Source organism: Dinghuibacter silviterrae (assembly GCF_004366355.1).
Classification (GTDB): Bacteria; Bacteroidota; Bacteroidia; order Chitinophagales; family Chitinophagaceae; genus Dinghuibacter; species Dinghuibacter silviterrae.
Genome location: NZ_SODV01000001.1, coordinates 1,377,271 through 1,434,941, shown reverse-complemented (window position 1 = coordinate 1,434,941; position 57,671 = coordinate 1,377,271). Strand labels below are relative to the sequence as shown.

Genomic DNA, 57,671 nt, shown 5'->3' with positions numbered 1-57,671 from the left:
AACTTTACGGGGAAGTAATCTATATAATTTGTTATATTTTCAGGAAAAAGATTACTTTTATAACATCCTTAATCATTTAAAAAGATCGCATATTGACCGATTTCTACGCTGTTCTTTTGAAAAACCATTGATAATTAACATAGTAGGAATCTATGCAGCCCATGCATCAATTATCCGATCAGCAGCTGATCCGCTTATTTGCGGACGGTAATGCGCTTGCCCTTGAGACCCTGGTAATGAGGTATAAGGATAAAATCTATACTTCTATTTTCCTGTTAATCAAGGACAAATACCTTGCTGAAGACATCTTTCAGGATGTTTTCATCCGGGTTATCGATACCCTGAGGAGTGGACGGTACACAGATGAGGGAAAGTTTTTACCCTGGGCGATGCGAATAGCACACAATTTGTGTGTTGATCACTTCCGCAGGGTACGCCGGACTCCGGTGATCAAGACGAGCGACGACAGAGACATATTCGAAGTCCTGCATTTCACCGAAGAGGGTGCGGACAAGAAGATGATGCAGCGTCAGAGCCACGACAGGGTCCGCAAAATGTTGGACAAGCTCCCCGAAGAACAACGGGAAGTCATCGTCCTCCGCCACTACGGCGAACTGAGTTTTAAAGAGATCGCAGAACACACGAACTGCAGCATCAATACCGCCTTAGGCCGCATGCGTTACGGGTTGATCAACCTCCGCAAGATGATGGCCGAAAAACAGATTGCGTTGTGAATACTCACGCGCTTGCCTGCAAATACCCCTGGGTTTCGTCCCGGGGGTTCGAGTTTTAAGGGGGCCTCAGACTAAAGTTTTGGCAAATTTTCTTGTATGATAGCCAGTAATTCCTCGAAGGGGAGTTGGCCTTTATAGTACAAACTCGCCGTTTTAGCATAGCGTACAGCGAAATTCTTTCTTAGCTTCGGATCAGACAGCAAAAAGGCTTCGTTTTCCAAAAGCGGTATTTCATTGTCCTTCCCCTTGATCCGCACTGCTTTATGATCCTGGTATTCTTTGGTGCCAATAAATGCCTGCACTTCCTTTCTGAGGAGCAATCGACTTACATCGTAGTATTGTCGCATATAATTGGGGTTCTCCTCGCCAGTTTCTTGCTCCCTGCGAAACTTCCTCACAATGGTTTGCAGTTTTTCTACCAAGGTATAACCGGGCTGATAACACGAGATGTCAGTGGCCGTATTATTGACAATCTGACCGCTAATGGTATTTAATGCCAAGTCCAAAGCCCAGGAACTAATTGATAGCTTCTCATTTGGCGTCACAGTATCAAAACCTACTTCCAAGAGAATACCCGGCTTTAGTCCATCTACTGGTTCTGTATGGCTAGGATAGTAGAGTCTTATCCCCGCGCTGGTAAATATTTTATTATCAAAGGCTTTATCTCTTTGAACATCATTGATTCCACCTATTTTTATTGCACCCGCGAGCCACTCAAAGTATTTTTGTCGTGATTCAACATGAATGGGTTTGTCTTTTTTCCAATTTTCCTCTACGCCCATATCGGGAGGCGGATGAATATATATATCTATATCTTCTGAAAACCGGTCAATGATTTTAAAGCCCTTGGACAATGAAGTTCCGCCCTTCATTTCAAAATCGAATCCCTGTTGTTTCAAGCCATAAAGTACGTGCATGATCCAATAGTCCTTTTCGATCAAGGCCGGTAGAATGCCCATTTGATCGCCGACGATTCTCAATAGTTCAGGAAACTCTTTATGATTATGCAAGTAATCCAGCGGCATAGCAATAGGGATAAACCTATATTAAAGGTGCAAATATCTTCTTCGTCTTAACACTGCCATACTGGGCAACAGATCTTTTCAGTGCCTTCTTGTCCATGCTGGTTACCTTATCAGCTACGTTTTTCAATACGCTTGCTTTATCCTCCGCCAGCGTATCAAGATTATTTACCAAGTCGACCAACAGAAATTCCGTTGTCGGCTTTTTGGGAAAATGATGTTTTACACGAAAATCAAATTCCTGATTGCCAAATTTGAATTTGCCATGTCGTTTATGATTGTATACGACCTTCGTGTTATACAATTGAGTTGTCCCTACCCCCAAACTGTTAAAGACGTTTGGAGAAGTCAATAGGAAATTATCATCTTTTAAAAAGCTTCGCACCAATACTTTTTCATCCGGTGGCGTTTTCCCAAATACCGTCTGCCTTGGATAATAAAAGAGCCCTTGGGATAATTTTTGCAATGCCCCTTCAGTTACCAAGTCATTCAGGTCGCGATCTACTGAAGATGACCAAGTGGCTAAATCGCTACGCCGATAAACCTCCCCCTCTTTTAGTTTTTTTCTGAGTTTATCTACTGCTCCCATAGTCTATCTCTTTTTCTTCACCAAAGGTACAAAACAGATGGGTAATTTGACTAAATATTCATTGAAATTTCATGCATAAAGCAATACAATGTATTGATATTGAATAAGATTCAAATAAGAAAGCCGGGGTCTTCCCGGCTTTCTATTTGAACTGCTGCTGCACGTCCGATAATATCTTCAAAAACCTCGGCACATCCGGGTCATACCCCCCCGCGTTTAAGAGAACCTTCCCGCTCACGGGATCGACAAACACATACTGCGGCTGCGAGTTGTTCCCCGTGAGCCCCACTTCAAAGTCGAGGTTCCGGGCGCCCATGTATTCAATGGTGGAACCGTCGTTTTTTGACGTGACCCATTCGTCTTCGGGCAGGCGGTATTTGTCGTCGACATAGAGGGAGACGACGACAAAATGGTCCTGGAGCGCCTTGATGACTTCAGGGTCGTTGAGCACCGCGCGTTCCATTTTACGGCAGTTGGCGCAGCTGTGACCGGTAAAGTCGATGAGCAGGGGTTTGTGTTCCAGGCTGGCGGCGCGCACAGCCTCCGTATAATCGAAGAAGGTGGACACGCCTTTGATCTCGGATTCGAGAAAATCGGTGTATTTCCGGGGGCGCAGGGCGGTGTCGGTGGGGCCGGCAGGGACGGCCACGGGCGCCCTGTTGAGGTTGAAATCCTGGGTCTTCATTTCGGGGAGCCAGGCGCTGATGCCGTTGAGCGGTGCGCCCCAAAGACCGGGGATCATGTACACGGTAAACGTCAGGGCGGCGATCGCGAAAAAAAGACGGGGGATTGTCAGGTGGGGGATGCCATAGTCGTTGACGGGCAGTTCCTGGTCGTGGGCGAATTTGAGCTTGCCCAGCAGATAGAAGCCGAGCAAACCAAAGATCACAATCCAAAGGCTGAGGTATACTTCCCGGTCCAGGATCCGCCAGTGATAGGCGAGGTCGGCGCTGGACAGGAATTTGAGCGCAAGGGCGAGCTCGATGAAGCCTAAGGTTACCTTGACCGTCATCAGCCAGCCGCCGGATTTGGCCAGTTGGTTGAGTAAGGAGGGGAAAAAGGCAAACAATGCAAACGGCAGCGCGAGCGCCAGCGAAAACCCGAAGAAGCCAACGATCGGGGCCACTTTGCCCCCGTGCGTCGTCAGCACGGCCAGCCCCCCGATAAAGGGGACGGTACAGGAGAACGACACCACCACCAGCGTGAGGGCCATGAAAAAGAGCCCGGAAAAGGAACCTAAACCGGCCTTTGCGTCGACCCGGTTGCTGATGGACGAGGGGAGGGTAATCTCAAAGGCGCCCAAAAAGGATATCCCGAAAATCAGGAACATCAGGAATACCACGATGTTGAAGATCGCGCTGCTCGCCAGGCTATTGAGGGCACCCTGGCCGAAGATCAGGGTGATCAGGAAACCAAAAAGCGTATACACCAGCATGATCGACAGGGAGTAATACAAGGCGTTTTGAATGCCTTTGGCGCGGCTGGTGCTGCGTTTTGTAAAAAAGCTGACGGTGACGGGGACCATGGCGTAGATACAGGGGCTGACAAAGGCCCCGAAACCGGCCAGGAGACCGCTGACGAAAATAAACCAGAGGGATTTCTCGGCGGGGCCGGCCGGAGCGGTCGGCGCTTCGGCGGGAACCGTTACCGAAAAGTGGGCCACGTCGGAAAGGTATTGATCCTTGACCTTGGCCAGGTAGGTCACGGTCCCCTCTACCGTCTTTTTACGGCTGGCGGAGATCTTCAGGTCCTGTATCCACTGTACGGAATCGGCAAAGAAGTGGACCTCCGCTCCCTTGAAATCGGGGGACGCTTCTTTTTGAAGGTTTCCCTGTTCTTTCAGGCTGCCTGCCAGGAAGGGCGTCAGGGCGGAATCCAGCGTCACCGTAGAATAGGGCAGGCTATCGGCCACTTTTACCGTGGAGAACAAATGGACACCCGGTTGTACCCGGGCGGTAATGATGACCTCCACCGTGGCCGTATCCAGGCGACGGTACGTAGCAGTAAACCGGGGAACAGAGTCTTGTGCACGGACGACCCCCGCCAGCAGCAAAAGGGCTGCCGCTATAATGTACCTCATAAGGCAACACTAAAAGGCACGTCCGTTGGTGGCAAACACTCGTGATCGTTGCACACCATAAATTCCACCTTCCCGGCAAAGCTTGTCTTGACCGGCGACTTGAGCGTGACGGTCTGGACGAAATCCACGGTGTTCTGGAAATAGCTCACATTGGATTTGAAGGCCTCTTCGAACACGGTGATCTTTTTGCCTAGCTCTTTGACCTGACCCGTTGCGGTCAGCAGCGGGTTAGCGGTAAAGGTAAAGGACGTGGATACCGGCCCGTCACCCGCCTTTTGGGCATACAGGTGCCAGCCCGCGCCGATCTTTGCGGTCATGTGCACTTCGTAGACCTTTTCGGATATTTTCTTCGCGGTATAGGTCCATTGAACCTGGGTAGCGCTGCCGTTCTGTGCTTGTACAAAGACCCCGGTGCACAGGGCCAGTGCCAGTAAAGCGATCTTTTGCATACTTATGGGGATGGTGATAAAGTCGAACCTATGCCGGCACCTCGCTCAGCAGGAGGGCCTTGAAAACTTCCCGGCCGTCGGTGTTGCCCAACGCCTCGGACGTGGCGCGTTCCGGGTGGGGCATCATGCCGAAAACGGTCCGGTCGGCGTTACAGATACCGGCGATGTCTCGGAAGGAGCCATTGGGATTGGCGCCGGCTTTACCGGTCGTGTCGCAGTAACGGTAGATGACCTGCCCGTTTACTTCCAGGGTATCCAGGGTGGCGTCGTCTGCATAATAGCGGCCTTCGCCGTGGGCGATCGGGACGCGCAGGACCCTGCCGTCCTGGCCTTTGATATGGATGTTCTTGCAGATAAATTGCTGGTTGGCGTTCCGGAGCAATGCGCCGGGCAGAAGACCGGCCTCGCAAAGGATCTGGAAGCCGTTACAAACCCCGAGGACCCGTCCGCCCCTGGCCAGGAAGCCGGGGAGGCTTTGCATCAGGGGGCTAAAGCGGGCAATGGCCCCACAGCGGAGGTAGTCCCCGTACGAAAACCCACCCGGGAGCACGATGCAGTCATCCGTCGAAAAACCGCTGAGGTCCTTGTCCTTATGCCACAGCATCCGGACCTCGTGGCCCATATCGTGGGCTAATGCGTCGTACATATCCCGGTCGCAATTGGAACCTGGGAAAACCACCACACCAAACTTCATGCTTGAATATTTACCCGTCAAAGATAGCATTTTGTTGCGTTACGGCGCCGGGCCGCCCTATTTGTGCCCGAAGACGAAGCACAGCACAATAAACAGCACCGTCAGCCAGTGCAGCAGTTGCACCCAGATGATCCGCCGGGCGTAGAGATAGCCCGCGGCGTGGTAGACGGAGAGCGGCAATACCGCCAGGACCCAGTACTCCAGCCCCGCAAACCCGTTCACCAGCGGCAGGATCAGGGCAAAACACAGGTAAAACAACAGCAGGGCGACGCTTTTGCGTACCTGGATCAGCATCCGGCCGCGGTTGCGCTGTATATAGTACCAGCCGATCAGCAGGGGGAGCGCAAGCAGCACGATCCGGGTGGAAAAAACAAAGTCGAAATGGAACTTGGGGTATTTAATGGCCATGTTCGGCAACAGGACGGAGAGCGTAAACTGGTCCGTCATATATAGATAAAGGAAAAGAAAGTAATAAGGACACGAGATCCCTACCAAAGCAACCAGCCATTCGGTGATGGAAAAGGGCCGGAAGATCAGTAGTGCGGCGCCCAAAAGCAGCAGGAACAGGAGGCTGGGGAGGTAGAAGAAGCTGCACACGCCCAAGGCCAGGCCGATGTTGAAGATAATGGTTTTGGGATGGGGATGATTGTACAGGGAGACCATCCTCGGCCAAGCCCAGACCATCACGGAATTGGTGATGAGGACCGAGGACAGGTAGTTCCACTCCGGGACCAGCGACGTGATCAGGAGGTAGGACATCGCCACCAGGTAGTGGGGTTTGTACATCAGCCGTTGTTCCCCGATCAGCTGGTTAAAGGTCAGGGCCTGGGTAAACAACAGCAGGTAAGCCATCAGCGGGTAGATGACCGGGGCGGAATGACCCGCCGGCGCTACGAATTCCAGCAGCTTATAGTACAGGAAGCCGTCGGCCGGCGTGGCATCCGGGATCACCGGGTGCAGGAAGTAGGGTAACTTCAGCAGAAAGCCGTAGGCAAAAAGGAGAAAAGCATTAAAACCGTTGTTTTCCCGGAAAGTATAGACCACCGTTTATGGAGTTGAAGCGTCAAAATCGATAAGCGCGAAAGCAATGCTGTTGCGGTACGTGCAAGGTACGATCATTTGGGACGCGCTGACCTGCTGGGCATACCGGATCAGGAATTCATACCCCCGGTCCAGGTTGTGCAGGGGCTCCTGGCGCGTCAGCTGTCCGTCCGGAGTCACCGAATCGTCGGAAAGGATGGGCGTCCGGCGGTTCCACTCGTTGTACAGGAAGTGGAGGGCGCCCCCCTGGAGCATGATCTGGAAGGACAGCCGGCTGTCTTCGTCGTCGTCGTACTGGCTCTTCGGAATGATGTTGGACCAGGTCAGCTTGCCGTCCTTATCCAGGGCGAAAAGGGCAATATTGTCGGCGTAATACCGGACCGGCTGGTAGTACCCGTACCGGTAAAAGGGGCTCCAGCCGTAGTTGCTCCACGGTGAATAATAGTAGTAGTCATAGTTCGGATAAAAATAAGGGTTGGCACCATACAGGTAATCGTACCGGTTGAAGGGGTACCCCCTGCTGGTGGAATATTCACTTTCCGCGGTGACCAGGAAACCTTCATTCCCGGTAATGATGACGTGTTTGATAAAGAAGTCGTTAAAGGCGCCCTTGACCGAGTTCTCGCCCTTGGCCCTGGCCCGGAGGTCCTGTCCGAAAGCGATGGTGTCGCTTTTGGGCGGGACCGCACCGGTCTTATCGACGATGGATACAAAAAGGCCGTCGACATTACCCCGCCGGTTACCCGAATAAAAGGAACTCACCAGGATCCGCTGGTGGAAGTTGTCAACCTTGAGCTTGACCTCATCCAGGAAAATATTCCCGAAGTCGATGGGCATGGTCTGGAGGGAATCCCCCGTGGCGGGTTTCATCGCCAAGGTCACGTGCAGGATATTGTCCCTGGTGCTTGCCCGCTCGCAACGGGCAAAAATAAAGTCCCCGTCGTTGTTGACATAAAAGTCGGTCAGGAGGTCCCGGTGCTGCTCCACGCGGAAAACAAACCTGCTTTTCTTTTCCATCTCCAGGTTCCGGCCCAGCAAAATGGTGGTAAAGGTGAGGTAGTCGCTGCTTTTGCCCTTGATCTTAAAGATCATGATTTTGGACTTGTCCTCGCTGGCGATGGTGGAATAGATCTTGTTGTCCCCGAAAATACCGATGTTGGTGGTGTCCAGCAATTGGGGCTCTCCCCGTACCGTTCCGTCCGGCCCGATCTGCTGCGCCATGCAATACACGATACCCCTTTTCTGGTACTGGTAGATCATATACGCAAAGTCGGTATAGGAGACGAAGTCCACATTAATCAGGCGGTCGTTGAGGGCGTCCAGGTCGGTGTTTTTCACCACTTTCATGTCCTGGTCGTATACCGTGATAAAGTGTTTCGACCGGGTATTTTTATACACCATGTAGGTGTTCCCTATTCGCCCCAGGATATCGAAGCGCAGTTGCCGCATGTCCTCCCGGTCGGCTTCCGAATACGTAATGTGTTGCGCCGACAAAACAGCGGGGAACGCCACCAGCCAGATCCAACCCAAAAAGATACGTGCGTATTGCATAGACGATAAACTTGAAATAAAAGTACTAATTTCCCCTCTCTCCCGAAACGTTAAAAATGAAACATTAGTATGGCTACGGTGATGATTACCGGAGGAACCGGGTTGATCGGCAAAGCGCTGTCACAGGCGCTTGGGAAGAGGGGGCACCAGGTTGTCTTGCTCACGCGGCAGCCGGTAAAAAACGTCCCGGCCTGGGACGCATCTGCGCCTTTGTCCTACGCGCTCTGGAACATCCGGACCGGACAATTTCCCGCAGAAGTGTTGCCTCACACGGACTACATCATACACCTGGCAGGAGCCAATGTCGCAAAGGGCCGCTGGACAAAACGGCGGAAACAGGAAATCGTCCGGAGCCGTACCGTTTCGGGGGCGCTGATCGTGGAGGTGCTGCGGCAGCACCCAAACCGGGTGAAGGCCGTGATCGCCGCCTCGGCCATAGGTTGGTACGGACCCGATGCGGACGAGCGCGGCGGTGGCACGAGCGGGCGCAGCCGCCGCGCGGGCGGCTCAGGTCCCCGGCCCTTCGTTGAAACGGACCCAGCTGCCGAAGACTTCCTGGGCAGCACCTGCAAAGCCTGGGAAGAAAGTCTCGCCCCGTTAACGACGATGGGGAAACGAAGGGTTACCCTTCGCACCGGCATCGTGCTCGCGCGGGAAGGGGGCGCTTTCCCCTCATTTGCCGCCCCTTTGCGAGCCGGCATTGCCGCCATCCTGGGCGGCGGCGGTCAAATGATCAGTTGGATACATATTGCCGACCTCTGCCGCTTGTACGTGCAAGCCATCGAGGATCCGTCGATGGAAGGGATCTACAATGCCGTAGCGCCGTCGCCGGTGTCCAATAAAACGCTGATGCTCGCGCTGGCCCGGGGGCTGAGGGGTAAATTCTTTATCCCCGTCCATGTACCTGCCTTCCTGCTAAAGATTGCCTTAGGCGAAATGAGCGTCGAAGTGCTGAAGAGTTGCACCGTCGACGCTCATCGTATCAGGAAAGAGGGATTTCAGTTTATTTTTCCCAGCATAGAAGCAGCCGTTAACGACCTTATTGTAAGACGCTAGCCAGCTTCTTTTCCAGCGCATCGCCCCGCAACCCCTTGCCGATGATCTTGCCGTCCTTGTCCAGGAGGAAGTTCATGGGGATACCGCGGATGCCGTACAGGGCGGCCACGCTGCTGGACCAACCCTTGAGGTCGGAGACATGCGTCCACGCCAGCTTGTCATCGCCAATGGCCTTTACCCAGGGTTCCCTTTTGTCGTCCAAAGAAACCCCCAACACCGTAAAGCCTTTCGGGCTATAGGTCGTGTAGGCCTTGACGACGTTAGGATTTTCCCCCCGGCAGGGACCGCACCAGCTGGCCCAGAAATCGACCAGCACGACCTTGCCTTTGTTGTAGTCCGACAAACGGACGGGTTTACCGGCCGTATCATTTAGGGTAAAATCCGGGGCGGGTTGTCCTACGTCCGTTTTTTGGGCGGTGACCAGCATGCTGTCCAGCACGCGGCCGATGTAAGACTGTTTTACCTTTTCGTCCAGGCCGCTGTAGGCACTGTCGAAGGGCGCCACGTCCGGGTTATAGGAATAACGGTCGCGCATCTGGTAGGCGCTGACAAAGGAAGCGGGATGCGCTTTGATGTATTGGTTGACAAAAGACTCCCGTGATTTCTCGATGACCTCGTAGGCCTTTTGTACGCTGTCGATGATGGCTTTGTTGCCCTGAGAAGCTTCGTATGCGGAATCCAGCGAGGCTTCCCTGTCGTCGAATGTTTTCGAGTCTTCCTTAAATGTCTGGTACTCGGTTTCGGTGGCGCCTCCGCTGATCTTGGCGGTCCCCAGGGAATCCACCGCGCCGGTGAGGGTCGTCGTACCGGGTTCAAGAAAAAACCGGGCGGGATAAGAACCGCCTTTGACCATGAGGTAACAAAACATAGGCTCGGCGGCCACGCCTTGAAATGTAAACTTACCGGCCACGATCTTGGCCGAGTCCGTAACCATCCCCGTGCTGTCCGTCTTTGGGTAGCGCAATTGCGCCCACCCGCTGTCGATCCCGGTCAGGGTGCCGGTCAGGGTATAGGCGTCTTTCGGGGTATTGTGACAAGCTGCCGCCAAAAGAAGGCCGGCCAGCGGTAGAATCCTTTTGTTCATGTCTCTCGATGTTTACGTAAATGAAGGTAGCTCAATTCCGCACCGGTTTGCCTCCTTTCAGCACGGATTGCAACCGCTCCAGGGTTTTCTTTTCCCCGGCAAGACTTAGGAATGCTTCCCTTTCCAGGTCCAGGAGGTATTGTTCGCTGACCAGGGTCGGTTCGCTAAGATCGCCCCCGCACATGACCCAGGCGAGTTTGTGGGCGATTTTGACGTCGTGCTCGCTGATATAATTGCCCCGGAACATGCCGTTGATCCCGGTGTACAACATGCCCAACCCCATCTTCCCAAGGACCTTGATGTCTTTGCGGGGTGCGGGGGTCGTATACCCTGCGTCATACAGGTCCAGGACCGCCCTTTTGGCTTCGCTGATCCGCCGCCCCTGGTTCATGACGACCTCGTCGTGTCCTTTGCGGAGGATGCCCAGCCCGTAGGCTTCCTGGGCGGAAGTGGATACTTTGGCGGTACCGATGGTAAAGAACCGGTTTTTGAGGGTAATGGTTTCCGGTTCGTCTTCGTGCATATCATCCGAGGCCCGGAGGGCAAACTCCTTGCTTCCCCCGCCCCCGGGGATCAGTCCCACCCCCAGTTCCACCAGCCCGATATAGGTTTCCGCCGAAGCGCAGACCTTGTCGGCGTGAAGGCTCATTTCACAACCCCCGCCCAGCGTCATGCCGTGGGGGGCGATCACCACCGGGATGCCGCTGTGGCGTACCCGCATGACCGTATTCTGAAAAGTGCGGATCGCCAGGTCCAGCTCGTCGAAGTCCTGTTCCACCGCCAGCATAAAGATCATCCCCACGTTGGCGCCCACGCTGAAGTTGGGCCCTTCGTTGGCGATGACCAGTCCCTTGTATTTTTCTTCGGCAAGCGCGATAGACTTTTGAATACCCTCGATCACTTCACCGCCAATCGAGTTCATTTTGGTGCTCCATTCCAGGCCCAGTACGTCGTCCCCCAGGTGATACAACCGGCAGGCGCTGTTGCTCCAAACGGTTTGTTGTTCGAAGTTGCGCAGGACGATAAAAGACTCCGCGCCGGGGATGGGCTTGTAGGTCTTTGTGGCGATGTCGTAAAAAAGGCGCTTCCCGTTTTCTACCTTATAGAACGTGTCGACATTTTCTACCCAGGCCGCGGGCGCGTAGCCCGCCTTCTTCATCTCGTTGATGGTTGTCTGCACGCCAAGAACATCCCAGCTCTCGAAGGCCCCGATCTCCCAGCCAAAACCCGCCATCATCGCGTCGTCGATCCGGTAAAGCTCATCGGAAATCTCAGGCAGCCGGTGGGAAATATAGGCAAACAGGCCATAGTGAAAATGCCGGTAAAACTCCCCGGCCTTGTCCGTTCCCTTGACCAGCGCGACAAGTCTCTTGCGCAGGTCGTCGATGGGTTTGGCCGTTTCAAGGGTGGCGAATTTTGGTTTTTGACGGGGGCCGTATTCAAAGGTCTTCAGGTCGAGCGTCAGGATTTCACTTTCGCCCTTCTCGTTCTTGATCTTTTTAAAGAACCCTTGTTTGGTTTTGTCCCCCAGCCATTTATTGTCCACCATCTTTTGCAGCCAGGCCGGGATCTCGAAAACGGCCCTGGCTTCGTCCTTCGGACAGTGTTCGGCCACGCCCTTCGCCACATTGACCAGGGTATCGATACCGACCACGTCCGCGGTCCGGAAGGTGGCGGATTTCGGGCGCCCGATGACGGGACCCGTGAGCGCGTCCACCGTGTCTATGTCCAGCCCCAGTTTCTCCATCAGGTGAAAGATCGCCATGATCCCATACACGCCGATGCGGTTGGCGATAAACGCGGGCGTGTCTTTACAAAGCACGGTGGTTTTGCCTAAGTAAACGTCCCCGTATTCCGTGAGGAAGTTCGTGACTTCCGGGTCGGTGTCAGGGGTGGGTATGATCTCCAGCAGCCGCAGGTAGCGGGGCGGGTTGAAAAAGTGGGTGCCGCAGAAGTGTTTTTTGAAGTCTTCGCTTCTTCCCTGCGCCAGCAGGTGGATGGGAATGCCGGACGTATTGGAGGTGATGAGCGTACCGGGTTTCCGGAACTGTTCTACCTTTTCGTATAATGTTTGTTTTATGTCCAACCGCTCCACCACGACTTCGATGATCCAATCGGCTCCGGCGACTTCTTTGAGGTTGTCCTCGAAGTTGCCTGTTTTGATCAGCGTCACCGCCTCTTTGGTATAGACCGGGCTTGGATTTGCTTTGAGCGTCGCTTCAAGAGCGCTGTTGACGATGCGGTTCTTCACCTTGTCGAGGGTCAACCCCTTGGCTTGTTCTTCCGGTGTAAGGGCGGTGGGGGCTATGTCCAGCAGCAAGACCGGGACGCCGATACCGGCAAAGTGACAGGCGATGCGGCTGCCCATGACGCCGCTCCCGAGTACGGCAACCTTTCTAATGATCCGTTTGTGCATACCAACTCCATGTTTGGGAGGGGAAGGTACGGCTTTCAACTGATAAACCCTTTCACGTATTCCCGGGTCAGGGGTTCCCTCGGATGGAGCAAAACCTCCTCCGCCGGCCCATATTCGATGATCTCCCCCATGTACAGGAAAACGATGGTGTCCGACAAACGCCGGGCCTGCCGGAGGATATGCGTCACCAGGACGATCGTATACCGGTCCTTCAGCCGGAGGAAAAGCTCCTCTATCCTTTGGGTGGACACAGGGTCCAGCGCGCTGGTGGGTTCGTCCCCCAATATGATTTCCGGTTCCACCGCCAGCCCGCGGGCCAGACACAGGCGCTGCTGCTGGCCGATCGACAACGTGGCCGGGGATGCACCCAGCCGGTCCTTGACCTCATCCCAAAGGGCCGTCTCCCGCAGGTAGTGCTCCACCAGGGCATCCAGCTCTTTTTTGTTCCGCTGTCCGTGGATTTTTGGCCCATACGCAATGTTGTCGTAGATACTCATCGGGAGCGGAAACGGCCGTTGGGACAAAAGCCCCATCTTGCGGCGCATGTCTGTTACCTCTACCCCGGGCCCGTAAATGTCTTGCCCGTCCAACAGCACTTGTCCGCTGACTTCTGTTTTCGGTTGCCGGTCCAGCAGCCGGTTAAGCGCCCTTAGAAGCGTCGTTTTCCCACAACCCGAAGGGCCGATAAAAGAAGTAATGCCTTTGTCGGGAATATCGATCGAGACATTTTTCAGGATATGCCGTCCGTCAATGTGCACGTTCAGGTTTTGTACGCTGACATGCGTGGATTGGGCGACTTTGCGCTGGAGGGGTGCGGTCCCGATCATAGACGTTGTTTTACATATTTGGACCCCAGACTGATAGCCAGTACGATGATTGTCAGGATCACCGCTGCTGCATAAGCCCTGTCTTGTACAGCCTGGAGCGGGGAAGATAGTTGGAAAAAAATAGCCAAAGGCAAGGTCGCCGCCGGCTCCCTCAGCGACCCGGGAAGGCTGTCGGTATACCCTGCCGTGAACAGCACCGTGGCGGCGTCGCCGATGGCCCGGCCAAACGCCAGCAGGACCGCCGTCAGGACACCCGCCCTGGACTGTTTTAAAAGGACTTTTGCCGTTTCCCAACGCGTGGCGCCCAGGGAATAGGTCGCGTCCGACAGCTCCGGTGGCGCCAGCCGCACGACTTCGTCCATCGCCCGGGCCAGGATGGGTATGATCATCAGGGTCACCGTGACGATACCGGCCAGCAGGGAAGTCCTTAGCCCCAGGGCGACCATAATGGTAAACCCAAAGGCGCCATACACGATGGAGGGAATGCCAAAAAGGACGTCGAATGTCATTCTTACTCCCCCGGCTAGCCACGTTCTTTTGGTTTGATAGGCATTCAGGTAAAGGACCACCGGTATACTGATGCCGAGTCCGAGGACCACCGACCCCAGACTGATGTAGACCGACCCCAGAATGGCATTCAGAATGCCTCCCCCCTTCCCCAGGTAGAACCCGCCGCCGGGGATCTGGGACACCATGCTCCAACTGAGCGCCCTGATCCCCCTGGACACCACGCTCCACAAGAGGGCGGCCAGGCTGCCCGTGATCAGGACCAGGGAGGCCAGCATCAGGCCGCGGAAGACTGCGGCTTCAATTCGTCTTTTGCGGTTCAAAACTGCCTCCTTTCCAGGCGGTGCAAGACCACCCGCGACAGGGCATTAAAGACAAAAATCAGCCCGAACAAAACCAGCGCCGACAACATCAGCGCCGAGTCATACAACGGTATGGACATCATATCTCCATAATTATTGGCGATCAGCGCCGGCAACGGGTAGACCGGGTCAAAAACCGAATGCGGCAGCGCCGCCACATTGCCGCAGACCATCAGGACGGCTATCGTCTCGCCCAACGCCCGGGACACCGCAAGGATCGTCGCCGCCAGGATACCTGGTGCGGACCGCTTCAGGAGCACCTTGCGCGCCGTTTCCCAGTCATTGGCGCCCAGCGAAAGCGAGGCGTCCCTCAGCCCCTGCGGCACTGTCCGGAAAACATCCAGGAGAATGCTGATAAGCAGGGGGAAGATCATCACCGCCAGGACGATCCCGCCTGTCAGGGCGGAATAACCCGTGGCCGGCACGAGGGTCAACACACCCCACACCCCATAAATGATGGGCGGGATCCCGCTCAACAGGTCGATTAGCGGCGTCACGATGTTTTTGAACCGCGCGTCGGCGAATTCGGACAGGTAAATGGCCGCCAGCAGCGACACCGGAAGCGCGATCCCCACCGCGATCGCCGTCACCAGGATCGACCCCACGATATAACTGAGGAAACCGAAGTGACCGCTAAAAGGTTTCCATTCCGTCGAGAAGAGTAAATGCCCGATCGACTGATCCCTCAGGATCGGCACCGACTTCCACCACAACCCCGCCCCGATCAACACGACGATCAGGACCGTGGCCAGTGTGAGCAGGCCAAAAAGGTTTCCGATCAGCCTGTCCTTCCAGGTTCTCATTGTATTTTCTTCAAACCTTCATTGATTTTATCCTGGGTCAGCAGGATATAGCCGCTTCCGGCTACATCCTTTTGTCCTTCCGTCAAGGCAAATTTTATAAAGTCCTTTGCCACGGCATTGGGCACGCCCTTGGTGACAAAGTACAGGTCCCTGGCCGGGGGCGACGGATACTTCCCCGCCGCAATGGCCGCCGTGATCTGGTCCAGCGTCCCATACACCGCCTCTTCCGGGTCGATTTTCCCATTGCCATTCTGATCGATGGGCAAGGGGACGACACCCGCTACCAGTTGCTTTGTCTGGGGATCGTACACAAAGGCGATGTTGTTAAACCCGATCCCACCGGGATCCTTTTGCACCGCCTGTGCCAGCCCCGGGTCTCCAAACACCGCGGTCCCCTTCAGGTCATCCTGTTTTTTTCCAAGGTAAGCCGCCCACGTCTCGGCGGCACCTGCCGCATCCGATCGCGTATAGACATGCACAGGGTCCTGCCCGCTAAAGCCCAGTTGACCCCATGTTTTGATCGCTCCGCTGATAAAGACGCCATAAAAGCCGTCCTTCGTCACCCCTTTTATTTCTATATCCTTCAGCAGGGGGTTCGCTGCACTGATCGTCGGCACCACCGCGTCCCTCGTCACCGGGATCACCACGGCACCCTTCTGCAGCTCCGCTTGTGTGAGGCTTCTCGACACCAGGCCGATGTCCGTTACCCCGTTAAGAACGTCCGTGATGCCTTTACCCGCGCCACCCGCTGAGACGTCGATTTTGACGTCCGGGTGGGTCTTTTTGTATTCTTCCGCCCACTTTACCGTCAAGGGGTAGAGGGCGAAGGCACCCGACAGGCTGATCGCGTTGGTGTTCTGTTGTGGGGAGCCGCAGGCGGACAGCAGCAGCGCTGCCAACACGGCGCCCAGTTTCGTTTTTCGCATATTGCTCGTCTTTAGAAAGCCAATTGGAACTGTGCTTCGAACAAATTGTTGGCGACGTGCGCATTTTGCTCGGCCCTTGCTGAGTAGTAGAGTTGGAACTTCGTCCAGACGTTAAAGAAATAGTTCAGTCCGAAGTCATAATAGGTCGTCGTCAAATTCGCTTTGTCGACGTTGGCGTCGTATACATCGTAACGGGCAACCGCCTGGAGTGTATGTTTGATGAGGAAGTACCCCGCCTGCGCGTAATAGCCATCATGCAGGGTGACGTTTTTATACCCTTCCTGTCCGCGGAGCCACTCCCCCTTCAGGTTCCACCGGTCGAGTTCCAGGTCGGCATCCGCGCCCCAGCGAATCCGGCCCTGGTCCTTGGTAGTGCTGGACGTAAACCGGTCGTAGCCGTTATAGTAGCTCCCGCCTATGCTCAATGCTTTTATAGGATGAAACACCAGCCGGGCGTCCACATCTTTTGCGTTGTTGTTGTCCGAAACATCGATCCCCGCCCCGTTCAGGATCTGGATATAGTAGTCCACGAAATGACGGTCCCCGATCGGAAACAGGCTGCCGTTCACCTGGACACCCAAGTCACGCCCGTTCTGGTTGCCGATCGAATCCACCAGGCCGTTCCCCGAATCCCCCTTCCGGGCCACCAGCGCGTTCACCACCTGGGAACGCTCGACCAGCTCCAGGTTACGATCCGCGGTCAGGTTTTCCAGCGAGAACTGCACCAGTTGTTGTCCCGCCTTGACGTTCAGCCATGTAAACGGTTTATACGTGATGTACGCGTCCAGCAACAGCGGGGATACCAGGGCACCCCCCGTCGGCGCGCTCCCGTTCGCCCCGCTGTTCCCCACGAAGTCGATCAGCAACCGGTAGTCGAACTTGCTCGAAAAGTGCCCCTGGAAGTCCAGCCTGGCCCTTTTTATCTGGAACCCGTTGATCTTGCCGCTTTGCTGGAAATTCAGGTAGTTCACCTGCGTATACCCGCTCAGGTCCAGGTTACGCGCCAGCCTCAGCGGAAATGAATCCAGGCGGTTGTCGTTCCTGCGTTGCTCGTCCGTATACACCTTGCGCAACGAGTCCGCCTCCTCTTTGGTGATCGTCCCCTTTCGGGTCAGCAGGTTTAATACGTCATTACCGGATTGGGCCCACACGCCCGCGATGGATAGGGTCAATAATGCAGTCAATACAAATCTCATTAGTCCACTATTTTTATAGACAATATTGGTAAAAAAAAGACGACTGTTTTTCAGTCGCTTAGTCCACAAAAATAGTAGAGAATTCTATTGAGCCCAAGTTTTTGGGTAAAAAAAAGCGAACGAGCGGGACTACCGCTCGTTCGCCTCCCTTCTAGCTAATGGTGCTCCCCGGCACGATCGGCGTCTCCGGGTTGATAAAGTGGAGCTTCCCGGCGGGGTCCTCCGCCATCAGGATCATGCCGTGACTCTCCACCCCCATCATCTTCCGGGGTGCGAGGTTGGCGACGACGGTGACCTGCTGCCCGATCAGGTTCTCCGGTGAGAAGTGTTTGGCGACCCCCGACAGGATCGTGCGTTGTTCCGTCCCCAGGTCGACGGTAAAGCGGAGCAGCTTGTCCGATTTGGGCATCTTCTCCGCGGTCAGGATCCGGCCGACCCGCAGGTCCAGCTTGGCGAAGTCGTCGTAGACGATCGTGTCCTTGAAGGCCGGGAGGGGCGCGTCGGCAGGGGCCGAGGCGACGGCGGACGGGGCGCCGCCGGATGCGGGCGTCGCTGCAGGGGCTGCGCCAGCAGCGGTTACGCCGGGCGCGGGCACCGGGGCGGCACTGGCGGCGGCGGCAGAGGGCGCGCTGCTTGCGGCGGGCGCGGCCCCAGCGACGGCTACGCCGTCCGCAGGTTTCACCAACCCGGCACGGAGCTTCTCCACCTGCGCGGCGACCTCCGCGTCCTCGATCTTGCGGAACAGCAACTCAGGAGCGCGGAGCGTGTACCCCACGCTCAGCAGTTTCGTTTTCCCGGCATTTTCCCATTCGAGCATCTTGTCCACGGTCTTCATCATGTGGCTCATCTTCTTTGCAGTGAAGGGCAGGAAGGGGTTGACCAGGATGGCGAGGTTGGCCATCAGTTGCAGACAAACGTGGAGACAGTTGTCAATCTTTTGCTGGGCGGTGGTGTCTTTTTCGAGGTCACGGGCGACGATCCAGGGTTGTTTTTCCTGGAGGTATTTGTTCCCTTTGCGGGCCAGGTCGATCACTTCAAAAAGGGCGTCGCGGAAACGATAGCTTTCCAGCGCCTCTTCCACCCGGGCCTTTGTGGTGGCAAAGGCATCGAGAGTGGCTTTGTCCAGGTTGTCGGCGCTGTGGAGCGCGGGCACCTTGCCGCCGCAAAGCTTGTGCATCAGGACCATCGTCCGGTTGATAAAATTCCCGAAAATGTCGACGAGTTCGCTGTTGTTGCGCGTCTGGAAGTCCTTCCAGGTAAAGTCGTTGTCCTTGGTCTCCGGGGCATTGGCGCAAAGGACGTAGCGCAGGATATCCTGCTGGTCGGGGAAGTCCTTGAGATATTCGTCGACCCACACCGCCCAGTTGCGGCTGGTGGAGACTTTGTCGCCTTCGATGTTGAGGAATTCGTTGGCGGGCACGTTGTCGGGTAATACAAATCCACCGTGCGCCTTGAGCATGCTCGGGAAAATAATGCAGTGGAAAACGATGTTGTCTTTACCGATGAAGTGCACCAGCTTGGTGTCTTCCTTGCACCAGTAGTCCGCCCATTGGTCCGTGAGTTCCTTGGTGGCGCTGATGTAGCCGATGGGCGCGTCGAACCAGACATACAATACTTTACCCTCGGCCCCCGGCAAGGGGACCTTGATCCCCCAGTTGCTGTCGCGGGTCATGGCGCGGGGCTGGAGGCCGTTGTCGAGCCAGCTTTTGCACTGGCCGTAGACGTTATTTTTCCAAGTATCTTTTTTCCCTTCAACAATCCATTCCTTGAGCCAGGGCTCGTACTGCTGCAGCGGGAAGTACCAGTGTTTGGTCTTCCGCCGTACCGGCGGGGCGTCGCTCAAAGCGCTGCGGGGGTTGATCAACTGATCGGGACTCAGGGACGTACCACAGCGTTCGCACTGGTCGCCATAGGCGTTGGGGTTGCCGCAAACCGGGCAGGTACCAATGATGTAGCGGTCGGCCAGAAACGTTTTCTTCGCCTCGTCATAGTATTGCTCCGATTCCTTTTCCTCAAAAAGACCGTCGTCGTAGAGTTTTTTGAAAAAGGCCGAGGCCGTCTCGTGGTGAACCGGGCTGGACGTCCTGGCATATATGTCGAAGGAAATGCCCATCTGGGCAAAGCTGTCTTTGATCAGCGCGTTGTACTTGTCCACGACCTGTTGGGGCGTGATGCCTTCTTTCATGGCCCGGATGGTGATGGGTACCCCGTGTTCGTCGCTCCCGGAGATAAACTTGATGTCTTGCTTGCGGGCGCGTTGGTAGCGGACATAGATATCCGCGGGTAAATAACAACCGGCCAGGTGGCCGATATGAACCGGTCCGTTGGCATAAGGTAGGGCCGCCGTTACTAAATATCTCTTGAATTCAGACATGCGCAAAGTTACCCAAAAGGCGGCAGGCTCCCAAATGGGGCGTATCCCCTAATTTTAAGGCATGAACAGGAAAACATTCGTGGGCAGCCTACTGCCGCTTGTCGCGGGGCTCTCTGCCCTGGGGCCGGCCGACGCTGCAGCGCGGGGCGACGACGTGGCGCGGGGCGCGCGAGCGACAGGGGCGACGGGCGCGGGCGCAGCGGGCGAACCCGCAGCGGTCGCGCTGCCGCCCTACCTCAAAGCCGGCGACACCATCGGCATCGTCTGCGGATCCGGCCCCATAGATCCCAAGGAGATACAACCCTCTATCGACGTCCTGAGCAATTGGGGCTACCAGATCCGTCTCGGGCAGACCATTGGGAAAAAAGACGGCATGTTCGGGGGGACGGACGCGGAACGCACCGCGGACCTGCAGGCCATGCTGGACGATCCAGGTATCCAGGCGATTCTTTTTGCAAGAGGAGGATACGGCATGGTCCGGATCATCGACAACCTTAATTTTTCCCAGTTCAAAGCCACGCCGAAGTGGCTCATCGGGTTTAGCGACGTCACCGTCATCCACGCGCACGTCCACCGGAATTGCCGCGTGGCGACGATTCACAGCAAGATGTGCAACAGCTTCCCCGATGTCTATGCGACCGCGGAACCGATCATCAGGGATTGTATCGATTCGATCGGTAAGACCCTGAAGGGGGATACGATGAGCTATATGGCGCCCTATTCCCCGCTCAACCGGGAGGGGAAAACCGAAGGGCAGTTGATCGGGGGGAACCTCCGGACGCTGGAGAACCTGGCGGGAACGGCGTCCGATTTCTCCACGGAAGATAAGATCCTTTTTATCGAGGACGTGGAAGAATACTATTACAACCTGGACCGCATGCTTTGGAATTTCCGGAGGACGGGTAAGCTGCAACACCTGCGGGGCCTGATCGTCGGCGGGTTCAACCGGATGATGGACGATCCCAAGGAACCTTTTGGCAAAAACCATTATGACATCATCAGCTTTCACACAAAGGACTTTTCCTATCCCGTCTGTTTTGACTTTCCCGTGGGGCACCAGAAGGACAACTATGCCCTTCGCTGCGGGCAGGTGCACCAGTTGGAGGTTTCCCGGGATGGCGTCCGTTTAACCAGCCTGGCATGACCCTACCACCTTACCTGCAACCCGGGGACACCATCGGGATCGTTTGCCCCGCCGGTCAAATGGAAGCGGCCAGGGCCCGGGACTGTATCGATACCCTGGAGCGCTGGGGCTTCCGGGTACGTGCCGGCCGGACGCTGGGGCATGCCTTTCATTATTTCTCGGGCACGGACGAAGAACGGCTGGACGACCTTCAGCAAATGCTGGACGATCCGTCCGTTAAAGCGATCCTTTGCGGGCGGGGGGGATACGGGACCAGCCGCATCATCGACCGGCTGGATTTCCGTGCATTTGTCCGGTCGCCGAAGTGGGTCATCGGCTTTAGTGACGTCACGGTCCTCCACGCCCATCTTTTCTCCGTATATCAAATCGCTTCTTTACACGCCCCGATGGCGGGAGCCTTTCAGGGGGAAGGGGCGGACAGTCCCTCGGTCGCCACGCTAAAGGCCGCGCTCGGCGGCGGGAAAGCGGCCTATCGCTGCGCCCCACATCCTTTTAACCGTGCCGGGCGGGCGGAAGGCGTCCTGGTAGGAGGCAACCTTACCCTTCTGGCCCACTTGATAGGTTCGCGGTCGGAACCGGATACCCGCGGTCTCCTCTTGTTTATTGAGGACGTGGGCGAATACCTGTACAACCTCGATAGGATGTTGATACAACTGGTGCGGAGCGGGAAGCTAGAGGGCCTTGCCGGCCTGATCGTAGGAGGGTTTACAGACCTGAAAGACACTGTAGTTCCTTTTGGACAAACGGCAGAGGAGCTTATCCGGGACAAGGTGGAGGGGTGCGGGTTTCCGGTTTGTTTTGGCTTCCCCACCAGTCACGGAGGGGAAAATTATGCCCTGAAGATCGGCGGGCGATACAGGCTGGAGGTGGGGGAGGATACCAAACTTTTGGAGTTATAACGATTTTTTATTATTTTTATTCCCAAATTTACCTCCCCGATGAAAAAGCTTATCACTTGCGCCACACTTTGTTCTGCTTTGATGTTCGTAAACTGTAAGAAAACGACCATCCCGCTACCCCCGACGATCACGATCATCCCGACACCGGCCGTACAACTACCGGCCGACACGGCTTCGCTCAACGCCATCGTTACGGCCAAAGGGGGCAACACCATTGCCCAGGAAACCTGGAGCCAGCTTTCCGGTCCCAACACGGCGACCATGGCGAACGCCAGCAGCGCTTCCACGCCTATTTCCGACCTGATCGCGGGTACCTATGTCTTCAAACTGCAGGTAACCTCCAGCGACGGTCTTAGCGTAAGTGCCGAGGACACCATCGTGGTCAAATCCTCGACGGTATACACGCTCACGCTGAAGCCCACGGACAATCCGAACGAGGTGGACCTTTGGGGAACGCCTCAAAATACCGACTTCGGTACCAACCCGTTGAGCCCTGAATTCGACGCCGAATATTGGACAGTACACGGCAACCCGGCAATTATCCGCAGCCTGGTTTCCTTCGACCTGAGTAGCATTCCTACGACGGCCAGCATCCTCACCGCTACCCTTAGCCTGTATTCCGATACGACGCCGTTGAACGGGAACCTGATCGACGCCAACTACGGTGCCGGTGACTCCATCGTGATCCGTCAAGTGACCTCTCCGTGGGTGGCCACCACCGTGACCTGGCCTACACAGCCCAGCGTCACCGACACCAACCAGGTGCTTCTCCCCGCTACTGCACTGCCCTTCCTTAACCTGCCCTCGATCAATGTCACGGGCATCGTATCCAACCAGGTCTCCACCGGTACGAACTATGGTTTCCAATTGGCCCTGCAAAATGAAGCGGGACCCTATATTTCCAGGATCTTCTGCTCCAGCCGGTATTCCGACAGTACCCGGCATCCGAGTCTGACCATCACCTACTCTATTAAGTGATTATCAATCAGTAAGCATAATTAAAGGGGGCCTCGGGCCCCCTTTTTTGTTATACAATTCAAAATCAACCCTTACCTTTAGCCCCCATGAAAAGAATGTTTCAAAAGGCCAATACTTTTATAAAGGATTTATCTTATGCGTCAAGGGTGGGGCTACTTCTGGCGCCTTTTCGTCACCTTTTCCGTTTCCTGCTAAACTTCTCCCTCATCTCCTCCTGGATCAACAAGCATAGCGGTAAAATTGCTTTTTCCGACTTCTACCGGCCCTTTCGGAATTATGAAGACCGTGTAAAATTGCACGAGTACATCGTCCGGCAGGAAGGTCTGGAGCAAAAACCCATTCACTACTTCGAATTCGGCGTCGCGGGTGGTTATTCTTTCAAGTGGTGGCTCAATGCCTGCAAAAACAACGACTCTGCATTTTTCGGTTTCGACACTTTTGAAGGCCTGCCCGAAAACTGGCATTTTTATAAGAAAGGGGACATGGCGTACGACGCACCCACCCTGGAGGACAAAAGGGCACGGTTTATCAAGGGTCTTTTCCAGGAGTCCGTCCCCCCTTTCCTGGAGGAATACCGGGACCATTTTATGAAAGCACCGGTGACCCGTGTATTGCATTTGGACGCCGACCTCTATACATCTACCCTTTTCGCGCTGACGGCCATGGCGCCGTACTTGCGTAACGGCGACATCATCATGTTCGACGAGTTTAACGTCCCCAACCACGAGTTTGCCGCCTGGACAGAATTCGTAAAATGTTACTACATCAAGTACGAGGTGCTGGGCGCGGTGAACAATTTTTATCAGACCTGTTTCAAAGTTATTAAATGAGCTGGCTCAAGGGCATATTGATACAAGTACTGGGTGAGCGGCGTTATCTACAGACCCTTTGTTCCTCCTTCCAGCGCTTTCTCCGGCTGGGTTGGCTCAATAAGTCTTTTTATCGGGACGTTTACTTCCTGAAAGAATACATCCGGCCGGGAGATACCTGTATTGATATAGGTGCACACCTGGGGTATTACAGTTTCGAGCTTTGCCGTCTGAGCGGTGAAACAGGTGCCGTCTATGCCGTGGAACCGATTTCAAAGTTCAACAGCGTGATCGAACGATACATGCGGCGTCACGCCTACCCCACGCTTCGCCTTTTTAAGGTGGCGCTCGGGGGAGACGGAGGCACCGTCGCCATGGGCATTCCGCAGGTGGGCGCGCGCAAACGCTTTGCTTACGCCAAGATCATCGAAAAAAGCGACGCCTTCGACTTCGTCGAAACCGAACAGGTAAGGAACGAAGACCCCAACGAGCTTTTTGGCCACCTTCCCAAGATCGATTTTATCAAATGCGACGTTGAGGGATTTGAAGTGCGTCTTTTTGCCAAAATGCAACCCACCGTCGCCCGGTACCGCCCGATGATCGTGTGCGAGCTCAACGCCGTGACCGACCGTGCCGATATGGCCCGGATGCTGGAGCCCCTGGGCTACGCATGTTATTTCCTCGAAGGGTGGAAATGGAGAAAGATCGATGCCTACGGACCCACCACCTATTTCCCGCACAACTATTATTACCTGACCGCCGAACACATCAAAGCCCACAAGGAGCTGGTGGGTACGCCCCTCAATTGACCCTGTGCAACCGCAACTGCGATACCGGGGAAACGATGAGCGGAAATTTCTCCACGGTCACGTATGTGGGGTCGAGTCCAAACCCCCTTTCCTCGGACAACGAGATTTCCTTTAGATAGAAATAGGCCCTCATGATCAGGCGTTCCCAAAAGGGGAGTTCGTTGTCATGGGATAGAAATTTCTCCAACACGACAAACTGGAAATCGCCCACCACGTTGTTGCGTTGTAGCGACTCGTACCGGCTCACGATATTCACCTCTTTGTTCAGCACCATGTCCTCCACCACCTTCCGGAACATGAGCTGGATGCGCTGTTCTACCCGGAAGCCAAACCGGAAATCGACCCGGATGACCTCGTTGGGGATGATGGTGGACACCACGTATTCGCAGGTATAAGGATCATCCAGGATCTCCACGTGGACGAACCAGTAGATGTCCGCACGTTTGGGTTTCCGGTTCAGGATGGAGTACATGATCTTGTGCTCGATTTCCTTTGGACTGAGCGCGCTCGTCATAAAGACCAGGTGCGTGGAAAACTTCGTCACCGTCATGTCGTTCGACAATTCCTGTAGCATGGGCAGGTAGTGTTCCAGCTGCACGAATTCCACATACCGGTTTTTGATTTTTCGGGAACGGAACCAGACATACATGACCAGGAAAAGAAGCCCGCCGACAATCAGCGTGACAAAGCCTCCATGGTGGAACTTTTTGAGGTTGGCAAAAAGAAAGCTACACTCTATGGTCAGGTAGACCGAAAGATACAGGTAGATCCATCCCCTGGCCACCCGCCGGGATACCAGGAAGTTGGCAAACAACATGGAGGTGGCCAGCATACACAGGGTGATGGCCAGGCCATACGCGGCCTCCATATTCGAAGAGGAACGGAAGTAGAGGACGATCCCCGAACACCCGACCCAAAGCAGCGCATTGATTCCCGCGATAAAAAGTTGTCCCCGCTCTTCCGTCGGATAGTTGATTTTCAATTTCGGCCAAAGATTCAGCCGCATCGCTTCGCTGATCAGGGTAAAAGATCCGGAAATCAGGGCCTGGCTGGCGATGATCGCCGCCATCGTGGCGATCACGATCCCGATGATCCTGAACCAGGCCGGCATGATCGCAAAAAAGGGGTTTCCCGTCCCCTGGTGCGCGAGCAGGTATGCTCCCTGACCCAGGTAGTTCAGGATCAGACAGGTCTTGACAAAGATCCAGGAGATGCGGATGTTGCCCCTCCCGCAGTGCCCCAGGTCCGAATACAAGGCTTCCGCACCGGTGGTACAAAGAAACACCGCTCCCAGCAGCCAGAACCCGCCCGGGTATTTGGTCAGCAGCACGATCGCATAAGATGGAGACAATGCTTTGAAAATACCCCAGTCATCCGCGATATGCGGCAAGCCCACCACCGCCAGCATTGCGAACCAGATAAACATGATGGGCCCGAACAATTTCCCGATGTTCATCGTCCCGAACTGCTGGGCGAAAAACAGGATGGCCAGGATGACCAGGACGATGTACATGATAGACGTCTGGGTGATCCCGGCGAAATGAGGTATCTGGCGCAGCCCTTCCACGGCGGACGTCACCGATATGGGCGGTGTGATCATCCCGTCGGCCAGCAACGCCGAGCCCCCGATCATCGCCGGAAACACCAGCCACTTGCGACGTCTGCGCACCAATGCATACAAGGAAAAGATCCCCCCTTCCCCCCGGTTGTCCGCTTTCAGGGTCAGGATCACATACTTGATGGTGGTTTGTAGCGTGAGTGTCCAGATGATGCAGGACAGGGAACCTAAGATGAGCTCCTCACTGATGACGCGCCCGTTGATGATCGCGTTGAATACATAAAGCGGGGAGGTACCAATATCGCCGTAAATAATCCCCAATGCAATCACCAGTCCCGCCAGGGTTACGTTGTTTAAGGACCTTTTGGCCAAGGTTGCGTGTTTCTTTAAAGGTAGGCTTTCTATTTTTTGAACCAAAGAAGACTCCCATCCCCATAACTTAAAAACCGGAAATCATGTTCCAGCGCGTACGCATAGACTTTTTTCCAGTCCACTCCTATTAATGCCGCCACCAGCAGGAGCAGCGTCGATCCGGGTTGGTGAAAATTGGTCACCAGCGCCCTGGCCACCCGGGGCCGGTATCCCGGCGCGATCAGGAGTTGGGTTTGGGCGACCAGCCTGTCCCTTCCGTCCATCCATTCCAGCAAACCGTCCAGCGCCTGTTTTGTTGTCATCTCCTGGGGCAGATCCTCGTAGACCTCCCATTGCGTCAGGTCCAGATTTTTTGTGCCGCCCTGCGCCTTGACGCCCATCCAGTAAAGACTTTCCAGGGTGCGCAATGCCGTGGTCCCCACCGGAATCACAGGGCCTTTGGTGTCGCGTAAGGTTTGTATAAAGGTGCGCGTAACGTCGATCCATTCGGCGTGCATGACGTGGTCCTCCATCCGGTCCGCCTTTACGGGTTTGAACGTCCCCGCGCCGACGTGCAGCGTGACAAAACCGGTGTCTACGCCCTTGTCGCGCAGTGCTTCGATTAATCCTTGCGTAAAATGTAAACCCGCCGTCGGCGCTGCGACCGACCCGTCGGTTCGCGCGTACACGGTCTGGTACCGTTCCGTATCCAGCGCTTCCGATGACCGGTGGAGATAGGGGGGCAACGGAACAAGACCGGCGCGGTGCAATACCTCCGCGAAGTGCAGTTCCTCCGGCGTCCAGGTAAATTTCACCTGGTAGCCGTCCGGTACCTGGCCCAGTTTTTCTGCCGTCAGGGTGACGCCCTCCCAGGTGCGTATCAGTGCGCCCGTTTTCCACTTCCCCGCCCCGCCCACGAGACACTTCCAGGTGGCTTCCCCTTGTTGCATCATGGCGGTCGTGGGCTCAACGCCAAGGGCCTCCAGGCAAAAAATTTCTATCTGACCGCCGCTTTCCTTGCGGAACAGCAGCCGGGCTTCGATGACCTTTGTATCGTTGAAGACCATGAAAGCGTCCTGCGGGATGTGCGCGGGCAGGTCGCGGTAGGGGGCTTCGGTGATTCCTCCGTTTTTATATACCAGCAATTTGGAGGCGTCGCGTTCCGCCAGGGGGTATTGGGCTATCCGGTCCTCCGGAAGGTTATACGTATAATCGTTGATATTCAATACTCTTGGACCCTGCTTCATGCTGCAAAGGTAGGGCAGAAATAACAAGGGGCTGACGCAACGGTCAGCCCCTTTGTTTTGTACCACAATCAAAAAAACGCACTTGCCTGTATATAGGTTACGGACAGCGCCCTGGCGGGCTATCAATCCGGTTTTTTGCCTTCGAGGAAGGTGTTGATCGTGCTGATCTCCCCCTTGTTGTCCTCGGAAGACTTGACAGTATAATTGCTGTAGAAATTCTCGATGGAATTGACGGTATTGTACAGTTCCATATTCCGGCGCACGTAGGCGGGTACGGCTTCGAATTCGTTGCCCCCGTCCGGTGCATTAACGTTAAACGAAAGGTTGCGCAGTTTTTGAAGCCGTTCGGCAGCCTTACGGCGTTGCTCGTCCATCTCGTCCGGCCCCGGTTGTGTGGGTTCCGGGGTATACGGAAGAACAGGCTGGGGGTTCCGGGGTTGAGAAGGCTGATCTTTGATCACGAGTTGCATGTCAAACGTCGGCGCTTCCTCCGGGAAGGATGGGGTGGGCTTGGGCGCCTGGGGCTCTTCGTCATAGATGTTGGAAGGGCGGGCCAGGAAACCGCGGCCGGTGGTGTCCGGGCGGGCCGTGGGGCGCGAAGGCGGCACCGGCGTTTTCGAGGCGTCGGGCGTGCCCGTCGCGGGGCGCGCGGCGGCCTGGGGCTGCGCGGGCTTCGGCGCTTCGGCGCGGGCGGCGGCCGGTGGCACTTCCGCGCGGGTGACCGTCGGCGGTACTTCCGCCGAGAGGTCCTGCAAGGGCATCACGATCTTTTCCTCTTTAGCCGGAGCTTTTGGATTGTCCACCCGGCTGATGAAGAAGTCGCCGGCGGGCGCAGCGGGTTCTACGAGGCTGGGGGCCATGCTGTCCGGCGGCGGTATCGCGGCGGCGGGTGCCGGCGCGGCGGCAGAAGGCGCGGTCGCCCGACCGGGCTCGGCAAAAAGCGCTTGTTGTCCGTTCGGCTTCTTCTCGTTAGTCTCCATCTGGAGCGTCATCACGATCTTTTCCTCCGGAATGGGCGCCTGCATAGCGGCGGCCTTTTCGTCGGCCGTCAGACCCTCGTGTTCAAAACCGGTGGCGATCAGCGTGATCCCGATCTTGCCCTGGAGGCTGCTGTCGTAGCCCAGACCCATGATCACATCGGAATTCGGACCGGCCTGGCTGAGGAGGTAGTTCTGGATGATGTCCACCTCGTCCATAGTGAATTCGTGTTCGCCTTCGGCGGAGTTGATGTTGATGAGGATCCATTTGGCGCCGCGGATATCGTTGTCGTTGAGCAGCGGTGAATTGAGCGCCTGCTCGATGGCGCGTTGGGCCCTGTTGTCTCCTTCTGCCGCTCCGCTGCCCAGGATGGCGACACCTCCGTTGCGCATCACGGTACAAACGTCCGCAAAGTCAACGTTGATCTGACCCGTGCTGTTGATGACATCGGTGATACACTTGGCTGCAGTAGCCAGGACGTTGTCCGCTTTTGCAAAGGCTTCCTTCATCTTGAGGTTGCCGTATTGATGACGGAGCTTATCATTGCTGATGACGAGCAGGGTATCCACGTGGTCCTTGAGCCGGTTGATCCCCTCCTCCCCTTGCTGGATGCGTTTCTTGCCTTCGTAAGTAAAGGGCGTAGTGATGATCCCCACGGTGAGGATCCCCATTTCCTTACAGATGCGGGCCACGATTGGTGCGCCGCCCGTTCCGGTACCACCGCCCATACCGGCGGTGATAAAGGCCATTTTTGTATTGACCTCCAGGATGCGGCGGATCTCCTCCAGGCTTTCTTCGGTGGCCTGGCGCCCGATCTCGGGGTTGGCCCCGGCGCCTAATCCCTGGGTAAGGTGAGGGCCCAGTTGTATCTTATTGGGCACCTTGCTATTGGCGATCGCTTGCGCGTCCGTATTGCAGATGATGAAGTTTACACCCTCTATCCCCTGGCCGTGCATAAAGTTTACGGCATTGCTCCCACCGCCCCCGATACCGATGACCTTGATGATGGAAGACTTTTCCTTCGGCAAATCGAAATGAATCATACACACTGTTTTTAAAATGGTTAGTAAGTATCGAGGGTACGGGGTATCATTAACGGTGTCGCGACACCTTTTACAATTGGCTGTCTTCTTCTTCCTTGAACAGGTCGATCAGACCGTCTTTGATCGAATCCATAAAATTCTTGATGTTCTTTTTGCGCTTCTTGACCTTGATGGTTCCGATCCCTTCCTCCCGGTCCAGCGCCACTTCGGTGACGTCCTGTTCTTCCTTGACGGTCTTTTTCTTCCCGCCTTCGTGGAGCAGGTTTTCGTTGTTCTCATAGACGTTATAGCCTTTGAGGATAAGCCCGATACAAGTGGCGTACATGGGCTTGGCGAGTTCCTCAATATGCCCGGCCGCCAGGTGCTCGTTGGGGAAGCCGGTACGGGCGTTTAACCCGGTCACGTATTCTGTCAACTGGATCAGGTGCTTGAGCTGGGCACCGCCACCGGTAAGGATGACGCCGCCGTTGAGCAGCCGGTTGTCCAAACCCACCTGTTTGAGGTGATAGGTAACGAAGTCCAGGATCTCGCTCATGCGCGCCTGGATGATGTGTGCCAGGTTCTTGACGCTGATTTCCTTCGGCGCCATCCCCCTCAGACCGGGGATGGTGATAAAGGCATTCCCCTTGGCCTCGTCCGACAGGGCGGAACCAAACTGCACCTTCATCTGCTCGGCCTGGGTCTTGAGGACGCCTAAACCGGTCTTGATGTCGTTGGTGATGTTCTCCCCGCCAAAAGGTATAACGGCCGTGTGTTTAAGGATGCCTTCATAAAAAACGGCCAGGTCGGTGGTGCCCCCGCCTATATCCACGATGGCCACCCCGGCTTCGAGGTCGTGCTCGCACATCACCGCCGCGGCGGAAGCCAGTGGCTGCAACACGAGGTCGCGGGTGCGCAACCCCGCCTTGTCGACGCTGCGATGGATGTTGCGGATGGCATTCTTGTCACCGGTGATGATGTGAAAGTTGGCGCCCACCTTTACACCACTATAACCGATCGGGTTGGGAATATTCTGGAAATTATCCACCGTGAACTCCTGCGGGATCACGTCGATAATCTGGTCCCCGGCCGGGATATAGGTTTTGTACTGGTCGTTGATCAGTTGGTCTATCTCCCGCTGGCAGATCTCTTCATCCGTGTTTTGGCGCACAATATCACCCCGGGTCTGGAGGCTTTTGATGTGATGCCCGGCGATCCCCACATAGACCTCGTTGATTTCGAGGTTTGGGTTCGAGGCATAGCAGTTCTCCAGGGCCGTTTGGATGGCCTTGATGGTCTGGTCGATGTTGAGGACCATCCCATGTTGGACACCGTTTGAGTTCGCACGACCAAACCCCAGGATCTCCAGTTTGCCATATTCATTTTTCCGGCCCGCTATGGCTGCGATCTTTGTGGTGCCGATGTCCAGCCCCACAATGATGGGTTGTTCGTTATACATATAATACCTTGTTTTTATCGTTGAACATAATTCACTTTTTCTTTTTTGGCGGCAGCACGGCTTTCGGCTTTTGGCCGCCGGAGCCCGGCTTCGGAGCGCCGGCCGCGGGTTTCGTCGCGCTGTGCGCGGCCCCACTCGCGGCAGCCGCCGCTCCCGCCCCCTCATCCGGCACCAGCGACCGCGTACTATCGATGTCCGGTACCGGTTCCCGCGGAACGGGCGCTGCCCGGACAACAGTGTCGCGCATCGCCGTCCGCCCCTGCTCGATCAGGTCCTTTAACAGGGCCGCCGCCTTGGCGGTGTCGATCGAAGCGCTTTGGGCGTCGCGCCGTACACCGATGATCTCACCCGTGTACCGGGCGTCTACGACGGCGTACTTGTTCCAGCCCACGCGGGGGATGACGCGCTCGTAAAACACTTTAAGACGGGTGAACTTACGGTCCAGGTCGCTGGTGTCGCCGATCCTCAGGACGTAGTCCCCCACGGCGGGTACCAGTTCGAACTGGCGGGCGTCGTTGACGTCGACCTGCTGGACCATGTTCATCCAAAACGGATGGCCCTGCAGGTAAACGCTGAGTGCTGCAATCTCCCGTGCCAGGGCGGTGTCCGGCCCATTCCAGTTCCTCTTGTCCAGCGGACAGGAGGTAAAGACCGGAAGAGGAACGGGAAAGTAGTCTTTGAGCGGAAGACGGGCGCCGTCGAGGTCTACGTAGAAGGACGAGCCTTCCTGTGTAAACAACCGGGCGACCGGTTCCCTTTCGATCACTTTTACCCACAACACTTGTTTGCTATCAAAGAACAAATCCGCTTTTTTTACCCAGGGGTTGTCCCCTATCCTTTTCTCCAACCTCCGGATCGAAATGGACCCGGAAGGCGTCCCCACGAGGTGGCGGGTATGCTGGTCGGTCAGGATGGCCTCCAGTTCCGCGCTGTCTACCATCCGCCGTCCCGTCCCGCTGATCTCAATCCGCACCGACTTACACAAAGCGCGGTTCTGGTGACGGATGGCCGCCACCAGCAGGGTGGTGCCGCCTGCCGCGACCAGGAGCCAGAAACCCCATACCAGGATCTTTCTCCACTTACCATATCGTTTCCCCTCATCTCCCATTTTTAAGTCTTTCTGCCACGGGCGCCACCAGTGCGTCGATGTCGCCGGCGCCGGCCATGATGATGAGGCGCGGCGCGGCCAGCGGGCCAGCGGCACCGGCCGAAACGCCTGAGGCACCGGACAAAACGCCCGCGGCGCCGGTGGCGTCCAAGGCGTTGGCGGCCCACGCCAGCAGCTCTTCCTTCGATAGTATCCGCTTCCGCGGATTTTTCATCTTATCCAAAATCAGCTCGCTCGTCACCCCTGGCATGGGTAACTCCCGGGCCGGATATATCGGCAACAAAATAACTTCGTCCGCTCCATCGAGGCTGGCCGCAAACTCCTGCGCCAGGTCCCGTGTCCGCGAAAAGAGGTGGGGCTGGAAAACCACGGTACAGGTGCGCCCGGGAAAAAGATCCTTGGCACCGGTGATCAGGGCCCGGAGTTCTTCGGGGTGGTGAGCGTAGTCGTCGACGAGCACCACTTCGGGGGTCCGGAGGACGTATTCGAAACGGCGGTGTACGCCCTTGAAAGCGGACACGGCTGACCGTATGGCATTCGAATCGATCCCCAATTGGTGGGCCACGGCCACGGCGGCGAGGGTGTTCTCGACGTTGTGGCGGCCGCCCATGTGGAGCACGACGCCTTCGAGCACGGCACCCGGCAGGGCGACGTCGAAGACGTAGGCCCCGTCCTCGGGGCGCAGACCGACGGCGTGGACGCTGGCCGACGCGGAGGTGAGGCTGTAGGTCAGATGTTGGGGGAGGTCCACCTCGCGCGTGAGCCCAAATTTGGAAAGCAGCCATCCGCCGGGTTTCACGCGGTTGGCAAACGCAATAAACGCCTCCTCCATGGCCTCCGCCGTCCCATAGATGTCGAGGTGATCCGGATCCATAGCGGTAATGACCGCCATAGACGGGTCGAGCTTCAGGAAGGACCGGTCGTATTCGTCAGCTTCCACAACGCAGACATCCGCGCGGGTGCTCCAGAAATTGGTATTGTAGTTCGCGGCGATCCCACCGAGGAAAGCGGTGCAGCCATACCCGCTGTGCCGCAGGATGTGGGCGGTCATCGTGGTGATGGTGGTCTTGCCGTGGGTACCCGCGATACAGATGTTGAACGTCCCCGAAGTTATCCGTTGCAGCACGTCACTGCGTTTCATAAGCGGGACGCCGGAAGAGCGGTAGTAGGACAAGATCACACTGGTGGCGGGAATCGCAGGGGTATAGACAACCCATTCGGCAGCCGCATCCACCGACGAAAGAGAGTCGGCATAATACAGGGAAGCCCCCTCCGCCTCAAGGGCGGCTGTAAGCGCTGTGCGCGCCCGGTCATACCCGCTCACGCGAACCCCGCGCGAGAGGAAATACCTCGCCAGGGCGCTCATCCCGATGCCGCCGATCCCTACAAAATATATACGCGTCGGTTCCACTACCGTTTAATCAGTTTTAAGACCTCCCTGGCGATCCGTTCGTCTGCGTCGGGAATCGCGAGGGCGGCAATGTTTTTTGTCAATTGGGCCTGTAAGGAAACATCGGCTGCCAGACCGAGCAACACGTCGATGAGCCGCGCGGAGGCCTCGCCGTCGGGGACGATGAGTCCCGCCTCATGGCGGACGAGGTTCATGGCGTTGACGGTCTGGTGGTCCTCCGCCGCGTAGGGGTAGGGGACAAAGACCGTGGGTTTGGCCGCCACGCAAAGCTCCGCGATGGTGGACCCGGCGCGGGAGACGACCACGTCGGCCGCGGCGTAGGCCATTTCCATGTGCGTGATAAAGGCCGAGGTCCAAACGCCTTTAAAACCGGCGACAGCCTTGAGCGCCCGCTCCTCGTATAGCTTGCCCGTTTGCCAGATGACCTGGTAACCGGCGTCGACGATGCGGGACAGCCCGGCGTCCATGGCCTCGTTGATGCTCTTGGCGCCGAGGCTTCCGCCGGTGGCGAGGATCACTTTGCGCGCGGGGTCCAGTTGGAAATACCGGACACCGTCTTCCCGGGTGACACGGGCGGACGCAATGGAGTGCCGCACGGGGTTACCGGTTTGCACAATCCGGCCGGCCGGGAAGAAACGCTCCATGCCATCGAACGCGACGCATATCGTACGGGCCTCGCGTCCGAGGATCTGGTTACTTTTCCCCGCAAAAGAATTCTGCTCCTGGATAAGGGTCGGTATACCGCGCTTTTGCGCCTGCCGGAGCATGGGAAAGCTGGCGTACCCGCCCACGCCGACGACGACGTCGGGTTTGAAGCGCCGCAACACCGACTGGGCGGTGAACAAACTTTTAACGAGTTTCCAGGGCAGGGTTATATTTTTCCAGGGCGCACTCCGGTTCATCCCCGCGATGTCGAGCCCGACGATGGGGAAACCGGCCTGCGGTACTTTTTCCATCTCCATTTTGCCCTTTGCCCCTACGTACAACAGCTCCGTGCGGTCGTCGAGACGCATCAGCGCCTGTCCGATCGCCAGGGCCGGAAAAACGTGACCTCCGGTACCACCACCCGCTATGATAATCTTATTGCTCATCTGTGACGACCTCCCCTTCGTTTTGCTCCACATTCCGTCCGACGCTCAGGATGATCCCGATCGCAAGGGCGGTAAACAAAAAGCTGCTTCCCCCCATGCTGACCAACGGCAGCGTCACCCCGGTCACGGGGAACAGGTTGACGTTGACCGCCATGTTTGCCATGGCCTGGATCACCAGTGTAAAGCTGAGGCCCAGGGCCAGGAAGGCCCCGAAGGCATAGGGACACTTCCGGAAAAGCCGGATACACCGGATGAGGAAAACCAGGTAAATAAATATGATCAGCGCCCCGCCCACCATGCCGTATTCCTCTATAATGATGGCATAGATAAAATCGCTGTAGGGATGGGGCAAAAAATTCCGCTGGGTACTGTTGCCCGGACCCACCCCCAGCCAGCCGCCCTTGGCAATGGCGATCTTGGCCTGTTGGATCTGGTAGGGGGCGTCGTCTTTTTTGGCATACACAAAGTCTTGTACCCGGCCGATCCAGGTGCCGATGCGGCCTTTCGATTTCAGCGTCGAAACGACGCCGGGCTTCGAAACAGGCTCGTGATGTCCGTCATACGTGGCCATTGCAATACCTACGAGCGATACAACGGGGATGGCTGCCACGACGATGGTCAATAAAATATGCGCGACCCGGACGCGCCCGATAAAGCACAGCAACAGCCCGGTGGCGCCCGTCAACAACGCCGTCGACAGGTTGGCCGGGGCGATCAGCAGACAGGTGATTGCAATCGGGGTGATCACGGGCAGGAATCCTTTTTTGAAGTCCTTGATGACGTCCTGTTTCCGGCTCAACTGCCGGGACACGTACATGAACAACGCCAGCTTGGCCATGTCCGAGGTCTGGAAGGTCATGTTGATGACCGGGAGCCGGATCCAGCGGTTGGCGTCGTTGAGGTTGGTCCCGAAAAAGAGCGTATAGATCAGGAGCGGGATGGAGATCAGGTACAGGATCAGGGCGACTTTTGAATACACGATATAGTTCACCCGGTGGGCGACATAGATGATCAGGATCCCCAGGGCGATAAAGGCGAACTGTTTGAACAGGTATACCTCCGTGCGCCCCTTGTACATTTTGTACGCGAGGGAGCCGGTAGCGCTATAGACGACCAGAAGGCTGGTGACGGCCAGTAGTACGACCATCGTCCAGATCACCTGATCCCCTTTCGTCCTGTTCAATAATAAGTTCATAGATTCTTTACAGCATCCTTGAATTGTTGACCCCTGTCTTCATAGTTCCGGAAAAGGTCGAAGCTTGCGCAGGCGGGCGACAGCAACACAACGTCGCCCTTCACCGCCAGGCGGAACGCCTGTTGCACGGCCTCCTCGGCGCTGGCCGTGTCGACCATCACCGGCACCTTGTCCCCGAGCGCCTCGTGTATCTTGGTATTGTCGATACCCATGCAGACGATGGCTTTTACTTTCTCCTTCACGCCTTCAAACAACAGGGAATAATCGTTCCCCTTGTCCACGCCACCCAAGATGAGCACGGTGGGTTTGGTCATGCTTTCCAGGGCGTACCAGGTGGAATTCACGTTGGTGGCCTTGGAGTCATTGATAAATTCAACACCACGGATGTTGGCCACGAACTCCATGCGGTGTTCCAGGCTTTGGAAGGTCGTCACCGCCTCGCGGATCTTGTCCTTCCGGATCCCCATGGTCGAGGCGGCGACACCGGCCGCCATCGTGTTGTACTGGTTGTGTTTACCTTTAATGGCAAAATCGTCGACGCTCATGACAAGGGGTTCGTCCCCTGTCTTGACGTGCATTTCATGGTTTTTGATAAAAGCACCCCTGCTCGGTTCCTGGTTCATGCTAAATGGAAGTGGGTTAGATAAAAAATGGTATTGCTTCAGGTATTTCATGGTCACGGGGTCGTCCGCGCAATAGATAAAAAAGTCCTCCGGCCCCTGGTTCATGGCAATCCTGAATTTCGATCGTATATAGTTTTCAAATTTGTACTCATACCGGTCGAGGTGGTCTTCTGTGATGTTCAGCAACACCGCCACGTCGGGCCGGAACTTGTCGATGTCGTCCAGCTGGAAGCTGCTGATCTCCGCCACGTACACTTCCTTGGGGTCCAGCGCTACTTGTTTGGCAAAGCTGATCCCGATGTTTCCCACCAGGGCACAATCCAGACCTGCGGTCTTGCAGATATGGAAGGTCAGGGCCGTAGTCGTGCTCTTCCCGTTGCTGCCGGTGATGGCGATGATACGGCTGTCTCCCTTGAAGCGAAATGCGAGCTCGATCTCGGAGATCACGGGTATACCCGCCGCCCGGATCTTTTTGACCATCTCGTTTTTCTCCGGGATGCCGGGACTTTTCATGATCTCATCGGCGGCAAGGATTTTGTCTTCCGAGTGTCGGCCTTCTTCGTAGCGGATGCCAAACTCCTCCAGTTCCTCCTTATAGGGTTCCTTGATGACCCCGGCGTCCGATACAAAAACATCATACCCCTGCCGTTTGGCAAGGATAGCCGCGCCCACACCGCTTTCGGCCGCACCGAGTATGATGAATTTTTTTGCCATTAGCGAATTTTCAGTGTGACGATCGCAAACGCGACGCAAAGGATCGTTACGATCCAGAACCTCGTCACAATTTTTGCTTCGTGATACCCTTTCTTTTGATAGTGGTGGTGGAGCGGGCTCATCAAAAAGATCCTCCTGCCCTCACCGTATTTCTTTTTCGTGTATTTGAAATAAGACACCTGGATCACCACGCTCAGGTTTTCCACCAGGAACACCCCGCAAAAGATGGGGATCAGGAGCTCCTTGCGCACGATGATGGCCAGGGCCGCGATGATCCCGCCAAGCGTAAGGCTGCCCGTATCCCCCATAAAGACCTGGGCGGGGTAGGCGTTGTACCAGAGAAAACCCACACAGGCCCCGATCAGCGCACCGATAAAGATCGACAGCTCGCCCAGGTTGGGGATATACATGATGTTGAGGTAGTCTGCAAAAAGAATGTTCCCGCTGGCGTACGCAAAGATGCCCAGGCACACCCCGATCACCGCGCTGGTGCCCGTCGCGAGACCGTCAAGACCGTCGGTGAGGTTGGCCCCGTTCGATACGGCGATGACGATGATTACAACGATGGCGATGTACAACAACCAGCTCAACCCCCGAAGCGCCTGCGGCAGCAAACGGGCGTAGTTGAACTCGTGTGTTTTGACAAAGGGAATCGTGGTGATAGGTTCCTTGGCTTGTACAAAGACCCGCTCCTTGCCATTAAAAGGAACACGCTTGATGACCGCGGTATCCGTCGTGGGTGCTTTGTCTCCGATAAACTCCCGGTAGGTCTTCGTGTTGTTGTTGAACAACAGCGTCGCACCCACGGCGACGCCCAGGACCACCTGTCCCAGTACCTTGAACCAGCCCGCGAGACCATCCTTGTCGCCTTTTTTGTAAGGAATACCTTGTTCCCGGGCGATGCGTTTGGCCCGTAACTTCAGGTAGTCGTCCACAAAACCCACCAGGCCCAGCCAAAGGGTTCCGAAGATCATCAAACGGATATAGGCTTTGTGGAGGTCCGCCAGCAGCAGGGTCGGTACGATGATGGCCAGGATGATGATGATCCCGCCCATGGTCGGCGTTCCCTTCTTTTGCTGTTCCCCCGCAAGACCCAGCTCGCGTACGGACTCCCCGACCTGTTTGGCATGCAGGATGCGGATCAGGCGTTTCCCAAACACCATGGTCACGACCAGGGACAGGATAACTGCCAGGAGCACCCGGAACGTGATGAACTGGAACAAGGCCCCGCCGGGGATCTTGGCTCCACTGGATCGTAACCATTCGAAGAGTTGGTACAGCATATTATTTTTCTAATAGTGCAAACAATTCTTTTAAAATCGCTTTATCGTCAAAGGGATGTTTCACCCCTTTGATTTCCTGGTATTTCTCGTGTCCTTTGCCCGCCACTAAAATGATATCTCCTTTCCCCGCCAGGGTGATGGCGGTCTTGATGGCCTCTGTCCGGTCGGGTACGACCAGGTATTTCCGTTTGGCGGCGCTGCCCAGCCCTGACTCCATGTCCCGGAGGATGTCCATGGGGTCTTCACTCCGGGGATTGTCCGCCGTCAGGATGACCCGGTCGCTGTGCTCGCACGCGACCTCCGCCATGACGGGGCGCTTTGTTTTGTCCCGGTCTCCCCCGGCGCCCACTACCGTGATGATCTTTTCACCGCCTTTGCGGAGCTTTTGGAGAGTGCTCAGGACATTGAGCAATGCATCGGGCGTGTGGGCATAGTCCACGATCCCCATGATCCGGTCCACTGGGGACACGATATAGTCAAAGCGGCCTTCGGCCCCGGTCAGGGTACTCAGGACCTGCAAGACCGTGGTTTTGTCTTCCCCCAGGGCTACCGCCGCTCCATACACAGCGAGCAGGTTATACGCGTTGAACTCCCCGATCAGCCGGAAATGCACCTCTATATCGTCCACAACCATGACCAGACCCGTGAGCTCGTTTTCCAGGATCTTCCCCTTGACCTCCGCCAGTGTCCTCAGGCTGTAATAGGCCTTGCGGGCCGGCGTGTTCTGGAGCATGACCGTCCCCCTTTTGTCGTCGGCGTTGCTGAGCGCAAAGGCCGTGGCGGGGAGGTTATCGAAAAATGACTTCTTGACCCGTATATATTCGTCGAACGTTTTATGATAATCCAGGTGGTCATGGGTGATATTGGTAAAAATGCCCCCTGCAAAAACAAGCCCCGCCACCCGTTGCTGATGGATGGCATGGGAACTCACTTCCATAAAAGCATGCGTACACCCGGCTGCAACCATATCCGCCAGCAAGGCATTCAGCTCTATGGGATCCGGGGTGGTGTGGGTCGCCGCTACGACCCGGCCGGCGATTTCGTTTTGCACGGTCGACAGGAGACCGCAGGTGTACCCCAGTCCTGTAAAAAGCTTATACAACAACGTAGCGACCGTCGTCTTCCCATTCGTCCCCGTGACACCGACCAGGGTCAGGTGCGCGCTGGGTTCTCCATAAAACTGGTGCGCCATCTGACCCGCGGCGGCGGCACTATCCCGCACCTGTACATAGGTGACCCCCGGCCGTTGTTCCTCCGGCATCACCTCGCATACGACCACGACGGCCCCCTTGTCCAGGGCCATCGGGATAAACTTGTGCCCATCCGACAGGGTTCCCTTCACGGCGATAAAACAACCGCCCACTTCCGCCTTGCGGGAATCCAGGGTCAGGGAAAGGACCTCCCTGCCGGTATCTCCCCGGACTTCCAGAATGTTCACCTTGTATAATATGTCCTGTAGTATGCGCATTATCCAAGTTGTAAATAGATCGTTTCTCCCCTTTTGATTTGCGTGCCCGCCGGTAAAGACTGGGCAAGAACCTTGCCTCTTCCCCTGACGGATACCTTTAGCCCTTTGTTCTCCAGGAGGTACAGGGCGTCTTTCAACCCCATCCCCTGGACGGAGGGGATCCCCTGTGCGTCCGGCGTTTTTTCAAACGACCAGCGGAAACCCTGCGCGGGCCCGGTGACCCCTGTCACCCAGCCCGTATCGGGTACTTTTACCCCCAGCCCCGACCACACCGACGCGTTGCCGGAGAAACTGACCATCGAGGAATCCATGACCAGGTTCCGGTCGTTGCCTTTTGTATACAGGGCATACAGTTGGTCCGACACCTCCCGGAAAACCGGTCCCGCCACTTTAGCCCCAAGGTAGACGGCCGCGTGGGGTTTGTTGCGGATCACGACGATACAGGTATATGCCGGGCGGTCCGCCGGGAAGTACCCTACGAACGAGGACTGGTATATATGGTCCTTGTATCCTTCGGTCCCGTTGGCCACCAGCGCCGTCCCCGTCTTGCCGGCGATTGGGTAGACGGGGGTATTGAGTGACTTGGCGGTCCCCTCGATGACCACCCCTTCCAGGCACGATTTCAACAACCGCAGGGTGGCATCGGAGCAGATCTTCGGACGGAGCACCACCGGTTCAAAGGTCCGGACCGTATGTCCATACTCCCGGATCTCCTGCACCAGGTAGGGCTTTAGCATCGTCCCATTGTTCGCCACTGCATTATACAGCGTCAGCGTTTGCAACGGGCTGACGAGTTCTTCATATCCAAAGGCCATCCAGGGCAGGGTAGTGGCGCTCCAGGAACGGTTTTTCGGGGTCTTGACGACCGGCCGGCCTTCGCCGGACAGGTCAATGCCCGTCACCGAATCCATCCTGAGCGCCCGGACGTGGTTGACGAACTGATATGGATTGTTCTCGTACGCCCCATACGCCAGCTTGGCCATCCCCACATTGGAGCTGGCCTCGAAGGCTTCCTTGACCGTCACCTCCGGTTTATCGTCCCGTTCCGCGTCGTGCACCGTCCGTCCGTTCACCGTCCATTCGCCGCCTTGGATGTTGACGTAGTCCTGCAGACTGACTTTATGGTCCTCCAGGAGAGACATCAGCGTAACCAGCTTAAACGTCGACCCCGGTTCGGTCGTCGACACTGCGTAGTTATAGTCCTCCCAATAGGTCCCATCCTTTTGCAACCCCAGGTTGGCCATCGCCTTGATCTTACCCGTAGCCGTTTCCATGACGATGCAGGTGCCGTGCACCGCTTCGTTCTGCGCCAACATTTTCAGAAGGGCATTCTCGGCTATGTCCTGTATGGTCACGTCTATGGTGGTTACAATGTCTTTTCCGTTCTCCGCGTCGATTTCCGCGCCCTCCACCGGGACCATGGTGCCCCCGGCGATATAGCGCACCAGGCGCTTCCCGGTCTCTCCCCTCAGCGAACTGTCGTAGGTCGCTTCTAGCCCCACGTTGTGTACGTTTTCCCGTGCCAGGCCGATCGTCCGGTTGGCCAGGAGCCCGTAAGGCGTAAGGCGCTTTTCGTGCACTTCCTCTATAAAACCGCTTTTGTTCCTCCCCAGCCGTACCAGCGGGAAGGTGTGGAGTGTCCTGTATTGTTCGAAGGTGATGTTCCGTTTCAAGAGGTAATACCGGTTCTTGGCGTTATATCCTTGTTCCAGGGCCCGTTTGTAGGCACCGGGTTTTTCATCGGCAAACAACCGCGCGAGGCAACCGGACAGGGAATCGATGGATTCCCTAAAGCGCAGCCCGTTCTTTTCCCTCAATCCATCCGCCCCGAAGTCGATATACACGTCGAAATAGGGGATGGACGTCGACAGCATATTCCCTTCGTCGTCATAAATCGTTCCCCTTTCCGCCTCGATTTCTACATAGCGCTGATGCAGGCTGTCCGCCATGCTCCGCCAGTGGGCGCCCTCGATATGCTGTATGTAAAAGGCACGACCCAGGATGACCAGCGCCAACACGACGATACCCAGATAACTCAGGTACACCCGCCATAGTATGTCGCGCTTTACTTCCATCCTTTATAGTGTGTCTTTCACCGGTATCGGCGGCGTCTGCAAGGGCTTTAACCCCAGCGGCGCCACCGCTTTTTCCACTTCGCTTTCCTTACTCCGCAAGAGGATCTCTCCCTTTACGGTTTTATATTCATATTCCAATTCTTTCAACTCGCCGGAGGTCCGGCTGATGTTCCTTGACACCTTGTCGGCATAGTGACCGTTGTAGATATACACGATCGCCAGGGCCGCCAGGAAAAGGAAATACGCCATATTGTCCACCAGCCACTGATACCCCAGCCAGCGTTTCCAGTTCTTGCCCTGTGTTGCCATAGTTATTTTTTTGCCGCTACCCGTAGCTTGGCACTCCGGGAACGCGGGTTGCGTTTGTATTCTTCTTCGGACGGCAGGACGGGCTTCCGCGTAATCACCTCCAGGGGCGACGCCGTTTTCTGCCGGCCGTACGGATTCGTATCCTCCTCCTGTTCCTCCCAGGTTCCGCTTTTGAAGAACTGTTTCACCAGCCGGTCTTCCAGGGAATGAAAGGTAATGATCGCCACCCTGCCCTTTTCCACCAGGGCGCCCGGCACCTGTTCCAGCAGTACCTTCAAAGCCCCCAGCTCGTCGTTGACCTCGATGCGCAGCGCCTGAAAGACCTGGGCAAAGTACTTTTTGGGGTTCCCCTTTACAACCCCCTGCACGGCCTGCATAAACCCGGGGATCGTTGCCAGGGGCATCACCTTGCGGACCTCGACGATCTTACGGGCAAGGGTACGCGCATTGGTGACTTCCCCGTAGCGCTCGAAGAGCTTGTGGAGCTCGGCCTCGCCGTACTGTTCCAGGATCTGCGCGGCCGTCAGGGTTTGGCGCTGGTCCATCCGCATGTCAAGGTCGCCCGCGGAACGGGTGGAAAACCCCCGGTCCTCTTCGTCGAACTGGTGGGAAGACACCCCCAGGTCGGCCAGGATCCCGTCCACTTCCGGCACCCCGTGCAGCCGCAAAAAGCGGGCAAGGTGCCGGAAGTTCTGGGGCACGAAAATCACCCGCTCGTCCGGCGGCACGTTCCTGGCCGCGTCCTCGTCTTGGTCAAAAGCGATCAGCCGCCCTTTGGCGCCCAACCGTTCCAGGATCGCCCGGCTATGTCCGCCGCCCCCGAAGGTGCAGTCGACATAGGTTCCGTCCGGTCGGATGGCCAACCCTTCCAGTGCCTCCTCCAGGAGCACCGGAACGTGGTACTCAGACATCGTCCAATCCTCCCATGACTTGCAGTGCCAGGTCGCTAAAGGCACTGGCGTCGTATTTATCAAAGAGCTGTTGATAGGTTGTTTTGTCCCATACTTCTATCTTCTTCACCGCGGACGTCAACACGATGTCCTTTGTCAACCCGGCGTACTCGGACAAATTTTTGGGGATCAGGAACCGGCCCGCCGTATCCGCCTCCAACAGGGTGGCCCCGTTCAAAAAGTATCGCCGGAACTCCCTGACCTTCGGATCGAAGTCATTGAGCCGGCTGATCCGTTCGAAAATGGGATCCCACACGGATTTTGGATACAGGGTCAGGCATTTTTCAAACCCCCGGTTGATCACAAAAGGCACAACCCCGTCCTCTCCCAGCTGGCGTTTAAAGCCTGCGGGCAGCAGGAAGCGCCCCTTGGCGTCCATTGTTGCCTCATACTCACCTAAGAAACCCATCATGACGGGGGATTTGGAGGATTTTTCCCTATCCTACACACAAAATAACATATTTTCCCACTTTTTCCTCCAAAAGCCGTTCCAGATTTTTTTCCACAAATGGGGGTATGCCCAAAGGCCCTTTGGGCCCGCATTTGGGGATAAAGGTCGCTTCGGATGTGCGCCGGCACTGTATAACCTGTGCGTAAGGGCGGTTTTGCCGTGGATTACGTGTGCACAAGGCCGGTAGAACGGTGCCTTGCTGCTGGGTGCGCGGCCTGGGGACTTATGACGCGAGGGGGAAATCGAGGATGAAGGTGCTGCCCTTACCCAGGGTACTGTCGACCCGGATCTTGCCGTTGTGGGCGTCGACCATGGACTTCACATAGCTCATACCCAGGCCAAAGCCCTTCACATTGTGGAGATTCCCGGTGTGGGCGCGGTAGAATTTCTCGAAGATGCGGCCGATCGTTTCGCGGGACATGCCGATGCCGTTGTCTTCGATGACGATGCGGATCATCTTGCCGGTGTTGCGGGTGGAGACGCGGAGGCGGAGGTTTTCCCGGGAGTATTTGACGGCGTTGTCGAGGATGTTGCTGAGGAGGTTGACGAAATGGACCTCGTCGGCGGAGACCAGGTCGCGGGTGGCCTGGAAGTGCGTATCCAGGACGCCGCCTTTCTGTTCCAGTTGGAGGCGGAGGTTGTCGATGGCACTGGCCAGGAGGTCGTGGGCATGCAGGGTTTTGCGGTTGAGCTGGACTTCCTGTTTGTCCAGTTGGGCGGCCTGGAGGATGGTCTCGACCTGTTTGTTCATGCGCCGGTTTTCCTCCTTGATGATCCCGGAAAAATATTCCAGTTTCTGCCGGTCCTGTAGCACCCGTTCGTTCCGGAGGGCATCGACCGCCAGGGAAATGGTGGCCAGGGGCGTTTTGAACTCGTGCGTCATGTTGTTGATGAAGTCCCCCTTGATCTCCGACAGCTTTTTCTGTCTCAGGGCCGAATTGACCGTCAGGAAAAACGCGGCGATGATGGTCAGGGTGAAAAAGATGGCCGCCGCGATCATCCAGCCGATGGAGCGCAGCACAAAGGATTTGTAGTTGGGCAAAATCAGCACCATGACCTCGTCGGCCGAAAAAGCATCCCACATCCGTTCCGCCGGGGGAATGAGGGCATAGCGGAAGGTCAGGTTGTTCACCGAATCCTTGAGCAGGTTCTGGAAGTTATCGGTTTCCAGGTCGTGGTAGTTGGCAAAAAGGTTCCCGGCGACGTTGGTAAATACCGAGAATTCAAACGGGCTGTTGCCAAGACCGCGGGAAGCAAAAGCTTTTTTTAATTTTTCCTTGATCGCAAAGGTGGTATAGCGCTTGGTCACCGAAAAATGGCTGTAAAAATCGTTGTTGGGCATACCGGGCATGAGGGGTACGGTGAGCGCGTTCTGGGTCGGCCGCGGGGCCACCAGTTGGGAACCCACTTCGTCCAGGATCGAGTAGACATTTTCCTTCAGTTGCTCTTCCTTCACCAAGGCCGCATTTTGTATCCATTTGAACTGTACATAGATGATCCCCAACAAGGAAATGGTGATCAGGGCAATGATGACCGGCAGCGTTCGCTTCATATACCAAAAATACAGATCTGGCGCACAAGTCGTGGATTTTCGCTGTTAAAGTGGTACCTTCCTTACATGGAAAAGCCTGCCCCTGGGATATTGCTGATCGCGGAGCCCTTTTTAAAAGATCCGAACTTCACCCGTACGGTTATTTTGCTGACGGAGCACCAGGATACCGGAAGTCTTGGTTTCGTCCTGAACAAACCCCTGGAATATACCCTGGAAGACCTCATCCCCGAGGCCGCGGGACTGAAACTGCCGATCTTTTCGGGCGGCCCTGTCCAGGTGGACACGCTTCACTTCCTCCATTGTCACCCGGACACCATCCCCGGCAGCCGGAGGCTGGTGGACGGCCTGTCCTGGGGCGGTGACTTCGAACTCACCCTGTCGCTCCTGCGCAATGGGGACATCACCCCCGGGAGCATCCGGTTCTATATCGGGTACAGCGGTTGGAGCGAGGGTCAGTTGGACGCCGAGCTCGAAGGCAAGACCTGGCTAACGGTCGAGGCCAAACGAAGTATCGTATTCCATCAACCTTCCGGAGATATCTGGAAGGAGGCGCTGCGGTTGATGGGAAAAGAATATGAAGTCATGACTAACTTTCCGATCGACCCGCAGCTGAACTAGCACAAATGATAAAGGGTCGCCCCTCGCGGGACAACCCTTTACTATACATTCGCACAAAGCGCTTTATTCTTCGATCACGTCCGCACCTTCCGCAAGAACCGTGGCCCGGTTGTTCAGGACTTCTACAAAACCCCCATGGATGTTCACGATCGCCAGGGTATTTTGTTTGTCTTTCAACACCTTCACCCGTCCTTCCTTCAGGGCACTGACCAGGGGCGCGTGTTTGTCCAGTACCTCGAAGAGGCCGGTCAAACCAGGCAGCTGTACCCCGTATACTTCTCCCGTGAAGATCTTTTTCTCGGGCGTTAATATCTCTAATTGCATAAGCTTATCCTTGAGCCGCGGCCATTAATTTTTTACCCTTCTCCACGGCGTCATCGATGGTGCCGACCAGGTTGAAAGCGGCCTCGGGGTATTCGTCCACTTCCCCGTCCATGATCATGTTGAAACCGCGGATGGTTTCCTCGATGGGTACCAGTACCCCTTTGAGACCGGTAAACTGCTCGGCCACGAAGAACGGCTGGCTCAGGAAGCGCTGCACCTTACGGGCGCGGGCCACCGTTTGCTTGTCTTCTTCGGAGAGTTCGTCCAGACCTAAGATGGCGATGATGTCCTGGAGTTCTTTATACCGTTGGAGGATGAGTTTTACGCGGTTGGCGCAGTCGTAGTGGGCGTCCCCTACGATGGCGGGAGACAGGATCCGGGAGGTGGATTCCAGGGGGTTCACGGCCGGGTAGATCCCAAGGTCGGCGATCTTACGGTCGAGTACCGTGGTGGCGTCCAGGTGGGCAAAGGTCGTGGCCGGGGCGGGGTCCGTAAGGTCATCCGCGGGCACGTACACCGCCTGTACGGAGGTGATGGAACCGTTCTTGGTAGAAGTGATCCGTTCCTGCATCAGACCCATTTCGGTGGCGAGGGTCGGCTGGTAACCCACGGCGGAAGGCATACGGCCCAGGAGGGCGGATACTTCCGAACCGGCCTGGGTGAACCGGAAGATGTTGTCCACGAAGAACAGGATGTCGCGGCCTTGTCCCTTGCCGTCCCCGTCGCGGAAGTATTCGGCGATGGTCAGACCTGAAAGGGCCACGCGGGCGCGGGCTCCGGGGGGTTCGTTCATCTGCCCGAACACGAAGGTGGCCTTGGAGTCTTTCAGCTCCTGCATGTCCACCTTGCTCAGGTCCCAGCCGCCTTCTTCCATGCTGTGCTTGAAACCTTCGCCATATTTCATGATGCCGGCTTCGATCATTTCCCTCAGGAGGTCGTTCCCTTCGCGGGTACGCTCTCCTACTCCGGCAAAGACACTGAGACCGGCGTAAGCCTTGGCGATATTGTTGATCAGCTCCTGGATCAATACGGTCTTGCCCACACCGGCGCCACCGAAGAGACCGATCTTACCGCCTTTGGCGTAGGGTTCGATCAGGTCGATCACCTTGATCCCCGTAAACAGGACCTCGGTGGCCGTGCTCAGGTTTTCAAAGGCGGGCGGTTGGGCGTGGATCGGGCGGCCGCCGGTCTTGTCAACCGCTGGCATCCCGTCGATGGGGTTACCGGTGACGTTGAACAGGCGACCCTTGATGGACTCCCCGACGGGCATGGTGATGGCCTTGCCGGTGTCGATCACTTCCATCCCGCGAACCAGGCCTTCCGTACCGTCCATGGCGATACAACGAACGCTGTCCTCACCCAGGTGCTGCTGCACTTCCAGGACCAGCGGGTCCGCATTTTCGCGCTTCAGTTCAAGGGCGTTGAAAATTTCCGGGAGGTTGCTTTCCTTATCGAACCGAACATCGATGACCGCACCGATGATCTGCTTGATTTTACCGACATTGGGCATATATTATGTACTATTTAAGGTCTTGAAATTTTGCGCAAAGATAAGGGTTCACCACCTAATATGGAAAGGTCGTGAGCAAATTCCATTGTATTTATTAAATTGCTGATTATCAGTCAGATAGATTTCAGCAGCAGACGGACGCCCCATTTTAGCGCCGTTAGGATTCCAGCTTTTTTCAGCGCGGTGGGGAGGCCGTTTTTCGCGCCGTCCTCTTTTTTGATAAAAAACAGGTCAATGAGCGATTTGCCCGCGCCCAGGACCGTATTGGTAACCCCTCCGGAGAGAAGGGGAGGAACGACGTATTTGACCCCGGTATAAAAAAGTTGTCCCGGCAGCTCCTGCAGCCGCTCCTTCAGCAAGGCTTCGTCCTCCTTGACCCTCTTGCGGACCACTTTACGGGCCGCCGCCAGTTCCTCAATGTTCGTGATGTTCATCTTCTTCTTCGTCATTTGATTGTGGATCAAAAACCGTTTTGATGACGAGGTTGATGAGGTAAGGAAAAATATACTTTTTCCGCACCGCCAGCAGGACGACAAAAAGGAGCACATAAAAACCCGCGATGATCCCAAAGCCATAAAACTGGCTCCCCGTCAGCTCGGCGAAATAATACCCCGCCATAATGCTCACGAATAATAAAATGAAGAAAAAAAGAAGCCCCAGCACCATTCCCGTGACAAAATGCGCCGCCAGTTTGGCACCTTTTTCTGCCGCATCGATCCGGATCAGCAAAAGCCGGTCCTTGATGTAGCGCTCGATGAGTTCTTCCGTTTCCGCAAAGAACTGCTCCTTGCGCCCTTTTTCGCCCTCCATTTTACGCAGGTTTGGTATAGTGTTTCACCTTCTCTTCCAGGTCTTCCGCCATCTTTTTCCCCTTATCTATAGCCTCTTTGAACTCCTCTTCGAGGTCGGAGGCCGTTTCTTTGATGCGCTCCAGGATTTCCTTGCCTTTGTCGGTCGTGAGCAGGATCCCCAGGACCGCGCCTGCGGCGGCGCCCACGATGAATCCGAGCAATAATTTGGAGTTGTTGGACATACTCGTTGGATTTTGAATACCTTAAATGTAAACAATCCATCCGGCAAAAACGTTGCCGGGATTGGGGGGTATGCCTGGGCGGCCTTCGGCCGCCGCCCGAAGGGGGCCCTGAAAGGGCCCGACCGTAGGTCATTAGCGGGGATTTCGGCCGCGGACTAATTTTTGACAAGTAGTCCGCGGCCGAAATCCTAAATTGCCCTACTAAATCGTCTGACAATGCAATTGATCGAGGTTCTGGGCAAGGATACGGCCAGGGCTTTTATGGAGGTGAATGAGGCATTGAACAGGGGCAATCCTAAGTACATACGGCCCTTGGACAAGGACATCGAAGACGTGTTCGATCCGGCCAAAAACAAAGCCTACCGGCAGGGAACGTGTATACGCTGGCTGCTGCAGGACGCTTCGGGGAAATATATCGGAAGGATCGCCGCCTTTGTCAATAAGAAATACAAGAACAAAGGAGACGAACAACCCACCGGGGGCATGGGTTTTTTCGACTGTATCGATGACCAGGCGGCGGCCAACCTGTTGCTCGACGCCGCCCGGGACTGGCTGTATGCGCAAGGGATGGAAGCCATGGACGGCCCCATCAACTTCGGGGAGCGGGACCGCTGGTGGGGACTCATCACCCAGGGGTTTCACGAACCGATGTACGGGATGAACTTTAACCCGCCCTACTACAAAACGCTCCTGGAGAACTACGGGTTCCGTCCCTTTTTTGACCAGATCTGTTTTTCCATGAAGGTCAAAGACCCCCTCCAGGAAAAATTCTATAAAAGACACGCCGAACTGTCCAAACAACCTGGTCTTTCCGCCCGCCATATCCAAAAGGACCAGTTGGATAAATACGCCACCGACTTCGTCACCGTATATAACAAGGCCTGGAAAAGCCACGGGGGCGGGAAGGACCTCCACCGCGACCAGGCCAGGGCCATGTTCCGCAAAATGAAGCCCGTCCTGGACGAGCGGCTGATCTGGTTCGTTTACCACGACGAGGACCCCATCGCCTGCTGGATTAACATCCCCGAGCTCAACCAGTATTTCCGCCACTTCCATGGCCGGTTGGGCCTGCTGGAAAAACTCCGCTTCGTATACCTGAAGTGGCGGGGCGCCTGCACCAAGTTCACCGGCCTCGTCTTTGGTGTCATCCCCGAATGGCAAGGCCGGGGAGTGGATGCCTATCTGATCGTCGAAGGCGCCAAGGTCGTCCAGCGGCCCGATATTCCCTATGTCGACTATGAAATGCAGTGGATCGGGGATTTCAACCCGAAAATGATCAACGTGGCCGAAAGCCTCGGTACCTACCGGAGCCGGGTGCTGACCACGTACCGCTTTCTCTTCGACCGCACGAAAACGGTGAAGAGGCATCCGATTTTGGAGTAAATTTGCAGTCCAGGCGCCCGGAGGGCGCCGGCCGAAGGCCCATCATTAGCGGTGATGCGCCTTACGGCTACATTTAAAATTTAGCCGTAAGGCGCATCGCATGAGCCAGTTTATTGTCTCCGCCAGAAAATACCGCCCGCAGACCTTTGACACCGTCATCGGCCAGGGACACATCACCACGACCCTCAAGAACGCCATCCGCACCAGGCAGTTGGCGCACGCCTTTCTTTTTTGCGGGCCGAGGGGGGTCGGCAAAACCACCTGCGCCCGTATCCTGGCTAAAACCATCAACTGCGAAAACCTGCAACCCGACGGGGAAGCCTGCGACAAATGTACCAGTTGCCGGACGTTTAACGAAGGCACGTCGCTCAACATCCACGAACTCGACGCCGCCTCCAACAACTCCGTGGACGACATCCGCGCCCTGGTCGAACAGGTCCGGTTCGCCCCCCAGGCCGGCAAATACAAGGTATATATCGTGGATGAAGTCCACATGCTCAGCTCTTCGGCCTTTAACGCCTTTCTGAAAACCCTGGAAGAGCCCCCCTCCTACGCCATTTTTATCCTGGCGACCACGGAAAAACACAAGATCCTGCCGACCATCCTTTCCCGTTGCCAAACCTTTGACTTCAAAAGAATTACCATAAGGGATACGGTCGAACACCTGGAAGACATCTGCCAGCGTGAAGATATCACAGCGGAAAAGGCCGCCCTGCAGGTGATCGCCCAGAAAAGCGAGGGCTGTATGCGGGATGCCCTCAGCATCATGGACAAGATCGTGAGTTTTACCAGCGGGCACCTGGAATACGCCAACACCCTGGAACACCTCAATATCTTAGACGACGACTATTATTTCCGCCTGCTCGATTATATGCTGGCGCAGGACCTTTCCGGGGCCCTGCTGCTCTACGACGACATCAACCGCAAAGGCTTCGAGGGCGACCTCGTCCTCGGCGGCATGGCTGAGTTCCTTCGTAACCTCCTGGTATGCAGGGACGAAAAGGTCCTGAACCTCCTCGACGTCGTCGAAACCTTCCGGGACAAATACAAGGCGGCGTCTGCCAAGGTCGATTCAGGCCTTTGCATCAGCGCCCTCAACGTGCTGAACGAAGCCGAGCTCACGTATAAAGGCGCCCGCAACAAGCGGCTGCACGTCGAATTAACCCTGATCAAGCTCACCTACCTGGCGCAGGCCCTCGAACTCGTACAGGAAGGCCCGGAGGGGTTGTCAAAAAAAAAACTGAGTGAGGCCCCGCTGGGGTTCCGGACGCAGCCGATTGTGGCGGCCCGCGTGAGCGGGGCGCCCGCGAAAACCGGCGGGGCGCCTGCGGTGGGCGCCGTCGCCGGGGGTGCGTCCGCCGGAGGGCCCGCAACAGGGAGCGCGCGGCTGACGGTAGAGACGCCGGGCACGGCCGCCGCTCCGTCGAGCGCGACGGCCGCCACGGCACCGCCTGCGGCGAAGACGCCACCGGTGACGGCCACGAGGCCCGCGGCCGGCCCTTCAAGTGCGGTGCCCCCGACCACCGCGGCCCCCGCGCCGTCACCCGGCCCGCGGCCCGAGCCCTCCGAGTCCGGCGGCAAGCTCAATTCCTTGCACAAGCTGCGCCAGCAAATCGCCTCCCAGCAAAAGAACGCCTCAGAAAGTCACCCCCTGACGCTGCCGTTCCTCACGGAAGCATGGCAGAAGTACATCATCCTGCTGCAGGAGCGGAAAAACCACTCCGCCGTGACGAATTTCAAACTGGCGGAGCTGCGTATCGTGGACGAACAGACGTTCGAGATCATCACCGGCGCGAACATCCAGCAAAAGTTTATCGAACAGGAAAGGGCCTTGCTGATCGAACACATTCAAACCTTTTTTAATAATAGGAAACTGACCTTCCAGGTGCTCGTGGAAGAAACGGAGGCGCCCCCTGTTCCCACGGAACGGCCCCTAAATACGAAGGAACTTTTTCAACAGATGAGCCATCAATACCCCCTGGTCAAAGAGCTGAAAGACCGGCTGAAGCTGGACCTGGACTACTAAGAGCGGTGCAGCGCCCAATTGATTTTGGGCAGGTATTTGATTTTGATTTAATTTCACGCCACAATTAAAATACTCAATAGTTTTTATGGCAGAAGTGATACGAATGCCCCTGCTGAGCGATACCATGACCGAAGGGAAGATTGTTCAATGGAACAAAAAGGTTGGAGATAAGGTCAAAAGCGATGACGTACTGGCTGACGTAGAAACCGACAAGGCTACGATGGAAGTCGTGGGCTATGCAGACGGTGTTTTATTATACATAGGCGTACCCGACGGACAGGTCGCCAAGGTGAACGACATCATCGCCATCGTCGGGAAGGCCGGTGAAGACTATAAGCCGCTGCTGGCAGGTGGCACCGCACCCGCTGCCCCGGCTGCCGCCCCTGCGACACCCGCGGCAAGTGCCCCCGCGGCCGGCGCACCCGCGGTGTCCCCGGAAAGCCTTGGCGCCACGGTGATCCGCATGCCGCTTTTGAGCGACACGATGACAGAAGGCAAGATTGTTACCTGGAATAAAAAAGTAGGGGATACCGTAAAAAGCGACGACGTCCTTGCCGACGTGGAAACCGACAAGGCGACCATGGAAGTGGTGGGGTATGCCGCAGGAACCCTGCTCTATATCGGTGTTCCCGAAGGCCAGGCGGCCAAGGTGAACGACATCATCGCCATCGTTGGGAAGGCGGGGACGGATGTCACTGCCCTGGTGGCTTCCCTGAATAGCGCACCCGCAGCGGGTGGCGCGCAAGCCGCACCGGCTGCGGGCAGCGCACAAGCTGCAACCGGCTCCGCGGCCGCACCGGCCGGGCAAGCCGCTGCAAGTGGAAGCGCAAGCGCCGCCGAAAGCGACAACGGCCGCCTGAAGGCCTCCCCCCTGGCCCGTAAGATCGCCGCCGACAAAGGCATCAGCCTTTCCGACGTCTCCGGTTCCGGGGATGGCGGCAGGATCATCAAACGCGACATCGACCAATACGTACCGGCCGCGAAAACGGCTGCACCCGCCGCTGCCAAGGGTGGGGCGCCAGTGCCCGCCTTCAGCGCCGCCCCCGGTGCGGAAGGGTATACGGACCTCCCCAATTCGCAAATGCGTAAGGTGATTGCCCGCCGGTTGGGGGAAAGCATGTTCACTGCTCCGCACTTCTATCTCAAGATCGAGGTGAATATGGACAATGCGATCTCGGCCCGCAAGGCACTCAACGAGATCAGCCCCGTAAAGATCAGCTTCAACGACCTCGTCATCAAGGCGTCCGCCATGGCCCTACGTCGTCACCCGGCGGTCAATGCCAGTTGGATGGGCGACTTTATCCGCCAATACAGCCACGTCCATATCGGGAGCGCAGTGGCCATAGAAGACGGGTTGATCGTACCGGTCATCCGTTTTGCCGACCAGAAATCGCTCAGCCAGATCGCGTCCGAAGCAAAAGACCTGTACGAAAAGGCAAAGAACAAAAAACTCCAGCCGAACGAATTCTCCGGGAACACCTTTACCATTTCCAACCTGGGGATGATGGACATCGAGGAATTCACGGCGATCATCAACCCGCCCGACAGCTGTATCCTCGCCGTAGGTAAGATCGAGGAGAAAGTCGTCAGGACCGCCGATGGTTTTGGCGTCATCAATGTCATGAAGCTCACGCTGAGCTGCGACCACCGTAGTGTTGACGGTGCCGTTGGGGCCGCTTTCCTCCAGACACTGAAAAAGTTCCTGGAGAACCCGGTGGCCATGCTCGCTTAAGGAATAATGTATGGAAAAATAGGAAAGAGGGCTTTCGGCCCTCTTTTTTTGTGTCCGTCCAAACCGATTTCGCCTGTCCTGCGTAGATACTATTGTCGGACATTCTCAATAAACACTTTTTTTATGAAGCGAATTTTCAGCCTATTCGTAGGCGCGGGACTCTTATTTTCCGCTGTGAACACCTTTGCGCAAAAGACCGTCGAAGTGGGCGGCGCCGCGATGTATCCTACCAAGGATATCGTCGACAACGCGGTCAATTCAAAGGACCACACGACGCTGGTGTCGCTGGTCAAAGCGGCCGGCCTTGTATCTACGTTGAAGGGGCCTGGTCCGTTTACTGTTTTTGCCCCCACCAATGAAGCCTTTGCCAAATTGCCTTCGGATGTCGTCGATGACCTGATGAAACCGGAGAACAAGGCACAGCTCACCAAAGTACTGACCTACCACGTGGTGCCGGGCAGGATCGGTTCCAAGGCACTGGTGCGGATGATCCGGCGCGCCGGTGGCAAAGCCACGCTGAAAACGGTACAAGGGGATAACCTTTACGCCTCCGCGGAGGGAGGAATGATCACCCTCTGGGACGAAAGCGGGAACAAATCCATGATCACCATCGCCGATGTGGAGCAATCCAACGGGGTCATCCATGTCGTCGATACGGTGCTGATGCCAAAATAACTATATCCGCTAGTCTTATCCTCAGTGGCCGCCTCCGTCGGGGGGCGGCTTTCTTATGAGATAGCACGCATCCCTCTTTGCCGTAAATACGTTATTTTACGGTATGTTCCGCTCGACCGTGCAATTGCTGAGGCTCCCCTTTTCCTTCTTCCTGCTGCCCGTTTACCTCTTTGCGTTGAGCCAGGTAAAGGACCCGGCACCGGTCAGGGCTTTGCTGATCTTTGTTATCTGGCACCTGCTGGTGTATCCGGCGAGCAATGGGTACAACAGCTATATGGACCGGGACACGGGGCCCATCGGGGGGCTGAAGGCGCCGCCGATGCCGACGCCCTGGCTGTTCCGGGTCACCCTGGCCATGGATGTCCTGGCGGTCATATTAAGCTTCTGCGTCAGCCCGGTATTTGGGTGTTGTTGCCTGGCCTATATCGGGGCGAGCAGGGCGTACAGCTACCGGGGGCTGCGGCTGAAACGGTTTCCCTGGCTGGGGTATGGAACGGTGGTGGTTTTTCAGGGCGCTGTGGTGTTTGCGGCCACCTATCACGGGTGCTCGCGGGACCTGACGCTGCATATACCGGTGGCACCGGTCGTGGCAAGCAGCCTGCTGATCGGGGGGTTTTATCCGCTCACCCAGGTATACCAGCACGAGGCGGATGCCCGGGACGGGGTGCGCACCGTGAGCGCGGTACTGGGGTATACGGGCACCTTTTTGTTTTGCGGTCTCGTTTACCTGGCGGGGTTTGCGGTTCTGGCACTATATTTCGCGCGAATACATCAGGTGATACGGTTTCTAAGCATCCAGGCATTCTTTTTACCCGTACTTATATATTTTGTAGCCTGGTTCTCGGGCGTACGGAAGGACCACCGGAAGGCGGACCATGTCCATACGATGCGGATGAACTGGCTTGCGGCGGCCGCGGCCAATGCGGCTTTTGGAACACTTTTAATTTGGTCCCAGTTTGAGTAAGATCATTGCCATAGGCACCGGGGTCCCGCCCCACGCACACACGCAAGACGAGGTCCTTGGGTTTATGCAGCGCATACACGCCAGCAGCGCCGAAGAGGCGCGCAAGATGAAGTTTCTTTACCGCCATTCGGGGATCGATACGCGGTACTCGGTCGTACCGGACTATCACCTCCCGGCCGCCGAGTGGACCTTTTACTCCCCGTCGGAAAACCTGGAGCCCTTCCCCTCTACGGAAAAACGCATGCAATGGTATGGCCGTCATGCCCCCGTGCTCGCCGTACAGGCGATCCGCTCCTGTCTGGAGGGGTTGGAAGATCCGGGCGCCCTTACCCACCTCATCACGGTGAGCTGTACCGGTATGAGCGCACCGGGGCTGGACCTGCAGATCATGGAGGCCATGCAATTGCCGACCTCGATCTTCCGAAGTTCGGTCAACTTCATGGGGTGCTATGCCGCCATCCATGGTTTGAAGTGGGCAGACGCCATTTGCCGTTCCGACCCGGACGCCAAGGTCATGGTGGTCTGCGTGGAATTGTGTACGCTCCACTTCCAGTCGGAAGCGACAAAAGACAATATCTCGTCGGCGATGTTGTTTGCCGACGGGGCGGCGGCGGTGCTGGTGACCCCGGACACGGATCCCAGGGGAGGCTTCCGCCTGGAACAGTTTCATAGCGAGGTGTCCCTCCAGGGGAAAAGCGATATGGCCTGGGATATCACCTCATCAGGATTCCAAATGACGCTAAGCAGCTATATTCCGGACCTCGTAGAAGCGGACTTTGCGTCCCTGGTGGACCGGGCCCTGAAGAAGGCAGGTCTGGGCGTGCCGGATATCCGGCATTGGTGTATCCACCCCGGGGGGAAGCGGATCCTGGAGGCCATCGGGCAAAGCCTGCACCTGGCGGACGGGGAGCTGGACCCCAGCTATGCCGTCATGCGGGCTTATGGCAATATGTCTTCCCCTACGCTGCTTTTCGTGCTGCAGCGCATACAGGAGGGGCTTCGCGGCGGCAACGCCGGGGGCGGCAACGCCGGGGGCGGCAACGCCGGGGGCGGCGCCGGGCACGCTATCAGCGGCGGCGCCGGCCCAGCCGTCGAATATGTATTTGCCGCGGCCTTCGGCCCGGGGCTGACCATGGAAACCTTTATTGCTTCGGTCGTATGAGTTTCCGCCGTCGACTCGATCGCCTCGAACTCCTGGATGCGCCGGATATACCGGAAGCGGACCTGGAAAGAAACCTCGTCGAGCTGGACGTGATTAACCGCTACCTCGGCGGCCACCGCATCACCCTGGAAGGCATGGGACGCCTGACGCGGACGCCGGAGGCCAAACGCATCTTAGAGAAGCGGCCTCTTCGGGTATGCGAGATCGGTTGCGGGGGCGGGGATAACCTGCTGGTCATCGATCGTTGGGCAAAAGCAAAAGGGATCTCCCTCCAGATCATTGGTGTCGACCTGAAAGAAGTTTGTACCCGCTTTGCCCGCGGCAAGGATTGGTCCTTCCCCACACAATGGATCACCGGCGACTATAAAGCGGCGCGCATGGAGGTCCCACCCGATATATTGTTTTCGTCTCTTTTCTGCCACCACTTTCCGGACGCCGACCTACCCGGGATGTTGCAGTGGATGCATGCACAGGCTGCGGTGGGGTTCTTTATCAACGACCTGCACCGGCACCCGTTGGCCTATCACTCCATCAAATGGCTGACCCGCGCGTTTTCCCGCTCGTACCTGGTTCGCAACGACGCGCCTTTATCCGTCCAACGGTCTTTTCATAAAGCGGATTGGGAGCACTACCTTTCCCAGGCGGGTCTTGACAAGGCGCAGATCAAGTGGCAATGGGCCTTTCGCTGGCTGGTGATCGTACCGAAATAATGTCCGCGGTTTTGCCATATCAGGTAGCCCTCATCGGAGGTGGCCTTGCGGGGTTAAGTCTTTCCATCACGCTCGCGCAAAAGGGATACCGTGTGATCGTTTTTGAGAAAGAGACGTATCCCCTGCACCGGGTCTGCGGTGAATACGTCAGCATGGAAAGCCATCCCTTCCTCGAAAGGCTGGGACTCTCCCTGGACGCGTTTCCCCGCATCCACACCCTAACGGTCACCGCGCCTGACGGTTATACGCTCACCCATCCCCTGGACATGGGCGGTTTTGGGATCAGCCGGTACACCCTGGACGCCCTGCTCGCGGGAAGGGCCGTGGCCGCCGGCGTAA

At 56.4% G+C, this 57,671-nt stretch carries 52 protein-coding genes (1 of these 52 running past the window's edge); 16 read left to right on the top strand and 36 right to left on the bottom strand.

Going from position 1 to position 57,671, the window contains the following annotated elements:
* Positions 1–161 precede the first annotated feature (161 nt).
* Positions 162–734, top strand: coding sequence for an RNA polymerase sigma factor (locus tag EDB95_RS06380; protein ID WP_317128967.1), 573 nt, complete (start codon positions 162–164; stop codon positions 732–734).
* A 71-nt stretch (positions 735–805) separates the two neighbouring features.
* Here the strand turns inward: EDB95_RS06380 and EDB95_RS06375 are convergent, their stop codons facing one another.
* The 7 genes from EDB95_RS06375 to EDB95_RS06345 all read right to left on the bottom strand — a co-directional run bounded on the left by EDB95_RS06375 (position 806) and on the right by EDB95_RS06345 (position 8,160).
* Positions 806–1,759, bottom strand: coding sequence for a nucleotidyl transferase AbiEii/AbiGii toxin family protein (locus EDB95_RS06375; protein ID WP_133991692.1), 954 nt, complete (start codon positions 1,757–1,759; stop codon positions 806–808).
* Between the two features lie 16 nt (positions 1,760–1,775).
* Positions 1,776–2,345: a hypothetical protein gene (locus EDB95_RS06370; protein WP_133991690.1), complete on the bottom strand. Its 570-nt coding sequence runs from the start codon at positions 2,343–2,345 to the stop codon at positions 1,776–1,778.
* A 142-nt stretch (positions 2,346–2,487) separates the two neighbouring features.
* Positions 2,488–4,425: a protein-disulfide reductase DsbD family protein gene (locus EDB95_RS06365; RefSeq protein ID WP_133991688.1), complete on the bottom strand. Its 1,938-nt coding sequence runs from the start codon at positions 4,423–4,425 to the stop codon at positions 2,488–2,490.
* A complete protein-coding gene (locus tag EDB95_RS06360; protein ID WP_133991686.1) occupies positions 4,422–4,874 on the bottom strand; it encodes a protein-disulfide reductase DsbD domain-containing protein in 453 nt (150 codons plus the stop codon). The genes EDB95_RS06365 and EDB95_RS06360 overlap by 4 nt, the downstream gene beginning before the upstream one ends.
* Positions 4,875–4,902: 28 nt before the next feature.
* Complete coding sequence (purQ, locus tag EDB95_RS06355) at positions 4,903–5,568, bottom strand: phosphoribosylformylglycinamidine synthase subunit PurQ (RefSeq protein ID WP_133991684.1); 666 nt, start codon at positions 5,566–5,568, stop codon at positions 4,903–4,905.
* Positions 5,569–5,625: 57 nt separating this feature from the next.
* A complete protein-coding gene (locus EDB95_RS06350; protein ID WP_133991682.1) occupies positions 5,626–6,612 on the bottom strand; it encodes a hypothetical protein in 987 nt (328 codons plus the stop codon).
* Between the two features lie 3 nt (positions 6,613–6,615).
* The gene (locus EDB95_RS06345; RefSeq protein WP_133991680.1) at positions 6,616–8,160 is read right to left on the bottom strand and encodes a hypothetical protein; all 1,545 of its coding nucleotides are present in this window, start codon (positions 8,158–8,160) and stop codon (positions 6,616–6,618) included.
* A gap of 69 nt (positions 8,161–8,229) precedes the next feature.
* Here EDB95_RS06345 and EDB95_RS06340 point away from each other — a divergent pair, with 69 nt between their 5' ends.
* Positions 8,230–9,216: a TIGR01777 family oxidoreductase gene (locus EDB95_RS06340; RefSeq protein WP_133991678.1), complete on the top strand. Its 987-nt coding sequence runs from the start codon at positions 8,230–8,232 to the stop codon at positions 9,214–9,216.
* Here EDB95_RS06340 and EDB95_RS06335 read toward each other — a convergent pair.
* From EDB95_RS06335 to metG, 8 genes are all read right to left on the bottom strand, one after another.
* Positions 9,200–10,300: a TlpA disulfide reductase family protein gene (locus tag EDB95_RS06335; RefSeq protein WP_133991676.1), complete on the bottom strand. Its 1,101-nt coding sequence runs from the start codon at positions 10,298–10,300 to the stop codon at positions 9,200–9,202. The two genes, EDB95_RS06340 and EDB95_RS06335, sit on opposite strands and share 17 nt — an antisense overlap.
* A 31-nt stretch (positions 10,301–10,331) precedes the next feature.
* Entirely contained in the window at positions 10,332–12,716 is a 2,385-nt protein-coding gene (locus tag EDB95_RS06330) for a 3-hydroxyacyl-CoA dehydrogenase/enoyl-CoA hydratase family protein (protein ID WP_133991674.1), read from the bottom strand.
* Between the two features lie 35 nt (positions 12,717–12,751).
* A complete protein-coding gene (locus tag EDB95_RS06325) occupies positions 12,752–13,543 on the bottom strand; it encodes a phosphate ABC transporter ATP-binding protein (protein WP_133991672.1) in 792 nt (263 codons plus the stop codon).
* Positions 13,540–14,373: a PstA family ABC transporter permease gene (locus EDB95_RS06320; RefSeq protein ID WP_211352053.1), complete on the bottom strand. Its 834-nt coding sequence runs from the start codon at positions 14,371–14,373 to the stop codon at positions 13,540–13,542. The genes EDB95_RS06325 and EDB95_RS06320 overlap by 4 nt, the downstream gene beginning before the upstream one ends.
* Complete coding sequence (pstC, locus tag EDB95_RS06315; RefSeq protein ID WP_133991670.1) at positions 14,370–15,215, bottom strand: phosphate ABC transporter permease subunit PstC; 846 nt, start codon at positions 15,213–15,215, stop codon at positions 14,370–14,372. The genes EDB95_RS06320 and pstC overlap by 4 nt, the downstream gene beginning before the upstream one ends.
* Positions 15,212–16,141: a PstS family phosphate ABC transporter substrate-binding protein gene (locus EDB95_RS06310; RefSeq protein ID WP_133991668.1), complete on the bottom strand. Its 930-nt coding sequence runs from the start codon at positions 16,139–16,141 to the stop codon at positions 15,212–15,214. The genes pstC and EDB95_RS06310 overlap by 4 nt, the downstream gene beginning before the upstream one ends.
* 11 nt (positions 16,142–16,152) lie before the next feature.
* The gene (locus EDB95_RS06305) at positions 16,153–17,337 is read right to left on the bottom strand and encodes a porin (RefSeq protein WP_133991666.1); all 1,185 of its coding nucleotides are present in this window, start codon (positions 17,335–17,337) and stop codon (positions 16,153–16,155) included.
* Between the two features lie 151 nt (positions 17,338–17,488).
* Positions 17,489–19,711, bottom strand: coding sequence for a methionine--tRNA ligase (gene metG / locus EDB95_RS06300; protein WP_133991664.1), 2,223 nt, complete (start codon positions 19,709–19,711; stop codon positions 17,489–17,491).
* Between the two features lie 61 nt (positions 19,712–19,772).
* Between metG and EDB95_RS06295 the strand changes: the two genes are divergently transcribed.
* The 5 genes from EDB95_RS06295 to EDB95_RS06275 all read left to right on the top strand — a co-directional run bounded on the left by EDB95_RS06295 (position 19,773) and on the right by EDB95_RS06275 (position 24,350).
* Positions 19,773–20,855, top strand: a complete 1,083-nt coding sequence (locus EDB95_RS06295; RefSeq protein ID WP_133991662.1) for a S66 peptidase family protein — start codon at positions 19,773–19,775, stop codon at positions 20,853–20,855.
* Complete coding sequence (locus tag EDB95_RS06290; protein WP_133991660.1) at positions 20,852–21,754, top strand: S66 peptidase family protein; 903 nt, start codon at positions 20,852–20,854, stop codon at positions 21,752–21,754. Before EDB95_RS06295 ends, EDB95_RS06290 begins: the two co-directional genes overlap by 4 nt.
* Before the next feature lie 39 nt (positions 21,755–21,793).
* Positions 21,794–22,732 carry a DNRLRE domain-containing protein gene (locus EDB95_RS06285; RefSeq protein ID WP_133991658.1) on the top strand — a complete coding sequence of 313 codons (939 nt, stop codon included), beginning with the start codon at positions 21,794–21,796 and terminating at the stop codon, positions 22,730–22,732.
* Positions 22,733–22,818: 86 nt separating this feature from the next.
* Positions 22,819–23,562 carry a class I SAM-dependent methyltransferase gene (locus tag EDB95_RS06280; protein ID WP_133991656.1) on the top strand — a complete coding sequence of 248 codons (744 nt, stop codon included), beginning with the start codon at positions 22,819–22,821 and terminating at the stop codon, positions 23,560–23,562.
* Positions 23,559–24,350 (top strand): FkbM family methyltransferase, encoded by a 792-nt coding sequence (locus tag EDB95_RS06275; RefSeq protein ID WP_133991654.1) that lies wholly within the window; start codon positions 23,559–23,561, stop codon positions 24,348–24,350. Before EDB95_RS06280 ends, EDB95_RS06275 begins: the two co-directional genes overlap by 4 nt.
* On the opposite strand, the gene EDB95_RS06270 is transcribed toward EDB95_RS06275, so the two are convergent.
* The 16 genes from EDB95_RS06270 to EDB95_RS06195 form a co-directional block, all read right to left on the bottom strand.
* Positions 24,343–26,280 carry a KUP/HAK/KT family potassium transporter gene (locus EDB95_RS06270; protein WP_133991652.1) on the bottom strand — a complete coding sequence of 646 codons (1,938 nt, stop codon included), beginning with the start codon at positions 26,278–26,280 and terminating at the stop codon, positions 24,343–24,345. The genes EDB95_RS06275 and EDB95_RS06270 overlap by 8 nt on opposite strands.
* Before the next feature lie 29 nt (positions 26,281–26,309).
* A complete protein-coding gene (locus EDB95_RS06265; RefSeq protein ID WP_133991650.1) occupies positions 26,310–27,506 on the bottom strand; it encodes an S-adenosylmethionine:tRNA ribosyltransferase-isomerase in 1,197 nt (398 codons plus the stop codon).
* 122 nt (positions 27,507–27,628) lie between these two features.
* Positions 27,629–29,527, bottom strand: coding sequence for a cell division protein FtsZ (gene ftsZ, locus EDB95_RS06260; protein ID WP_133991648.1), 1,899 nt, complete (start codon positions 29,525–29,527; stop codon positions 27,629–27,631).
* A gap of 70 nt (positions 29,528–29,597) precedes the next feature.
* A complete protein-coding gene (gene ftsA, locus EDB95_RS06255) occupies positions 29,598–30,965 on the bottom strand; it encodes a cell division protein FtsA (protein ID WP_133991646.1) in 1,368 nt (455 codons plus the stop codon).
* Positions 30,966–30,996: 31 nt separating this feature from the next.
* A complete protein-coding gene (locus EDB95_RS06250) occupies positions 30,997–32,073 on the bottom strand; it encodes a cell division protein FtsQ/DivIB (RefSeq protein WP_133991644.1) in 1,077 nt (358 codons plus the stop codon).
* A complete protein-coding gene (gene murC / locus EDB95_RS06245; RefSeq protein WP_246073544.1) occupies positions 32,063–33,484 on the bottom strand; it encodes a UDP-N-acetylmuramate--L-alanine ligase in 1,422 nt (473 codons plus the stop codon). Before murC ends, EDB95_RS06250 begins: the two co-directional genes overlap by 11 nt.
* Positions 33,484–34,575, bottom strand: coding sequence for an undecaprenyldiphospho-muramoylpentapeptide beta-N-acetylglucosaminyltransferase (murG, locus tag EDB95_RS06240; protein ID WP_133991643.1), 1,092 nt, complete (start codon positions 34,573–34,575; stop codon positions 33,484–33,486). Before murG ends, murC begins: the two co-directional genes overlap by 1 nt.
* On the bottom strand, positions 34,565–35,770 hold the full coding sequence (locus EDB95_RS06235) for an FtsW/RodA/SpoVE family cell cycle protein (RefSeq protein WP_133991641.1): 1,206 nt from the start codon (positions 35,768–35,770) through the stop codon (positions 34,565–34,567). Before EDB95_RS06235 ends, murG begins: the two co-directional genes overlap by 11 nt.
* Positions 35,767–37,107, bottom strand: coding sequence for a UDP-N-acetylmuramoyl-L-alanine--D-glutamate ligase (gene murD, locus EDB95_RS06230; protein WP_133991639.1), 1,341 nt, complete (start codon positions 37,105–37,107; stop codon positions 35,767–35,769). Before murD ends, EDB95_RS06235 begins: the two co-directional genes overlap by 4 nt.
* Positions 37,107–38,390 (bottom strand): phospho-N-acetylmuramoyl-pentapeptide-transferase, encoded by a 1,284-nt coding sequence (mraY, locus tag EDB95_RS06225; protein ID WP_133991637.1) that lies wholly within the window; start codon positions 38,388–38,390, stop codon positions 37,107–37,109. Before mraY ends, murD begins: the two co-directional genes overlap by 1 nt.
* Before the next feature lies 1 nt (position 38,391).
* Positions 38,392–39,858: a UDP-N-acetylmuramoyl-L-alanyl-D-glutamate--2,6-diaminopimelate ligase gene (locus EDB95_RS06220; protein WP_133991635.1), complete on the bottom strand. Its 1,467-nt coding sequence runs from the start codon at positions 39,856–39,858 to the stop codon at positions 38,392–38,394.
* Positions 39,858–41,933, bottom strand: a complete 2,076-nt coding sequence (locus EDB95_RS06215) for a penicillin-binding protein (RefSeq protein ID WP_133991633.1) — start codon at positions 41,931–41,933, stop codon at positions 39,858–39,860. The genes EDB95_RS06220 and EDB95_RS06215 overlap by 1 nt, the downstream gene beginning before the upstream one ends.
* A gap of 3 nt (positions 41,934–41,936) precedes the next feature.
* Positions 41,937–42,242, bottom strand: coding sequence for an FtsL-like putative cell division protein (locus EDB95_RS06210; RefSeq protein WP_133991631.1), 306 nt, complete (start codon positions 42,240–42,242; stop codon positions 41,937–41,939).
* A 2-nt stretch (positions 42,243–42,244) separates the two neighbouring features.
* Positions 42,245–43,153, bottom strand: coding sequence for a 16S rRNA (cytosine(1402)-N(4))-methyltransferase RsmH (rsmH, locus tag EDB95_RS06205; RefSeq protein ID WP_133991629.1), 909 nt, complete (start codon positions 43,151–43,153; stop codon positions 42,245–42,247).
* Positions 43,146–43,604, bottom strand: a complete 459-nt coding sequence (gene mraZ / locus EDB95_RS06200; RefSeq protein ID WP_133991627.1) for a division/cell wall cluster transcriptional repressor MraZ — start codon at positions 43,602–43,604, stop codon at positions 43,146–43,148. Before mraZ ends, rsmH begins: the two co-directional genes overlap by 8 nt.
* A 262-nt stretch (positions 43,605–43,866) precedes the next feature.
* On the bottom strand, positions 43,867–45,195 hold the full coding sequence (locus tag EDB95_RS06195; RefSeq protein ID WP_133991625.1) for a sensor histidine kinase: 1,329 nt from the start codon (positions 45,193–45,195) through the stop codon (positions 43,867–43,869).
* 66 nt (positions 45,196–45,261) lie between these two features.
* Here EDB95_RS06195 and EDB95_RS06190 point away from each other — a divergent pair, with 66 nt between their 5' ends.
* A complete protein-coding gene (locus tag EDB95_RS06190; RefSeq protein ID WP_133991623.1) occupies positions 45,262–45,813 on the top strand; it encodes a YqgE/AlgH family protein in 552 nt (183 codons plus the stop codon).
* A 63-nt stretch (positions 45,814–45,876) separates the two neighbouring features.
* Here EDB95_RS06190 and atpC read toward each other — a convergent pair whose 3' ends face one another.
* The 5 genes from atpC to EDB95_RS06165 all read right to left on the bottom strand — a co-directional run bounded on the left by atpC (position 45,877) and on the right by EDB95_RS06165 (position 48,680).
* Positions 45,877–46,137: an ATP synthase F1 subunit epsilon gene (gene atpC, locus EDB95_RS06185; protein WP_133991621.1), complete on the bottom strand. Its 261-nt coding sequence runs from the start codon at positions 46,135–46,137 to the stop codon at positions 45,877–45,879.
* Between the two features lie 4 nt (positions 46,138–46,141).
* A complete protein-coding gene (gene atpD / locus EDB95_RS06180; protein ID WP_133991619.1) occupies positions 46,142–47,647 on the bottom strand; it encodes a F0F1 ATP synthase subunit beta in 1,506 nt (501 codons plus the stop codon).
* A gap of 113 nt (positions 47,648–47,760) precedes the next feature.
* On the bottom strand, positions 47,761–48,096 hold the full coding sequence (locus EDB95_RS06175) for a hypothetical protein (RefSeq protein WP_133991617.1): 336 nt from the start codon (positions 48,094–48,096) through the stop codon (positions 47,761–47,763).
* Positions 48,062–48,457: a phage holin family protein gene (locus tag EDB95_RS06170; RefSeq protein WP_133991615.1), complete on the bottom strand. Its 396-nt coding sequence runs from the start codon at positions 48,455–48,457 to the stop codon at positions 48,062–48,064. Before EDB95_RS06170 ends, EDB95_RS06175 begins: the two co-directional genes overlap by 35 nt.
* 1 nt (position 48,458) lies before the next feature.
* Positions 48,459–48,680 carry a YtxH domain-containing protein gene (locus EDB95_RS06165; protein WP_133991613.1) on the bottom strand — a complete coding sequence of 74 codons (222 nt, stop codon included), beginning with the start codon at positions 48,678–48,680 and terminating at the stop codon, positions 48,459–48,461.
* Positions 48,681–48,896: 216 nt separating this feature from the next.
* Between EDB95_RS06165 and EDB95_RS06160 the strand changes: the two genes are divergently transcribed.
* The 8 genes from EDB95_RS06160 to EDB95_RS06125 all read left to right on the top strand — a co-directional run.
* On the top strand, positions 48,897–50,063 hold the full coding sequence (locus EDB95_RS06160) for a hypothetical protein (protein WP_133991612.1): 1,167 nt from the start codon (positions 48,897–48,899) through the stop codon (positions 50,061–50,063).
* A gap of 100 nt (positions 50,064–50,163) precedes the next feature.
* Complete coding sequence (locus tag EDB95_RS06155) at positions 50,164–52,089, top strand: DNA polymerase III subunit gamma/tau (RefSeq protein WP_133991610.1); 1,926 nt, start codon at positions 50,164–50,166, stop codon at positions 52,087–52,089.
* An 85-nt stretch (positions 52,090–52,174) separates the two neighbouring features.
* Positions 52,175–53,821 (top strand): pyruvate dehydrogenase complex dihydrolipoamide acetyltransferase, encoded by a 1,647-nt coding sequence (locus tag EDB95_RS06150; protein WP_133991608.1) that lies wholly within the window; start codon positions 52,175–52,177, stop codon positions 53,819–53,821.
* A gap of 123 nt (positions 53,822–53,944) precedes the next feature.
* Positions 53,945–54,496, top strand: coding sequence for a fasciclin domain-containing protein (locus tag EDB95_RS06145; RefSeq protein ID WP_133991606.1), 552 nt, complete (start codon positions 53,945–53,947; stop codon positions 54,494–54,496).
* Between the two features lie 103 nt (positions 54,497–54,599).
* The gene (locus tag EDB95_RS06140; protein ID WP_246073542.1) at positions 54,600–55,460 is read left to right on the top strand and encodes a UbiA family prenyltransferase; all 861 of its coding nucleotides are present in this window, start codon (positions 54,600–54,602) and stop codon (positions 55,458–55,460) included.
* Positions 55,453–56,622: a type III polyketide synthase gene (locus EDB95_RS06135; RefSeq protein ID WP_133991604.1), complete on the top strand. Its 1,170-nt coding sequence runs from the start codon at positions 55,453–55,455 to the stop codon at positions 56,620–56,622. Before EDB95_RS06140 ends, EDB95_RS06135 begins: the two co-directional genes overlap by 8 nt.
* Positions 56,619–57,332 (top strand): methyltransferase domain-containing protein, encoded by a 714-nt coding sequence (locus tag EDB95_RS06130; protein WP_133991603.1) that lies wholly within the window; start codon positions 56,619–56,621, stop codon positions 57,330–57,332. Before EDB95_RS06135 ends, EDB95_RS06130 begins: the two co-directional genes overlap by 4 nt.
* Before the next feature lie 11 nt (positions 57,333–57,343).
* On the top strand, positions 57,344–57,671 hold the beginning of the coding sequence (locus EDB95_RS06125; RefSeq protein ID WP_211352052.1) for an NAD(P)/FAD-dependent oxidoreductase. 794 nt of this gene lie beyond the right edge of the window; the window shows 328 of its 1,122 coding nt (coding positions 1–328); it begins with the start codon at positions 57,344–57,346; its stop codon lies off the right edge, out of view.

Coding starts and splice junctions, on each gene's coding strand:
- EDB95_RS06380 (WP_317128967.1), top strand. CDS start 162: ATGCATCAATTATCCGATCAGCAGCTGATCCGCTTATTTGCGGACGGT.
- EDB95_RS06375 (WP_133991692.1), bottom strand. CDS start 1,759: ATGCCGCTGGATTACTTGCATAATCATAAAGAGTTTCCTGAACTATTG.
- EDB95_RS06370 (WP_133991690.1), bottom strand. CDS start 2,345: ATGGGAGCAGTAGATAAACTCAGAAAAAAACTAAAAGAGGGGGAGGTT.
- EDB95_RS06365 (WP_133991688.1), bottom strand. CDS start 4,425: ATGAGGTACATTATAGCGGCAGCCCTTTTGCTGCTGGCGGGGGTCGTC.
- EDB95_RS06360 (WP_133991686.1), bottom strand. CDS start 4,874: ATGCAAAAGATCGCTTTACTGGCACTGGCCCTGTGCACCGGGGTCTTT.
- purQ (WP_133991684.1), bottom strand. CDS start 5,568: ATGAAGTTTGGTGTGGTGGTTTTCCCAGGTTCCAATTGCGACCGGGAT.
- EDB95_RS06345 (WP_133991680.1), bottom strand. CDS start 8,160: ATGCAATACGCACGTATCTTTTTGGGTTGGATCTGGCTGGTGGCGTTC.
- EDB95_RS06340 (WP_133991678.1), top strand. CDS start 8,230: ATGGCTACGGTGATGATTACCGGAGGAACCGGGTTGATCGGCAAAGCG.
- EDB95_RS06335 (WP_133991676.1), bottom strand. CDS start 10,300: ATGAACAAAAGGATTCTACCGCTGGCCGGCCTTCTTTTGGCGGCAGCT.
- EDB95_RS06330 (WP_133991674.1), bottom strand. CDS start 12,716: ATGCACAAACGGATCATTAGAAAGGTTGCCGTACTCGGGAGCGGCGTC.
- EDB95_RS06325 (WP_133991672.1), bottom strand. CDS start 13,543: ATGATCGGGACCGCACCCCTCCAGCGCAAAGTCGCCCAATCCACGCAT.
- pstC (WP_133991670.1), bottom strand. CDS start 15,215: ATGAGAACCTGGAAGGACAGGCTGATCGGAAACCTTTTTGGCCTGCTC.
- EDB95_RS06310 (WP_133991668.1), bottom strand. CDS start 16,141: ATGCGAAAAACGAAACTGGGCGCCGTGTTGGCAGCGCTGCTGCTGTCC.
- EDB95_RS06305 (WP_133991666.1), bottom strand. CDS start 17,337: ATGAGATTTGTATTGACTGCATTATTGACCCTATCCATCGCGGGCGTG.
- metG (WP_133991664.1), bottom strand. CDS start 19,711: ATGTCTGAATTCAAGAGATATTTAGTAACGGCGGCCCTACCTTATGCC.
- EDB95_RS06295 (WP_133991662.1), top strand. CDS start 19,773: ATGAACAGGAAAACATTCGTGGGCAGCCTACTGCCGCTTGTCGCGGGG.
- EDB95_RS06290 (WP_133991660.1), top strand. CDS start 20,852: ATGACCCTACCACCTTACCTGCAACCCGGGGACACCATCGGGATCGTT.
- EDB95_RS06285 (WP_133991658.1), top strand. CDS start 21,794: ATGAAAAAGCTTATCACTTGCGCCACACTTTGTTCTGCTTTGATGTTC.
- EDB95_RS06280 (WP_133991656.1), top strand. CDS start 22,819: ATGAAAAGAATGTTTCAAAAGGCCAATACTTTTATAAAGGATTTATCT.
- EDB95_RS06275 (WP_133991654.1), top strand. CDS start 23,559: ATGAGCTGGCTCAAGGGCATATTGATACAAGTACTGGGTGAGCGGCGT.
- EDB95_RS06265 (WP_133991650.1), bottom strand. CDS start 27,506: ATGAAGCAGGGTCCAAGAGTATTGAATATCAACGATTATACGTATAAC.
- ftsZ (WP_133991648.1), bottom strand. CDS start 29,527: ATGATTCATTTCGATTTGCCGAAGGAAAAGTCTTCCATCATCAAGGTC.
- ftsA (WP_133991646.1), bottom strand. CDS start 30,965: ATGTATAACGAACAACCCATCATTGTGGGGCTGGACATCGGCACCACA.
- EDB95_RS06250 (WP_133991644.1), bottom strand. CDS start 32,073: ATGGGAGATGAGGGGAAACGATATGGTAAGTGGAGAAAGATCCTGGTA.
- murG (WP_133991643.1), bottom strand. CDS start 34,575: ATGAGCAATAAGATTATCATAGCGGGTGGTGGTACCGGAGGTCACGTT.
- EDB95_RS06235 (WP_133991641.1), bottom strand. CDS start 35,770: ATGAACTTATTATTGAACAGGACGAAAGGGGATCAGGTGATCTGGACG.
- murD (WP_133991639.1), bottom strand. CDS start 37,107: ATGGCAAAAAAATTCATCATACTCGGTGCGGCCGAAAGCGGTGTGGGC.
- mraY (WP_133991637.1), bottom strand. CDS start 38,390: ATGCTGTACCAACTCTTCGAATGGTTACGATCCAGTGGAGCCAAGATC.
- EDB95_RS06220 (WP_133991635.1), bottom strand. CDS start 39,858: ATGCGCATACTACAGGACATATTATACAAGGTGAACATTCTGGAAGTC.
- EDB95_RS06215 (WP_133991633.1), bottom strand. CDS start 41,933: ATGGAAGTAAAGCGCGACATACTATGGCGGGTGTACCTGAGTTATCTG.
- EDB95_RS06210 (WP_133991631.1), bottom strand. CDS start 42,242: ATGGCAACACAGGGCAAGAACTGGAAACGCTGGCTGGGGTATCAGTGG.
- rsmH (WP_133991629.1), bottom strand. CDS start 43,153: ATGTCTGAGTACCACGTTCCGGTGCTCCTGGAGGAGGCACTGGAAGGG.
- mraZ (WP_133991627.1), bottom strand. CDS start 43,604: ATGATGGGTTTCTTAGGTGAGTATGAGGCAACAATGGACGCCAAGGGG.
- EDB95_RS06195 (WP_133991625.1), bottom strand. CDS start 45,195: ATGAAGCGAACGCTGCCGGTCATCATTGCCCTGATCACCATTTCCTTG.
- EDB95_RS06190 (WP_133991623.1), top strand. CDS start 45,262: ATGGAAAAGCCTGCCCCTGGGATATTGCTGATCGCGGAGCCCTTTTTA.
- atpC (WP_133991621.1), bottom strand. CDS start 46,137: ATGCAATTAGAGATATTAACGCCCGAGAAAAAGATCTTCACGGGAGAA.
- atpD (WP_133991619.1), bottom strand. CDS start 47,647: ATGCCCAATGTCGGTAAAATCAAGCAGATCATCGGTGCGGTCATCGAT.
- EDB95_RS06175 (WP_133991617.1), bottom strand. CDS start 48,096: ATGACGAAGAAGAAGATGAACATCACGAACATTGAGGAACTGGCGGCG.
- EDB95_RS06170 (WP_133991615.1), bottom strand. CDS start 48,457: ATGGAGGGCGAAAAAGGGCGCAAGGAGCAGTTCTTTGCGGAAACGGAA.
- EDB95_RS06165 (WP_133991613.1), bottom strand. CDS start 48,680: ATGTCCAACAACTCCAAATTATTGCTCGGATTCATCGTGGGCGCCGCC.
- EDB95_RS06160 (WP_133991612.1), top strand. CDS start 48,897: ATGCAATTGATCGAGGTTCTGGGCAAGGATACGGCCAGGGCTTTTATG.
- EDB95_RS06155 (WP_133991610.1), top strand. CDS start 50,164: ATGAGCCAGTTTATTGTCTCCGCCAGAAAATACCGCCCGCAGACCTTT.
- EDB95_RS06150 (WP_133991608.1), top strand. CDS start 52,175: ATGGCAGAAGTGATACGAATGCCCCTGCTGAGCGATACCATGACCGAA.
- EDB95_RS06145 (WP_133991606.1), top strand. CDS start 53,945: ATGAAGCGAATTTTCAGCCTATTCGTAGGCGCGGGACTCTTATTTTCC.
- EDB95_RS06140 (WP_246073542.1), top strand. CDS start 54,600: ATGTTCCGCTCGACCGTGCAATTGCTGAGGCTCCCCTTTTCCTTCTTC.
- EDB95_RS06130 (WP_133991603.1), top strand. CDS start 56,619: ATGAGTTTCCGCCGTCGACTCGATCGCCTCGAACTCCTGGATGCGCCG.